Source organism: Pseudomonas sp. GD04058 (genome assembly GCF_029836855.1).
Classification (GTDB): Bacteria; Pseudomonadota; Gammaproteobacteria; order Pseudomonadales; family Pseudomonadaceae; genus Aquipseudomonas; species Aquipseudomonas bharatica.
Genome location: NZ_JAOECN010000029.1, coordinates 1 through 56,249 on the forward strand (window position 1 = coordinate 1; position 56,249 = coordinate 56,249).

Genomic DNA, 56,249 nt, shown 5'->3' on the forward strand with positions numbered 1-56,249 from the left:
AAGACCGAAGCACTTCCGATACTACCTTAAACTTCTAACTCGTTGAATCTCAAGGAGTTTTCCGTTTCGACTGCGCCGGAAGTGGGGCGAATTATAGAGAGATTGAATCGAGCGTCAAGCACTAATTTGAAATTGATTCAAATCAGGCCTGCCGCCCCGATTCCCTCTATATAGAGACAAGGGGCTCAGAGCACCCCGGCCTCCCGCAGTCGCTGGATAGCATCAGCATCAAGGTCCAGCACACCAGCCAGGATCTGCTCGGTATGCTCCCCCAGCAGCGGCGGGGCATTGCGGTACTCCACCGGCGTTTCCGAAAGCCGAATCGGACTGGCCACCTGCGGCACTATCCCGGCCAGCGGATGGGGGATATCGATCGCCAGCCCCCGAGCCTGCACCTGGGGATCGGCAAACATCTGCGCCAGATCATTGATCGGCCCGCAGGGCACACCCGCTTGCTCCAGCTGGCTGACCCACTCGGCCGTGGTCTTGAACACCGTGGCCTGGCGAATCAGCGGAATCAGTTCGGCCCGGTTCGCCACCCGCAGCTTGTTGGTCGCGAACCGCGGATCATCCGCCCACTGCGGCTGACCCGCCACCTCGGCGAATTTGCGGAATTGCCCATCGTTACCCACGGTCAGGATGAAGTCCCCATCCGCAGTAGGAAAGTCCTGATAAGGCACGATGTTCGGATGTGCATTGCCCAGCCGACGCGGAGGGGTACCGGTAGTGAGATAGTTCATCGCCTGGTTGGCCAGGCAGGCCACCTGCACATCCAGCAGGGCCATATCGATATGCTGCCCGCCGCCATGCTGATCCCGGTGGGCGAGGGCAGCAAGGATCGCCACCGTCGAATACAGCCCGGTAAGAATATCAGTCAGCGCCACCCCGACCTTCACCGGCCCGGCACCGTCTTCTCCTTCAGGACGCCCGGTCAGGCTCATCAACCCACCCAGCCCCTGGATCATGAAGTCATACCCGGCACGCTTGGCATACGGACCGGTCTGACCGAAACCGGTAATGGAGCAATAGATCAGATCGGGATTGATCTGACGGAGGCTTGCGTAGTCCAGCCCATAGGCAGCCAGGCCACCCACCTTGAAGTTCTCGATCACCACATCGGACTTCGCCGCCAGCTCCCGCACCAGCTTCTGCCCTTCGGGCCGGGTGAAGTCGATGGTCACCGAGCGCTTGTTACGGTTGGCCGACAGGTAATAAGCCGCCTCGCTGGTGTTCTCGCCGCTGCTGTCCTTGAGGAAGGGCGGTCCCCAGGCGCGGGTATCGTCCCCGCTGCCCGGCCTCTCGACCTTGATGACCTCAGCCCCCAGATCCGCGAGGATCTGACCGGACCATGGCCCGGCCAGTACCCGCGACAGATCCAGGACCCGCAAATGAGAAAGCGCGCCCATGGACTGTCTCCCTATTAATAGAAGGCCTGAATGCCGGTCTGCGCACGACCGAGGATCAGTGCATGCACGTCATGGGTACCCTCATAGGTATTCACGACCTCAAGGTTGACCAGGTGACGAGCCACGCCGAATTCGTCGGAGATGCCGTTGCCGCCCAGCATGTCCCGGGCCAGACGCGCGATCTCCAGGGCCTTGCCGCAGGAGTTGCGCTTCATGATCGACGTGATTTCCACCGCCGCGGTGCCTTCGTCCTTCATCCGCCCCAGGCGCAGGCAGCCCTGCAGGCCCAGGGTGATTTCGGTCTGCATGTCGGCCAGCTTCTTCTGGATCAACTGGTTCGCCGCCAGCGGGCGACCGAACTGCTGACGATCCAGGGTGTACTGGCGCGCGGTGTGCCAGCAGGCCTCTGCAGCGCCCAGAGCCCCCCAGGAGATACCGTAGCGCGCCGAGTTCAGGCAGGTGAACGGACCTTTAAGACCACGCACATCCGGGAAGATGTTTTCTTCGGGGACGAATACGTTATCCATGACGATCTCGCCAGTGATCGAGGCCCGCAGACCGACCTTGCCATGGATCGCAGGCGCGCTCAGGCCCTGCCAGCCTCTTTCCAGCACGAAACCACGGATATCGCCTGCATCGTCCTTGGCCCAGACCACGAACACATCGGCGATCGGGCTGTTGGTGATCCACATCTTGCTACCCGTCAGGCGGTAGCCGCCATCCACTTTCCTCGCACGAGTAATCATGGAGCCCGGGTCAGAACCGTGGTTTGGCTCGGTCAGACCAAAGCACCCGATCCACTCCCCGCTGGCAAGCTTCGGCAGGTACTTCTGCTTCTGCGCTTCGGTGCCGAACTCATTGATCGGCACCATCACCAGCGAGGACTGCACGCTCATCATCGAGCGGTAACCGGAGTCGATACGCTCCACTTCACGAGCAATCAGGCCATAGCACACGTAGTTCAGGCCGCTGCCGCCGTACTGCTCCGGGATGGTCGCGCCCAGCAGGCCGACTTCGCCCATTTCGCGGAAGATTGCAGGATCGGTCTGCTCATGTCGAAAGGCTTCCAGCACACGTGGCGCCAGCTTGTCCTGGGCGAAGCTGTAGGCGCTGTCACGCACCATACGCTCCTCTTCGCTGAGCTGCTGATCCAGGAGCAGCGGATCGATCCAGTTGAAGCTTGCTTTGCCGGCCATGTGGGAATCCTCGAGGTGGGAAAGGGAATGATGGTTCTCGTGCCTTGATCCTAGGCCCGAACGGGAAGGGCGACAAACGAGGATTCCGCAACCTCTTGTGCTAATTTCTCACTTCGTAATTGAGATGAAGGCTGTTCCGAAGCCAGATTAGTGAGGTTGACGTATATGCGGCGCAAGATTCCCAGCACCACGGCCCTGGTCTGCTTCGAGGCAGCAGCCCGCCACGAGAGCTTTACCAAGGCGGCGCAGGAGCTTTCCCTGACCCAGGGTGCCGTTTGCCGACAGATCGGCGGGCTGGAGGAGTTCCTCAACGTCGAACTGTTCCGCCGCTCGAGACGCGGCGTAAAACTCACCGAAGCCGGCCTGTCCTACAGTCGCCGGGTGGCAACCCAGCTAGACGCGGTGGAACGCGACACGCTGTCAGTAATGGGCCAGCAGGGCGCCAATGTGATCGAACTGGCGGTCGTGCCGACCTTCGGCACCCAATGGCTGCTGCCGCGGCTCAAGGATTTCCAGCAGCGCCACCCGGACGTCACGGTCAACCTCACCAACCGCACCCGGCCTTTCCTGTTCGCCGACACCAACTTCGATGCCGCCATCTACTTCGGCGACGCCGACTGGTCCGGTACGCAATCCCACAGGCTGATGGGAGAAAACCCGGTTCCGGTGTGCAGCCCGTCGCTATTGGGCAAGCACGAGAAGCTCGATCCGCAGACCATCGCCCAACTGCCCCTGCTGCAGCAGACCACCAGGCCCTACGCTTGGCGCCAATGGTTCAACAGCCTGGAAATGAACGTCGCACGCGACATGACAGGCCCGCGCTATGAACTATTCTCGATGCTGGCCCAGGCAGCGATGCACGAGATGGGCGTGGCGCTGATTCCACCGTTCCTGATCCAGCGTGAACTGGAGGAGCGCAGGCTAGTGATTGCCAACCCGCACGGACTGTCCAGCATCAAGGCTTATCACTTGATGATCCCGGAAAGAAAGGTCGAGTCGGCATCATTGCGTGCTTTCCGCGATTGGCTGGTAACCGAGGCGCAGCGCTATACCGCAGCAGACAAGGCTCAAGCAGACTAATTGACCCGGTAGTCAATTAAATTTAACACCTACAGATATAAGGAAATGTCGCAGAAGCGACAACTGTTGTGCCCTCCATCAAAAACCCTGACAACCCCAATGTTTACGGGGCTTTAAAGCGCAAAAAACGACCTTTTTCTTCCTCTCCGCGAAAATTGTCAGAAAATTTTTAAAAAATCTCCTAATGTCGCTAAACCCCGTGTTTGGCGGGCTAAAGCCGGTTCGTTGCGACAAGTGGTCACAGGGTGACTTGTAGTTTCGATTAAGTTTCCATTCAGAACCCATTGAAGCGATTCAGGATCGCTTGCAAAATGCCGCGCCCCGCCTCGTTCAGGCGGGATCGTGCTGATCGGCCGCCCCAGACGCACCATCCGTAGTGCGCTGGTTCAACAACAAAGATCACGCAGGAGAAATGACGTGCACATTGGTGTTCCTCTCGAAACGCAGACGGGCGAAACACGGGTCGCTGCCACTCCCGAAACCATCAAGAAACTGGTGAGTCAGGGTCATCAGGTCACTGTAGAGCGTGGAGCCGGCATCAATGCCAGCATTCCTGACAGTGCCTACGAGGCAGTCGGCGCGGTTCTTGGAAGCGCCGCCGATGCGTTTGGCGCGCAGCTTGTCCTTAAGGTTGTCGCGCCCAACGACAGCGAACTGGCCCTGATCAAGAGCGGCAGCGTGCTTGCGGGCATGCTCAACCCGTTCAACAACGATCTGATCGCAAAAATGGCCGAACGCGGGATCACCGCCTTCGCTCTCGAAGCTGCGCCACGCACTTCCCGGGCCCAGAGCCTGGACGTGCTGTCCTCGCAGGCGAACATCGCCGGTTACAAGGCCGTGTTGCTCGCCGCGCACCACTATCCACGCTTCATGCCGATGCTGATGACCGCCGCCGGTACGGTGAAAGCCGCCCGCGTGCTGATCCTTGGAGCGGGTGTGGCCGGCCTGCAGGCCATCGCCACGGCCAAGCGCCTGGGTGCGGTGATCGAGGCGTCGGACGTGCGTCCGGCGGTGAAGGAGCAGATCGAATCCCTCGGTGCCAAGTTCATCGATGTGCCGTACGAGACCGACGAGGAACGCGACTGCGCGGTTGGCGTCGGCGGCTATGCCCGCCCGATGCCGGCGAGCTGGATGCAGCGCCAGGCCCAGGCCGTGCACGAGCGCGCCAAACAGGCCGACATCGTCATTACTACGGCCCTTATCCCGGGCCGCAAGGCGCCAACCCTGCTTAGCGCGGAAACCGTGGCGCAGATGAAGCCCGGCTCGGTGGTCATCGACCTGGCAGCGGCCCAGGGCGGCAATTGCCCGCTGACCGTCGCCGATCAGATCGTCATCGAGAATGGCGTGACCATCGTTGGCCCGACCAACCTGCCGGCCCAGGTCGGCGCCGATGCCTCGGCGCTCTACGCGCGCAACCTGATGGACTTCATGAAGCTGCTGTTCGACAAGGACGGCGCGCTGACGATCAACCTCGAAGACGACATCGTCGCCGCGTGCCTGATGTGCCGCGACGGCCAGGTCATCCGCAAGAACGGTTAAGGAGCAGGGCAATGGAAGACATGCTGATTTCCCACGGTGTCTATAACCTGATCATCTTCGTGCTGGCGATCTATGTCGGCTACCACGTGGTCTGGAACGTCACGCCTGCGCTGCACACCCCGTTGATGGCGGTCACCAACGCCATTTCCGCCATCGTCATCGTCGGCGCCATGCTCGCCGCGGCGCTGACCGTCACCCCGCTCGGCAAGGTCATGGGCACCCTTGCGGTGGCCCTGGCGGCGGTGAACGTGTTCGGTGGATTCCTCGTCACCCGGCGCATGCTGGAGATGTTCAAGAAGAAAGCCGCGAAGGCAGAGGGGCAGAAGTAAAGATGAGCATGAACCTGGTAACACTTCTCTACCTGGTAGCGTCGGTCTGCTTCATCCAGGCCCTCAAGGGCCTGTCGCACCCGACCACCTCCCGGCGCGGCAACCTGTTCGGCATGCTTGGCATGGCCCTGGCGGTCATCACGACCGTTGGCCTGATCTACAAGCTTGGCGCGGAGCTGGCCACTGATGGCATCGCCTACGTGATCGTCGGCCTGCTGATCGGCGGTAGCGCCGGCGCGATCATGGCCAAGCGCGTGGAAATGACCAAGATGCCGGAGCTGGTAGCCTTCATGCACAGCATGATCGGCCTGGCTGCGGTGTTCATTGCCATTGCCGCTGTGGTCGAGCCGCAATCCCTGGGTATCGTCAGCGCCATCAGCGACCCGATCCCCACCGGCAACCGCCTGGAGCTGTTCCTCGGTGCGGCTATCGGTGCGATCACCTTCTCCGGCTCGGTCATCGCCTTCGGCAAGCTCTCCGGCAAGTACAAGTTCCGCCTGTTCCAGGGCGCACCGGTACAGTTTGCCGGGCAGCACAAGCTGAACCTGGTACTGGGCCTGACCACCATCGGCCTCGGCCTGGTGTTCACCTTCACCGGCAACTACACCGCCTTTGCCGTGATGCTGGCCCTGGCCTTCGTCATGGGCGTGCTCATCATCATCCCGATCGGCGGGGCAGACATGCCCGTCGTGGTGTCGATGCTGAACAGTTACTCGGGCTGGGCGGCGGCAGGCATCGGCTTCTCGCTGAACAACTCGATGCTGATCATCGCCGGTTCCCTGGTGGGTTCGTCCGGTGCCATCCTCTCGTACATCATGTGCAAGGCGATGAACCGCTCCTTCTTCAACGTCATCCTCGGCGGATTCGGTGGTGATACCGATGCCGGCGCGGCGACCGGATCGAAGGAACAGCGCCCGGTGAAGTCCGGCTCCGCCGACGACGCCACCTTCCTCCTGAGCAACGCCGACACCGTGATCATCGTGCCCGGCTACGGCCTGGCGGTGGCCCGTGCCCAGCACGCACTGAAGGAACTGACCGAGAAGCTGACCCACGCCGGGGTGACGGTGAAGTACGCCATCCACCCGGTGGCCGGTCGCATGCCCGGGCATATGAACGTGCTGCTGGCGGAAGCCGAAGTACCGTATGACCAGGTGTTCGAGATGGAGGACATCAACTCCGAGTTCGGCCAGGCCGACGTGGTCCTGGTGCTGGGCGCCAACGACGTGGTCAACCCGGCGGCGAAGAACGATCCGAAATCGCCGATCGCCGGCATGCCGATCCTGGAGGCCTTCAAGGCCAAGACCATCATCGTCAACAAGCGCTCGATGGCCAGCGGCTATGCCGGCCTGGACAACGAACTGTTCTACCTCGACAAAACCATGATGGTCTTCGGCGATGCCAAGAAGGTCATCGAGGACATGGTCAAGGCCGTCGAATAAGGGCCTTTTCCAGATGTGACAAAAAGCCCCGGTTCGGCAACGACCGGGGCTTTTTCGTCCCCGGCCTGCCGACGGAAGGCTCTATTGCAGGGCTTCACATACGACCTTGGTCGTGGGACGAGTCTTTGCGAAAGCAATAGACTGCGCTCCTGGTTTCAATACCCGAGATAACAATCCATGTACCGTGATCGTATTCGCTTGTCCTCGCTGCACAATAAAGTCATGAGCGCGGCCGATGCCGCCGGCCTGATCCAGGATGGCATGACCGTTGGCATGAGCGGTTTCACCCGCGCCGGTGAAGCCAAGGCCGTTCCCCACGCATTGGCCGAGCGGGCCAAGCAGTCGCCGCTGAAGATCAGCCTGATGACCGGCGCCAGCCTGGGCAACGACCTGGACAAGGAACTGACCGAAGCCGGTGTGCTGGCACGACGCATGCCGTTCCAGGTGGACAGCACCCTGCGCAAGGCGATCAACGACGGCAAGGTGATGTTCATCGACCAGCACCTGTCGGAAACCGTCGAGCAACTGCGTAACCAGCAGCTCAAGCTGCCGGACATCGCTGTCATCGAAGCGGTGGCGATCACCGAACAGGGCCATATCGTGCCGACCACCTCCGTGGGCAACTCGGCGAGCTTCGCGATCTTCGCCAAGCAGGTGATCATCGAGATCAACATGGCGCACAACGCCAATCTCGAAGGCCTGCACGACATCTATATTCCGACCTACCGTCCGACCCGCACACCGATCCCGCTGGTGAAGGTCGATGACCGCATCGGCAGCACGGCGATCCCGATCGACCCGGCCAAGATCGTTGGCATCGTCATTACCGAACAGGCGGATTCGCCGTCTACCGTGCTGCCACCGGACGAAGAGACCCAGGGCATCGCCAACCACCTGATCAACTTCTTCAAGGAAGAAGTAGCGGCAGGGCGCATGACCAACAGGCTCGGCCCGCTGCAGGCCGGCATCGGCAGCATCGCCAACGCGGTGATGTGCGGCCTGATCGAGTCGCCGTTCGAAGACCTGACCATGTACTCCGAGGTACTTCAGGACTCGACGTTCGACCTGATCGACGCCGGCAAGCTGGGCTTCGCCTCGGGCAGCTCGATCACCCTGTCGAGCCGCCGCAATGCCGATGTGTTCGGCAACCTGGAGCGCTACAAGGACAAGCTGGTGCTGCGCCCGCAGGAGATCTCCAACCACCCTGAAGTGGTGCGCCGCCTGGGCATCATCGGTATCAACACCGCGCTGGAGTTCGACCTGTACGGCAACGTCAACTCCACCCACGTCTGCGGTACACGGATGATGAACGGCATCGGCGGCTCGGGCGATTTCGCGCGCAATGCCCACCTGGCCATCTTCGTGACCAAGTCGATCGCCAAGGGCGGCGCGATTTCCAGCGTGGTGCCGATGGTCAGCCACGTCGATCACACCGAGCACGACGTAGACATCCTGGTAACCGAGCAGGGCCTGGCCGACCTGCGCGGACTGGCACCGCGCGAGCGTGCCCGGGCGATCATCGACAATTGCGTGCATCCGGACTACCGCGAAGCGCTCAACGACTACTTCACCCGCGCGTGCGAGCGGGGCGGTCATACCCCACACATCCTGCGCGAAGCGCTGGCCTGGCATGAAAACCTGGAAGAAACCGGGCGCATGCTGGCCGTTTAATCGGTGAACACTGCTCAGCCGACAAGGTGCAATGCCTGTCGGCTGAACAGTTCGACCAACTGACTTGAAAAAACTGTACTACTGTACCGCTCAAAACCCCTCGATTTTCCGCCTTCCACTCGCCAAAAATTGAAAAACGCACCATTTTTGCGCTCACCAGTACAGTTGCGTGCATTTCGAGTGCAACAGTGCCCTTAAACAGTTAACTGGACCATCACAATGCAGGTGAACTGTATCTACTGTTATGGACGCCCGAGGAGGATCATTGGCATCAGTTAAATCACTACTCAATGCCGCCACAAGCGGAAGGAAGCACATCATGGAACGTACCCTCAGTTCCGGTCTGGTTTTCGAAAGCAACGCTCAACAATCCAAAGCTGCCCTGCCACTGCGCCTGTTGGCCAACCTGGTTCTGTGGCAACGTCGTATCTCCAGCCGCCATCAACTGGCTCGTCTGGACGCTCGCCTGCTGGCTGACGCCGGTATCAGCGAAGCACAACGTTACGAAGAGCTGAGCAAGCCTTTCTGGCGTTAATGCAAGGCCCGCCGGCCAAGGCCGGCACCGAATTCCGAAAAACCCGTCGCAGGTGACTGCTGACGGGTTTTTTCGTTCTGGAAGGCGCGGACTAGAGGGATTTGAAGGCCGACAGATACAGTTTTCATATTTATAAAATCAACCATAACAGTTATATCGACCGGCGCTTCGCTTGTTACGTGTTACGCTTTTTCCAACAGGGTTTTATGCCACGCGTAGCGCAACCGGCTGAGCGTGCGTCTGACAGTTGCTGGACCCAAGTCCTACCTCAGGAGATAGACCATGATCCGTACCCGTCTGCTGGGCGCCGCACTCTTGCTGGCCCTGGCTTCCACCGCCCACGCCACGAGCTTCATCGTCACCACCGACTCCCTGGTCGGTGCACTGAAAGCCTCTTCCGACGCCACGTCCGACGTGACCTCGTCGTTCCGCGACAACAAGATCGTGCGTGCCGCCCGTGACGACGCCGCCAGCTTCGTCGCCAGCAACGGCGATATCCGCGGAGTGAAACTGGAAAGCGCCTTCGCCCATATCCGCCAGCAACTGCCGACCCTGCAAGCCAGCGACGCACAACTGGCCCAGGCGATCCTGGCGCTGTAGGCCTGACACACCAGGCAACACCCTGCAAAACAGCCGGGCCAACCGCTCTGGCCCGGGCTGATGCCATGGGATAGCCTTGGACACCTTGTGTTTCCAAGGGCCATCTCTTTCCATGCGTTATGTGTTTTTGCTGCTTGCACTGTTCGGGTCCACAACGGCGTTCTCGACAACGGCCGAGGCCTTCGACATGACCACCGCCGCCAGCGTTATAGGCGGCTACGCCACCAGCCAGGTGACCAGCGCGCCCTTCGACCGCAAATGGGTGCAGGCCGCCCGCGACGATGCTGCGGCCTACGTCGCCAGCGATGGCCAGCTCCGTGGCGCACGGCTGGAATCGGTCATTGGCCGGCTACGCCGGGAAAACCCCGATCTTCATGCTGGCGACCTTGAACTGGCGCAAGCAATTCTCGTCCAATGATCACCCCTGTTTCTCCGGAGAAGTTCCATGCGTAACCCGCTGATCGCCGCCACCCTCGGCTTCCTTCTGCTGGCCGATGTGGCCCAGGCACATACCCTGGTGGCCACCAGCAATATCATCGTCCGTGCCTTTGGCCGCTCGATCGATTTCACCTCGGACACCACCACCTCGATCCGTGATTCCAAGGTCGTTCGCGAAGCCCGTGACGACGCGGCCAGCTTCGTCGCCAGCAATGGCGATATCCGCGGCGCACAACTGGAAGCCGCCTTCAACACCCTGCGCCAGCGCGTCCCCGAAGCGCGCGACGCCAGCGACCAGGTACTCGCCGAAGCCATCCTCGCGCTGTGAAATCACTCCGTGCCTGGCTGCTGGGCGGCGTACTCGCGCTGCTCGGCAGCCCCGCCGTGGCCGATCTGCAATTGCATTTGCAAGGTGACGGGCTGAGCGCGGCCCAGCGCCAGGCGACCCAGGCATTACTGGATGAAGCGCTGGAAAAACTGCCATCCAGCTTCAAGACCCGACTCGACCGCAGCGTCACCATCAGTTGGGACTCGCGCATGCGGCAGGATGCGTACGGCCAGGCTTCGCTGGTTTCGACCCTGGCCCTGAACCGTCGTCTTCTTAACAGCCTCACCGACGGCAGCGCCGCCACGCAGAAGACCGGTCGCCCCCACGGCACGGTGCGCGAAGAGCTGCTGGCCACCGTGCTCCATGAGCTCACCCATATCTACGACCGCGCGCGGCTCTGGCCGGCGGACCAGCGTCGCCTGATCGTCCAGTGCCAACGCCAGCTCGACAGCCAGGGCAAGGTCGGCCTGCGTGACGAATGCCGCGGCCAGCCAGGGCGCCGCTTCACCCTTAGCGACGATCCGCGCCTGCTCGACCTGGCCGGCTGGCCGCAATATGTCGGTCGTCGCGGCGAGCGCGAGCAGGAAAACCACCAGGACGTACGCACCCCGGACAGCTACGAGCTGAGCAGCCCCAAGGAATTCATCGCGGTCAACATGGAGTATTTTCTCCTCGACCCGAGCTACGCCTGCCGTCGCCCGGCACTGCACGCCTACCTGAGCGGACATTTCGGCTGGGCGCCGGAACATCCGCCCTGTGCGGCAGAGCTGCCTTACCTCAACGCCGGCAATGACTTCGCCAAGCAGCCCCTCGGCTACATCGACCCGGAGCGGGTCTATTCGGTGGACTACCTGCTGGCCGAAGCCAACCAGAACTGGGTCAGCCGCTGGGGCCATAGCATGTTGCGCCTGGTGATCTGTGCGCCGGGTCGCCCGCGAGGCCCGGATTGCCGGCTGGACCTCGACCAGCATCTGGTCCTGTCGTACCGCGCCTTCGTCAACGACGTGCAATTGTCCAGCTGGGACGGCCTGGTGGGCTCCTATCCATCGCGCCTGTTCGTGCTGCCGCTGGGCCAGGTCATCGACGAATACACCAAGACCGAGCTGCGCAGCCTGTCCTCGGTGCCGCTCAAGCTGTCCCGTCCGGAGCTGGAAAACCTGGTGCGCCAGGCCCTGGAGATGCACTGGAGCTACGACGGCAACTACTTCTTCCTGTCCAACAACTGCGCGGTGGAAACCCTCAAGCTGTTGCGCAGCGGTACCGCCAACCGGCAACTGACCAGCCTCGACAGCATCATGCCCAACGGGTTGCTGGAAGTGCTCAAGGGCCGCGGCCTGGCGGATACCCGTGTGCTCGACGACCCGCGCGAGGCGCTGCGCCTGGGCTACCGCTTCGACTCCTACCGTGATCGCTTCGAGGCCATGTTCCAGGTGTTGAAGAAACAATTGCCGATTCCCCAGGCAACGGTCGAATCCTGGCTGGAACAAAGCGCGGAGCAGCGCCGTACCTGGTTCGAGCGCGCCGACCTGCGCACCAGTGCAGCGATGCTGCTGCTGGAACAGGCCGCCCTGCGCCGGCAACTGCTGCTGGCCCAGGACGAGGTCAAGCAGCGCTATCTGAGCGGCCGCTCGCAGCAGGACGGACGGGTCGACAAGGCCAACCGCACATTGCAAGAGATCCTGGCCAACAGTGGCTTTCTCAGCAAACCGGCCGAATTGCTGGGGCAGGGCGGCTACGGGCTGCCCCAGGCCCAGGAACGCGAGCAGTTGCTGGACAGCAGCCGCGAGCGACAGGCACGGTTGCAAAGCCTGAGCACCGACCTCGACAAGGAAGCCCGGGCGTTGCTCGACCCCAAGCGCGACAAGGAAATCCGCGCCGTGGAAACCAACGCCAAACTGATCGGCGACCACCTGCGGGCCCTGCACAAGGCGGCCGGCGGCCTGGAGCTGCCCTGATTACAGCGATTCGTGTTCCTCACCGGGCAGGTGCTCGTCCAGATGCAGCCAGGGCAGGCGGCTGACCGTCCAGATATGCCGGTCGGGGCGGACCGAGGCCGGGTCGTGGAGGGTAGCGATGGTGATATCGATGGTTTCCGGGCTCAGGTCGGTGGTCAGGGCCAGATGGGCGCCACAGCGGCTGCAGAAGTAACGCACGCAACTGGCGGACGAGTCGTAGCGCTGCGGAGTGCCGGTCAGCCATTGGAAGGCAGAGCAGGGCACCGTGGCCCAGGTGATCAGCAAGCCGCCGGAAACCTTGCGACAGATCGAGCAATGGCAATGGGCGACATCGGTCAGCGGGCTTTCGACCCGGTAGCGCAGGGCGCCGCAATGGCAGCCGCCTTCCTGGTGTTGGCTCATTTTCGTTGGGCACTCCTTCGCGGTATTCAGTGATTTTTCCAGTGGTCTCAAGGGCCTCATCGCTGGCAAGCCAGCTCCCACAGTGGCCGACCCTGTGGGAGCTGGGAGGCTCTCAAGGTTAAAAATGAAGCTTTCAGCATCGAAAGCTGGCTGAAAGCTTAGGCCCTTAGCATCGCCTCACCACCGGCAAAACGACCGGCGCGCCAGGGCACCCGAAATCAGGATGCCCGGCCTATTCAACAAGAACAATGGTGATTCCGATGTCCTTCCGTACCGTCCTGCGCCCGCAATTCCCGCCGTTACTCCAGCCCCAGCGCCCAACCCGCTGATCCGTCCGTTTCGTCCCGTCCCGACGCACCTACGCCTGGAGTACCCCCCATGCTGACCTTCCTCGGCTTCGCCATGGTCATCACCTTCATGTACCTGATCATGACCAAGCGCCTGTCGGCCTTGATCGCGCTGATCCTGGTACCGATCCTGTTCGCCCTGTTCGGCGGCTTTTCCAGCAAGATCGGCCCGATGATGCTGGAGGGCATCAGCAAGCTGGCGCCTACCGGCGTGATGCTGATGTTCGCCATCCTGTATTTCGCCCTGATGATCGACTCCGGCCTGTTCGACCCGGCCGTGCGCAAGATCCTCAAGCTGGTCAAGGGCGATCCGCTGAAAGTCTCGGTCGGCACTGCCGTGCTGGCCCTGGTCGTGTCCCTCGATGGTGACGGCGCGACCACCTACATGATCTGCTGCGCCGCCATGCTGCCGCTGTACAGCCGCCTGGGCATGAGCCCGCGGATCATGGCCGGCCTGATCATCCTGGCCGGCGGGGTGATGAACATGACCCCGTGGGGCGGCCCGACCGCCCGTGCCGCCAGCGCCCTGCATGTAGACCCTTCGGACATCTTCGTACCGATGATCCCGGCCATGCTCGCCGGTGTCGCCGCCATCCTGGTGATCGCCTACTGGTACGGCAAGCGCGAGCGCGCCCGCCTCGGTGAGCTGCACTTGCCCGGCGACGAGATCGACCACAGCGAAATCTCCGTGTCCCAGTACCCGGATGCCCGCCGTCCGAAGCTGCTGTGGTTCAACGGCGCCCTGACCGCAGCGCTGATGGCCGCCCTGATCGCCGGCCTGCTGCCGCTGCCGGTGCTGTTCATGATCGCCTTCAGTATCGCCATGATCGTCAACTATCCCTGCCTGCAGCAGCAGAAGGACCGTATCGCCGCCCACGCCGGCAGCGTCCTGGCGGTGACCGGCCTGATCTTTGCCGCAGGTATCTTCACCGGCATCCTGTCGGGCACCGGCATGGTCGACGCCATGTCCAAGAGCCTGCTGGCAGTGATCCCGGATGCACTGGGCCCGTACCTGGCGGTGATCACGGCGATCGTGAGCATGCCGTTCACCTTCTTCATGTCCAACGATGCCTTCTACTACGGGGTACTGCCGGTGCTTTCGGAAGCCGCCAGCCACTACGGCATCTCGCCAGTGGAAATGGCCCGCGCTTCGATCGTCGGACAGCCGGTACACCTGCTCAGCCCGCTGGTTCCATCGACCTACCTGCTGGTGGCCCTGGCCGGTATCGAGTTCGGCGATCACCAGCGCTTCACGCTCAAGTGGGCGGTGCTGGTCTGCCTGTGCATAATGTTCGCCGCGCTGCTCATGGGAATTTTTCCGCTGTTCAGCAGCCTCTAAGTAAACGGGATTCAACCAACCTGTCGCGCGCCGCTGCGGTGCGCGACGCTTTACGCTCGAAGGAACACACATGGAATGGCTGACCAACCCGGAAATCTGGGTTGCCCTCTTTACCCTGACCGCACTCGAGATCGTGCTGGGCATCGATAACATCATCATGATCTCGATCCTGGTCAGCCGCATGCCCAAGCACATGCAGCAACGCACGCGGATCTTCGGCCTGGCCCTGGCCATGGTCACGCGGATCCTGCTGCTGCTGTCGATCACCTGGGTCATGCGCCTGACCGACGATCTGTTCGTGGTCTTCGACCAGGGCATCTCGGGGCGAGACCTGATCCTGTTCTGTGGCGGCCTGTTCCTGTTGTGGAAAAGCTCGCAGGAAATCTTCCACGGCCTGGAAGGCGAGGAAGAGAGCAACGAGGAGCCGGCCGGCGGAGCAGGGGGCAAGTTCCTGTTCACCATCGTGCAGATCGCGATCATCGATATCGTGTTCTCCCTGGACTCGGTGATCACCGCCGTGGGCATGGTGTCCCATGTTCCGGTAATGATCGCCGCGATCGTCATCGCTGTACTGGTGATGATGCTCTGCGCCAAGGCCATCAGCGAATTCATCGACAAGCATCCGTCGCTGAAGATGCTCGCCCTGTCGTTCCTGATGGTCGTGGGTACCGTGCTGATCGCCGAAGCTTTCGACGTGCATGTGCCGAAGGGTTACGTCTACTTCGCCATGGCCTTCTCCCTGGCGGTGGAAACAATCAACATCCGCATGCGCACGGCCATTGCGAAAAAGCGTGGCGAGCAATAAGCCGACGCGGTGAAACTTCGCGCAGGCATCCCGGGTCAGTAATACTGGCCCGTCATTGAATCAAGGCCCCCGTCGGGGCCTTTTTTCATTCCAGGTCGTGGCAAAACCGCTGGCGCCATGGCTTTCAGCGGGCTAAAGCTTAAAGGGAGCACTGGAAACAACCGCCGTATTCACGGCCAGGCTCCGAGCGTCGTTCATTTTGTCCCCATGGGGCACCGCAAACAGGGGGCCCAGCATGCTGACCCTGCTCAATCTATTGTCAGCCGTCGCCCTGCTGATCTGGGGCACGCACATCGTCCGGACCGGGATCCTGAGGGTCTACGGCTCCAACCTGCGCCGGGTCATTGGCCAGAACATGGCACGCAGGCCGCTGGCCTTCATTGCCGGCATCCTGGTCACGGCCATGGTGCAAAGCAGCAACGCCACGGCCATGCTGGTGACCTCGTTCGTCGGCCAGGGCCTGATGGCGCTGACCCCGGCCCTGGCGATCATGCTTGGCGCCGACGTCGGTACCGCGCTGATGGCCCGGGTGCTGACCCTCGACCTGTCGTGGCTGTCGCCGCTGCTGATTTTCCTCGGGGTGATCTTCTTCCTCTCGCGCAAGCAGACCCGCGCCGGCCAGCTCGGTCGCGTCGGGATCGGCCTGGGCCTGATCATCCTTGCCCTGCAGTTGATCGTCGAAGCCGCCACCCCGATCACCACGGCCCAGGGCGTGAAGGTGCTGTTCGCCTCGTTGACCGGGGACATCCTGCTCGATGCCCTGATCGGCGCGCTGTTCGCCATGGTGTCCTACTCCAGCCTGGCTGCCGTGCTGCTCACCGCTACCCTGGCCGGTGCCGGGGTGATCGGGCTGCCGGTGGCGATCGGCCTGGTGATCGGCGCCAATATCGGCAGCGGCCTGCTGGCTTTCATCAGCACCAGCATGCAGAACACTGCCGGGCGCCAGGTGGCCCTGGGCAGCCTGCTGTACAAGCTGTTGGGGCTGCTTATCACCATTCCGCTGCTGCACCCCCTGGTCGACTGGATGGACAGCCTGAGTTTTCGTCCGCAGGAACTGGTGATCGGTTTCCACCTGCTCTACAACACCCTGCGTTGCCTGACCCTGCTGCCCACCGTCAACCTCATGGCCAGGGTCTGCACCTGGCTGATGCCGGACCGCCCGGACACCAATGGCCGCACCGCCCCGCGCCACCTCGACCCGGCCGCCCTGGCGACACCGAGCCTGGCCCTGGCCAACGCCGTGCGCGAAACCCTGCGTCTCGGCGATCTCGTCGACAGCATGCTGGAAGCCATGAACGGCGTACTGCGGGGCACCAAGACCACGGTATCGCAGGAGATGCGCAGCCTTAGCGAAGATATCGAGGCGCTGTACAACGCGATCAAGCTGTACCTGGCGCAGATGCCCCGGGAAGACCTCAGCGAACAGGACAGCCAGCGCTGGGCCGAGATCATCGAGCTGGCCCTTAACCTGAAGATGGCCAGCAACCTGATCGAACGCATGCTGCGCAAGATCCAGCAACAGAAGACCTCGCAGCGCCGCGAGTTCTCCGAGGTCGGCCTGGAGGAACTGACCGGCCTGCATGCCCAGTTGCTGGCCAACCTGCGCCTCGGCCTTTCGGTATTCCTCAGCGCCGACCCGGAGAGCGCGCGCCAGCTGCTACGGGAAAAACGCCGCTTCCGCGCCCAGGAGCGACGCCTGGCCCACGCCCATGTCAGCCGCCTGCAGCGCAAGGTGGTGCAAAGCATCGAGACCAGCGCCCTGCACCTGGAATTGATCGCGGACATGAAAAGATTGAATTCATTGTTCTGTAGCAGTGCCTATGTGGTACTCGGAGGTAACGACACTGGCGGTCTGCTGATCGACAGCGTACCGGATGAAATCCACTCACCGTGACCCCGTACCGCATCGACCTGGTTCAAGGAAGTTCTGCATGCGTTGCCTGATATTCGTCTGCCTGTTGCTGGGTTGTGCCCCCGGCTTTGCCCTCGATCGCAACCAGGTCGAGGGGTATCTGCTGCCCAACGGGCTGCAGGTGCTGCTCAAGCCCGGTTATGAACGGGATCACGTATCGATCCGCCTGGTGGTCGGGGTCGGCCTCGACGATTTCCCGTGCGAGCAGAAAGAGCTGCCCCACCTGCTCGAACACCTGCTGTTCAGCGGGATCGACGACAGCGGCGAAGGCGGCCTGGAAAAGCGCATGCAGGCCCTTGGCGGGGAGTGGAACGCCTACACCAGCAACACCGATACCACCTTCGTCATCGAGGCCCCGGCGCGCAACCAGCGCAAGGTTCTCGACCTGCTGCTGGCGATCCTCCAGCGCACCCGGATCGACGAGCAGGCCGTGGCGCAGTCCAAGCGCATCATCGAGCGGGAGGACGGCGGGCATTACTCTCATCTGCAACGCTGGCTCGATCGCCAGGACATCGGCCAGCGCGCCAGCAGCCAGCTGGCGATAGAACTGGGGCTCAAGTGCGCCGAACGCTCCGATATCCACGCCATGACCCTGGACCAGGTCGAGGAAATCCGCAAAGGCTGGTACGTGCCGAACAACATGACCCTGATCGTCGTGGGTGGTCTCGACCGGGTCCTGCCGGCCTATCTGGAGCGTGCCTGGGGTGAGCTGGAGCCCGGCGAGCCTGCCGAGCGCCGGGCGCTCGATGGCGTCACGCGCCAGGCCGAGAGCAATCGCACCCTGGTTCGCGGCGTGCTGGGCAACAGCGCACGGCTGAGCTGGCTGTTCCTCGAACCTGTCCTGGACAACGAACACGACGAAACCCTGGAACTGCTGCAGCGCTATCTGGACTGGGCGTTGTACAGCGAGCTTCGGCTTGAGCACGGGCTGTCGTACGGGCCATGGAGCCAGCGCGAGAGCTTCGGCGACAGCGGCATGCTCAGCCTGAATGCCGATCTGGAACGGGACCAGGTGGAAGACGCGGAAAAGGTCATGAAGGCAATGATCGAGCGCCTGCGCAAGGAAGGGCTGGATCCGGCGACCTTCGAGCGGGTCAAGGCGGCGGCGATTGCCCGGGAAGCCTGGACGACCCAGGGCAACAGCGCACTGGCGGATTACTACTGGGGCGCCTTGAACAGTTATGCCGATGGCAGGTTCGTCGATCCGGCGCAGCGGCTGCGCGGGGTGAGCCTGGACGAGGCCAACCAGGCGATGCGCGAAGTGTTCAAGGAAGCCGGATGGGTGAGGGTGGAAAAGCCGTTGCTCGGGTATGACGAACTGTTCTGGATCGGCGTGCTGGGGGTTGTGCTGGTCGTGGTCGGGGCTGGGGTCTGGTATCGGCGGCGGTCTTGAGGGCCCTATCGCTGGCTTGCCAGCGATGAGGCCCGAACAGGCAAAAACCAAGGTATCCTTGTAACCGTATTTTTCAGCCTCAGCGAACACCCCAACATGCCAATCTACATCCAGCGCATCATCGAGCTGATCAAGCGCTACCCCGGGGTCATCGCACTTGGCGGTTTCGTTTCCGGTATCGGCAGTTTCATCCTGGTCGATCGCCAGGAGAGCCTGGCCAGCTGGGTCGCGATCCTGATGCTGGTGAGCTGGGTCTGGCTGATGCTGGAAAACACCTTCACCGAATTCTTCGCCCGCATCTTCAAGCGCGAGATTCCGCAGCCGCTGTTGCGCTACGCGACGCAGATGATCCACCAGGAAAGCCTGTTCTTTGTCCTGCCGTTCTTCTTCGTCACCACCACCTGGAACAGCGGCCAGGCGATCTTCACCGGGTTGCTCGGCGCTGCCGGGCTGGTCTCGATCATCGACCCGCTCTACTACAAATGGGTCGCACCACGGCGCTGGCTGTTCCTCGCCCTGCATACCCTGACCCTGTTCGCCGCAATGCTCACGGCGCTGCCGATCATCCTCCACCTGACCACCGCCGAGAGCTTCAAGCTCGCCCTCGGCGTCGCCATGCTGCTGTCCTTCCCCAGCCTGATCAGCAGCTTCCCGGTCAATACCGCGCGACGCGCCATCGCCCTGGTGCTGGTGACCCTGGCCATCGGCGGCGCCGGCTGGCTGCTGCGCTCCTGGGTGCCGCCGGCTACCCTGTGGATGACCGAAGTCGCGATCACCACCGATGTCCGCGACCGCACGCCGAGCGAGAGCCTCAGGGAGGTCAACGCCAGCCAGATCCGCAGCGCCGGGCTGTACGCCTACACCGCGATCAAGGCGCCGCGCGGGCTGAACGAGCGGATCTACCACGTCTGGCAACTCAACGGCAAAGAAGTGGACCGCATCGCCCTGAACATCAACGGTGGGCGCAAGGAAGGTTATCGCGCCTGGACCCACAAGCAGGTGTTCCCGGCCAACCCGGTCGGGCGCTGGCAAGTGCGGGTGCTGACCGAGGACGGCCAGGTAATCGGTGTGCTGCGCTTCCGGGTTGTGGACGACGGTCAAGCACCGGCGGCACAGTGACGCTATGCTGTGCGGCGCATCCAGGGATAGACGCAGCCCATGACCAGCACTTCCAGCCCCGCCAACGTCACGCTCGATACCAGCCAGAACCCGGCCTGCCTGCGCCTGGACGGTGACTGGACGCTACCCCACTATGCCGGCCTCAAGCACGCCATCGCCGCCTTGAGTGGCCAATACGACCAGACCACCCGCATCGACCTGGACCGGCTCGGCAAGCTCGACACAGCCGGCGCCTCGCTGCTCGTCGAGCTGCTGGGCCCGGCCCGGGTGGCGCAACTGGACCAGTGCAATGCACTGCCCGAGGCCAGCCGCCATCTGGTGCGCAGCGTGCAGGCCTCGCTGACAGAGTTCTGCATCCCGCCCCGCGTCCCGCAAGTGCCGGTGCTGACCCAGTTGATGGCGCGCATCGGCTGCGCCGTGGATACCCTCTGGCAGGACTCGCGCCAGCTTCTCGGCTTCATCGGCCTGATCGTCACCACCCTGGCGCGCCGCGCCCTGCAGCCCAGGCGCTGGCGCATGACCTCGGTGGTCGCCCATATCGAGCAGACCGGCCTCGACGCCGCGCCCATCGTCGCCCTGCTGACCTTCCTGGTCGGCGCGGTAGTGGCCTTTCTCGGCGCCACGGTACTGGCCAGCTTCGGCGCGAGCATCTTTACCGTGGACCTGGTGGCGTTCTCCTTCCTTCGCGAATTCGGCGTGCTGCTGACCGCCATCCTCATGGCCGGGCGCACCGCCAGCGCCTTTACCGCACAGATCGGTTCGATGAAGGCCAACGAGGAAGTGGATGCGATCCGCACCCTCGGCCTCGACCCGGTGGAGCTGCTGGTGATCCCGCGGGTGCTGGCCCTGCTGATTTCCCTGCCGTTGCTGACCTTCCTCGCCATGATCTGCGGCATCGTTGGCGGTGGTGTGGTCTGCGCGCTGTCGCTGGATATCTCGCCGGCCATGTTCCTGTCGCTGCTGGAAGACGATATCGGCGTGCAGCATTTCCTGGTCGGCCTGGCAAAGGCGCCGTTCTTCGCCTTCCTGATCGCTTCCATAGGCTGCCTGGAAGGCTTCAAGGTCAGTGGCAGCGCCGAGTCGGTCGGTGCCCACACTACCTCGGCGGTGGTGCAGTCGATCTTCGTGGTGATCATGCTCGACGCCGTGGCTGCGCTGTTCTTCATGGAGATGGGCTGGTGAGCCGGGCAGGCGGCCGCGAGGCGGTCATCCAGGTGCGCGGCCTGTGCAACCGCTTCGGCGCACAAAGCGTGCACGAGCAGCTCGACCTCGACCTGTACCGCGGGGAGATCCTTTCCGTGGTCGGCGGATCGGGCAGCGGCAAGTCGGTGTTGCTGCGCAGCATCATCGGCCTGCGCCGGCCCAACGAGGGCACGGTGAAGGTGTTCGGCCAGGACCTGCTGGCGGCCAATCCGACCGAGCGCTCGCTGATCGAACGACGCTTCGGCGTGCTGTTCCAGAAGGGCGCGCTGTTTTCCTCGCTGACCGTGACCGAGAACGTCGCCCTGCCGCTGATCGAGCATGCCGGCCTGAGCCGCGACGATGCCGAGCACCTTGCCGGGGTCAAGCTGGCCCTGGCCGGCCTGCCGCAGTCGGCGGCGGACAAATACCCGGCTTCGCTATCCGGCGGCATGATCAAGCGCGCCGCCCTGGCCCGCGCCCTGGCCCTGGACCCGGACATCCTGTTCCTCGACGAGCCCACCGCCGGCCTCGACCCCATCGGCGCAGCGGCCTTCGACCAGTTGATCCTGACCCTGCGCGATGCCCTGGGCCTGAGCGTGTTCCTCATTACCCACGACCTCGACACCCTCTACACCATCAGCGACCGGGTCGCGGTACTGGCGCAGAAGAAAGTCCTGGTGGCCGCCCCCATCGATGAAGTGGCCGGCTACGACGAGCCGTGGATCCACGAATATTTCCATGGCCCGCGTGGCCGTGCGGCGCTCGATGCCGCCTCAGCGCTGAAGGAGAAGTGAGATGGAGCCCCGTGCGCATCATGTAATGATCGGAATGGTCACCGTGCTGGTAGTTGCCGCCGCCATGCTGTTCGGCCTGTGGCTGGCAAAGGCCAGCGTCGATGCCACCTTCAAGGACTACGAGGTGGTCTTCAACGAGGCGGTGACCGGCCTGTCCAAGGGCAGCGCCGTGCAATACAGCGGGATCAAGGTCGGCGATGTGATCAGCCTGCGCCTCGACCCCGAGGACCCGCGCCGGGTCCTGGCGCATATCCGCCTCAACGCCGAGACTCCGATCAAGCAGGACACCCAGGCCAAGCTGACCCTGACCGGCGTCACCGGCACCTCGCTGATCCAGCTCAGCGGCGGCACCCCGGAAAGCCCGCCGCTGGTGGGCAAGGGCGGCAAGCTGCCGGTGATCGTCGCCTCGCCATCGCCCATCGCCCGCCTGCTGACCAACAGCAGCGACCTGGTGACCAACATCAACCTGCTGCTGCACAACGCCAACCGGCTGTTCTCCGAGGACAACGTCAACCGCCTGAGCGCCACCCTGGAGAACCTGGAGCAGACCACCGGCGCGGTTTCCGCCCAGCGCGAGGACATCAGACTGGCGATCAAGCAGATGGCGACCCTCGGCCAGCAGGCAGGCGCCGCCCTGCAACAGACCGGCGACCTGATGCGTAACGCCAATCAACTCCTGGCCAAGCGCGGGCCGGACATCTTCGACAGCGCCGACCAGACCATGCAATCCCTGGCCCGGAGCACCGCGACCCTCAACGCCATGCTGGAAAGCAACCGCGACGCCATCGACAGCGGCGCCCAGGGATTCCGCGACCTGTCCCCGGCGATCCGTGAACTGCGCGACACCCTCAATTCCCTCAAGGCCATTTCCCGCCGCCTTGAAGCCAACCCCAGCGGCTACCTGCTCGGCCGTGACCAAAGCAAGGAGTTCGAGCCATGAGACTCGCCAGCCGTCTGTCCCTGGCCCTGCTGATCAGCCTGAGCGGTGCCTGCTCGATCCTGCCCAAGGCGGAGAACGCCGAGGTCTATCGCCTGCCGGCGCATACCGCGCAATCCAGTGCGGCGCCAGTCAGCTGGTCGCTGCGGGTGAACAAGCCGATCACCAGCGACGCGCTGGACATGCCGCGCATCGCCGTGGTGCCACAGGGCAACGTGATCAGCACCTACAAGGGCGCACGCTGGACCGACCCGGCTCCGGCCCTGTTGCGTAATCGCATCCTCGACGCCTTCCAGCGCGACGGCCGGGTACCGCGCCTGAGCGCCGACGACAGCAACCTGCAATCGGATCTCGAGCTGGCAGGCGAGCTGCAGGCGTTCCAGAGCGAATACACGGCGCAGGGCGTCGAGGCGGTGATTCGCCTGGATGCGCGGCTGGTGGACGGACGGACCCAACGCATCCTGGTCAGCCGGCGCTTCGAGGTGCGCCAGCTGCTGAGCGACAAGAACGTGCCGACGGTGGTCGACGGCCTTGGCCAGGCGACCGACAAGGCCATGGCGCAACTGCTGGACTGGACCGTGGCCCAGGCCAGCCGGTATCAGCCGAAGAACCAGTAGCACACGCCGATGGCGCCCAGCACGCCGGCCAGCTCGGCAAGCAGGGCGCAGCCCACGGCGTGCCGGGTGCGCTGGATACCGACGGCGCCGAAATACACCGCCAGCACGTAGAAGGTGGTTTCCGTGCTGCCCTGCACGGTGGCCGCGACCAGCGCCGGGAAGCTGTCGACGCCATGGGTCTGCATGGTTTCGATCAACATCGCCCGCGCAGCGCTGCCGGAGAACGGCTTGACCATCGCGGTAGGCAGGGCATCGACGAACCGGGTGTCCCAGCCGAGCCATTCCACCGTGTGGCGAATGCCCTCCAGGCCGAACTCCAGGGCCCCGGACGCGCGCAGCACGCCAACGGCGCACAGCATGGCGACCAGGTACGGCAGCAGGTTCTTCGCCACATCGAAGCCTTCCTTCGCCCCTTCGACGAAGGTTTCGTACACCTTCACCTTCTTCAGCGCACCGATCAGCAGGAACAGGATGATCAGGCCGAACAGGGTCAGGTTGCCGAGGATCGACGACAGGCCGGCCAGGGCACTGGCCGACAGCCCGGCGAGGGTGGCCATGAAGCCACCGAGCAGCAGCGCACCGGGAATCAGGTAGGCGAGCACAACCGGGTCCCACAGGCGCAGGCGCTGGACGATGGCCACCGAGAGCAGGCCGACCAGGGTCGAGCAACTGGTGGCGAGCAGGATCGGCAGGAACACCAGGGTCGGGTCCATCGCGCCTTGCTGGGCGCGGTACATGAAGATGGTCACCGGCAACAGGGTCAGGGACGAGGCATTGAGCACCAGGAACAGGATCTGCGCGTTGCTCGCCGTGGTCGGGCTCGGGTTCAGTTCCTGCAGGGCGCGCATGGCCTTGAGGCCGATCGGGGTGGCAGCGTTGTCCAGGCCCAGGCCGTTGGCGGCGAAGTTCAGGGTGATCAGGCCGAGGGCGGGATGGCCGGGCGGGACTTCCGGCATCAGGCGGCGGAACAGCGGGCCGAGGACCTTGGCCAGCCATTCGACGATACCGGCCTGCTCGGCGATCTTGAGAAAGCCCAGCCACAGCGTCAGGGTGCCGAACAGCAGGACCATCACTTCCACCGAGAGCTTGGCCATGGCGAAGATGCTTTCCACCATCGCCGCGAAGATCCCGGCATTACCGCCTACCAGCCATTGCCCCAGCGCCGAAATGGCCGCCACCACGAAGAAACCAAGCCAAAGGCCGTTGAGCATCCGAACGAACTCCCCTCAAAGATGGGCTGAATGATAGCGGGCTGGTCGAGTGTTGTGTTGGGGCTAATGGCCCTATCGCTGGCAAGCCAGCTCCCACAGGTAGGGTGTTGTGGGAGCTGGCTTGCCAGCGATAGGGCCCTGGTAGACAACGAAAAAGCCCCGACAATGCGGGGCTTCTTCATTCAGCGCGGTACAGGACTCAGGAGTTGACGGTCTTGCCCGCCACCACGGCTTCCTTGCTGCGCCAGTGTGGCAGGGAGTTCCAGTACTTCTGGCCTTTTTCGGCGTCGTACATGCCTTCCCAACGAGCGATCACCAGCACCGCCAGGGCATTGCCGATCACGTTCAGGGCGGTACGCGCCATGTCCATGATGCGGTCGACACCGGCGATGAAGGCCAGGCCTTCCAGCGGAATGCCGACACTGCCCAGGGTCGCCAGCAGTACCACGAAGGACACGCCCGGCACTCCGGCGATACCTTTCGACGTGACCATCAGGGTCAGCACCAGCAGCAGTTGCTGGCTGATCGACAGGTCGATGCCATACAGCTGGGCAATGAAGATCGCCGCGATGCTCTGGTACAGGGTGGAACCGTCGAGGTTGAACGAGTAACCGGTCGGCACCACGAAGCTGCAGATGGCCTTTGGCGCACCGTAGGCTTCCATCTTTTCGATGACCCGCGGCAGCACGGTTTCAGAGCTGGCGGTGGAGTAGGCCAGGACCAGTTCGTCCTTGAAGATGCGCATCAGCTTGATGATCGAGAAGCCGAACAGACGCGCCACCAGGCCCAGCACCATGAAGGCGAAGAAGGCGATGGCGAAGTACACCAGCAACACCAGCTTGGCCAGCGGCAGCAGCGAGGCGAAGCCGAAGTTGGCGACCGTTACGGCGATCAGCGCGAACACGCCGATGGAGGCGAAGTTCATGATCATGTGGGTGACCTTGAACATGGCTTCGGAAACGCCCTGGAAGGTCTTGACCAGCGGGTCACGGATGTCCGCGTTGAGGCTCGACAGGCCCAGGCCGAACAGTACCGAGAAGAAGATGATCGGCAGCATTTCACCGCGCATCAGCGCCGCGAAGATGTTCGACGGGATCAGGTTGAGGATGGTTTCGATGAACGCATGCTCGTGCTGCACCTCGGCGGCTGTGGCCTGGTACTTGGAGATATCCACGGTGCCCAGGGTGCTCATGTCGATGCCGGCGCCTGGGTGGAACAGGTTGGCCAGGACCAGGCCGACGACGATGGCGATGGTGGTCACCACCTCGAAGTAGATGATGGTCTTGAGGCCGATACTGCCAAGTTTTTTCGCATCGCCAACCCCGGCGATACCCACGATCAGCGACGAAATCACGATCGGGATGACGATCATCTTGATCAGGCGAATGAAGATGTCACCGGCGGGCTGCAGCACATTGCTGATCCACCATGCCTTTTCTGCACTGAAATGATTCAGCAAGGCGCCGATGGCGATACCTAGCACCAGACCGATGAGGATCTGCCAGGCGAGGCTCAGTTTTGCCTTCTTCATGTCTTTACCTTTTTGTTCAAGTGGACACGGGCATTGCGCTGTAACCGGCGTTCCAGAGCGGCTTTTAGCCAATCTGGAGACTTCTTCGGCAACAGTCAAAGGCACCGCAGAAGGTTGCTGCCAACGAACCGGGACGGTCGCTGGCTGGCGAAAAAAGGCGCAACTATTCAGGCGGGAGGGGGTGCAGTCTAATGCCGGAAACGAGTAGCCCATGCCGAATCGGCATGAGATTTTGAGCGGAAATCAAGCGTCGGAAGAGGTTTTTCGCGAGCTGTTCGGAATCCCGAATAGGACCGATCCGCCATATTTCGGCAGATTCACAGGATGTTTAATCGATAGACGCTATCAGCGTTCGACAATCCGAATGGGCGAAAAAGCCCTTCGATGATGTAGGAAAACTGACAAAAAAATTTTCGTCGACAGACGAACGGATGGCAGATTTGCCATCTGTCGGGACAAGGTGCTGCCGGGACAGCCCCGCCAGGATGTTCCATTCACGGACATCCCCGACTGACTGATCCCGGCATTTGCTTTCCTGACCCGGCCCTCAACGGAGGCACTCCTTGTACCCCTAGGCTGCTCCGAACTGCATCGATCAGAGCTGCCCGGCCCCCTGGTCATGCACCCACCGTCCTCGGGAGGGCGCAACATAGAAGCGTGAACACAGGAAAGGTTCAGCTTCTGTCACGGCACCGACGCGCGCGGTCGCGCCTCAGTACCAGTTCGGATCACGTTTGAGCTGTTCCCTGAGCATGGCCTGCATGCCTTCGTCGGGATCACCGAGCCAACGGTAATCGGCATGGCGGGTCGGCGACTTGTCGCCCGGTAGCCCTTCCGGCACCTCCACCAGCATTCCGTAGGCTTTCTCCTTATCCCAACGGAAAGCGACGATCAGACGCTTGTTCAAGCACTTACCGGCGCTTTCGCACAGAGGGCCGACCAGGTACTTGTCGCCATCTTCCTCGACGGCGGACATCTGCAGTTCGGACACTCCGCTCAGGTTGAGCACCCAATCGGGCAGTCGCTCCTCTTTCTTGACCACGTCCTGCCAGGTTTCCCGATACTCGGGGTCCGTGCCGAGCAATTCACTGGCCCGGACCTGGCCGTCATTGGCCGCCATTGCCGCCGAACCGCCGGCCATCAACAGGCCGGCGACCAGGGCGCTGCGTATCACGCCTTTCATTGGCTTCAGCCTCGACCGCGACGACCAAAGAAGAACGAAGCCACGAACAGCACCAGGAAGACAATGAACAGGATCTTCGCGATACCGGTAGCGGCGCCGGCGATACCACCGAAGCCCAGCACAGCGGCGACAATGGCGATGATCAGGAAGGTAATGGCCCAACTCAACATGGTGATACTCCTTATGTTTTGGAAACGTTCCCGGTCCGCATGCGGTCAAAAGACCCAGCGCTGTACCGGAGCCGGCGTCGAGTCATCGACACTGGCGGCCGGCAGCACTTGCGAGCGCATGATCGGAGTGGTTTGCAACGGGGCGGCGCGGCTTTCATGGATGCGCACCACCTGCACGGCGAGCTGGCTTTCGACCTTGCTGGCCTGCCAGGCGTGATAAAGCTGCCCGGCGACCAGGGTCAGCAACAGCGCCAGCACAAGAAACAGCGCCTGACGCAAATGATGTGGCGATATAAGCACCAGGGCGGCGGAAGTGCGTTTCATGTGCCGGGCTCCTCTTGCTGCATGTTCGTTATGACCTGGAAGGGTCATTGCAGCCTGCATGCCAGCCTTCGGCAGCTTAAATTATTCTTATAAATCAATAAGTTATGATTTGACCGAAATGGCCTGGGAACGCATCCTGCACGATGCCCCCTGCGGCGGTCGTGCTTTTTGCATGGTGAAACGCCGGTTTTTCAACGTCAGAAATCCCGACGGTGGACGAAAAACGGCGAGCTAGCATGGAAGGGAACGAATGAATCAGAATCTGCCATGCAACTTGCACGATTTTTCCGACACTAACCAAGATAATTCCCAAGGAGCGTAGGAAATGGAGTCAGCCCCGGAGCCTCAAGGCCGCATTCTGCTGGTGGACGATGAGTCCGCCATCTTGCGTACCTTCCGCTATTGCCTGGAGGACGAGGGCTATACCGTGGCCACCGCCAACAGTGCGGCCCAGGCCGAGACCCTTTTGCAGCGTCAGGTCTTCGACCTGTGCTTCCTCGACCTGCGCCTTGGCGAAGACAACGGCCTCGATGTGTTGGCGCAGATGCGCATCCTCGCACCCTGGATGCGCGTGGTCATCGTCACTGCCCACTCGGCCGTGGACACTGCGGTGGATGCCATCCAGGCCGGCGCCGCCGATTACCTGGTCAAGCCATGCAGCCCTGATCAACTGCGCCTGGCTACCGCCAAGCAACTGGAGGTGCGGCAACTCTCGGCGCGCCTGGAAGCCCTCGAAGGCGAGGTGCGCAAACCCAAGGATGGCCTCGATTCGCACAGCCCGGCCATGATGGTGGTGCTGGAAACCGCACGGCAGGTAGCAACCACCGATGCCAACATTCTTATCCTCGGCGAGTCCGGCACCGGCAAGGGCGAACTGGCCCGGGCCATCCATGGCTGGAGCAAGCGCGCACGCAAGGCTTGCGTGACCATCAACTGCCCATCGCTGACCGCCGAACTCATGGAAAGCGAGCTGTTCGGCCACAGCCGCGGCGCCTTCACCGGCGCCAGCGAAAGCACCCTGGGCCGGGTCAACCAAGCTGACGGTGGCACCTTGTTCCTCGACGAGATCGGCGATTTCCCGCTGACACTCCAGCCCAAACTGCTGCGCTTTATCCAGGACAAGGAATACGAGCGGGTCGGCGACCCGGTGACACGCCGCGCCGACGTGCGCATTCTCGCTGCGACCAACCTCAACCTCGAGGACATGGTCCGCGAAGGCCGCTTCCGCGAAGACCTGCTCTATCGCCTCAACGTCATTACCCTGCACCTGCCGCCGTTGCGCGAGCGCAGCGAAGACATCCTGACCCTGGCCGAGCGCTTCCTTGCCCGTTTCGTCAAGGAGTACTCGCGCCCGGCCCGGGCCTTCAGCGATGAAGCCCGCACCGCGCTGCTCAATTACCGCTGGCCGGGGAACATCCGCGAGCTGCGCAACGTCATCGAACGGGCCAGCATCATCTGCGCCCAGGAGAAGGTCGAAGTCAGCCACCTCGGCATGGCCGAACAGCCGGCCAGCAACGCCCCGCGCATCGGCGCGGCATTGAGCCTGGATGAACTGGAGCGGGCACACATCGGCGCGGTGCTGGCCACCAGCGATACCCTCGACCAGGCGGCCAAGACCCTCGGCATCGACGCCTCGACCCTTTACCGCAAGCGCAAGCAGTACAACCTATGAGATGGGCGATGAAGCTGCGGACACGGCTGTTTCTCAGCATTTCCGCGCTGATCACCGTCGCACTGCTCGGCCTGTTGCTGAGCCTGGTGAGCGTCCAGCAGATGGCCAGCTCGCAGCAGACGATGATCCGCAACAATACCTTCGTCCTCGACATGGGCCTGAAGCTGCGGCAGAACCTCAGCGAACAGTTGACCCAGCTCCTCGACGATGGCAGCGACCCACGCGTCCTGGCGGACCTGCAGGCGCAGTTCCAGCAGTTGCTCGATGAAGGCATGCAGCATGAAAGCCAGTTCAGTGACAACGAACAGGAGTTTTCCAAGGCCAATGCCAAGTACCAGGACTTTCTCCAGCAACTGAAGGCCGCCGCCTCGCCGGCACGCAGCCTGAGCGTCGACGAACCGTTGGGCCAGGCTTTCAGCGAGCTGCGCGCCACGCTGATTGCGTACCACAAGCAGGCGGTGGAACAGATCCGCGATGCCGAGAAGATCTCCCGGGATCGCGCGGTGTTGATGTCGGGCGTGCTCGGGCTGGTCGCACTGGCCGTGCTGGCGCTGGGCTTTTTCACCGCCCACGGTATCGCCCGGCGCTTCGGCCAGCCCATCGAAGCGCTGGCCAGCGCCGCCGACCAGGTAGGCCTGGGCAATTTCGACGTGACCCTGCCGGTGACTTCTGCCCTGGAGATCAACCAGCTGACCAAGCGCTTCGGCCTGATGGCCGAGGCCCTGCGCGAGCATCAGGCGACTAATGTCGATGAGTTGCTGGCCGGCCAGCAACGCTTGCAGGCGGTGCTGGACAGCATCGACGACGGTCTGCTGATCATCGACCGCCAAGGCCGTCTTGAACACCTTAACCCGGTGGCCCAGCGCCAACTGGGCTGGGACGACTCCCGCACCGGCAGCCCCCTGGGCGAGGCACTGCAGCGCCCCGAACTGGACCAGCAACTGCACCTGATCCTGCGCGGCGGCAGCCTGGAGCGGGTCCCGGAAGACCTGCACCTGGAGATCGACAAGGAAAACCGCGTCCTGACCTACAGCCTGACCCCGGTGTGCCGCCCGGACGGGCAGATCCTCGGTGCCGTGATGGTGCTGCACGATGTCACCGAACAGCGCGCTTTCGAGCGGGTGCGCAGCGAGTTCGTCCTGCGTGCCTCCCACGAATTGCGCACACCGGTCACCGGCATGCACATGGCCTTCGGTCTGTTGAAGGAGCGAATCAAATTCCCCGAAGAAAGCCGCGAAAATGACCTGCTGGATACCATCGGCGAGGAAATGCAGCGCCTGACCCAACTGATCAACGACCTGCTGAACTTTTCGCGCTACCAGAGTGGCCAGCAGAAGCTCGAGCGCAGCGTCTGTGCCCTCGACGATCTGCTCGAGCGCGCCCGCGTGCGCCACGCCCAGGCCGCAGCGGCCAAGCAGATCGAGCTGCAACTGGAATTGGGCTCGCCCTTGCCACGGATCCAGGCGGACATCGCGCAACTGGATCGGGTCATGGACAACCTGCTGGACAACGCCATCCGGCATACGCCGAAGAACGGCAATATCCGCCTGCAGGCCCGTCGGCACGGCGAGCGGGTGATCGTCAGTGTCGAGGACAGCGGCGAAGGCATCGCCTACAGCCAGCAAGGAAGGATCTTCGAGCCTTTCGTCCAGGTCGGACGCAAGAAGGGCGGCGCCGGCCTCGGCCTGGCCTTGTGCAAGGAAATCGTGCAGTTGCACGGCGGGCGTATGGGCGTGTATTCGCGGCCGGAACACGGGACCCAGTTCTACATGGCCCTGCCGGTCTGATCAGGCTTCGTCGTCGATCCGCCGAGGCCCGAGGCGGCGACCGCGAGTAATGAGTTCGGCGAATTGCCGCGCGTTCAGCGGATGGGCGAACAGCCAGCCCTGGCCATAGTTGACCCCCTCGCTGTTAAGCAGCACGGCCTGTTCCTCGTACTCGATCCCCTCGGCGATCACCCGCAACTGCAGGGCGTGGGCCATGCGAATGATATGCGGGGCGACACCGCTGCTGGCCGCGTCATGGCCGAGGGCGTCGATAAAGGCCTTGTCGATCTTCAGGCAGTCCACCGGCAAGGTTTGCAAATAGGCAAGGCTGCAATAGCCAGTACCGAAATCGTCGATCAACACCTGATGGCCCAGCGCCCGGAGCGCCTGAAGGTTGTCCCGCGCTATCGCCACATCGATCAGGCCACGCTCGGTCACCTCGAAGGCGATCTGGCTGGCCGCCACATGATGGCTCGCCAGCAGGCGCGCGGCGACCCGATCGATACGCGGCACCATTACGTCGCATGCCGCGAGGTTGACCGAGACGTACAGTTGCGGATTGGCGCGTAGCAGTTGACCCAACTGATCGAACACCCGCTGCAGGACAAAATCAGTGATCTGGCGGATCTGCCCGGTATTTTCCGCCAGCGGGATGAACAGCTCCGGACTGGTCAGGGTACCGTCCGGGCGGCGCCAGCGCACCAGGGCCTCAGCGCCGACACAGCGACGACTGGCCAGTTCGAATATTGGCTGGTAGAGCACCTGCAATTCGCCCCGGCGCAACGCGCCCTGCAACTGCGAACTCATGGAGCGGCTTTGCTGCATAAGTTGCAACACCGCCCAGCCGATGCACCAAGCCAGCAGCAGGCTGCCGGGAAACAGCAGCCAAAGGGCACCGCTCATCTTCAGCGGCTGGCTGACACGCGGGGCAATCAACACCAGTTGGTAATCCGGTGATCGGGTCGGCATTCGATAAAGCAAGCGGTCGGGCAGCTCGATCAGGGCGGTTTTCGAGCTTGGCGGCCAATCGCCGCTGGGCGGTGGCCAAGGTTGTACGGGCCCAAGAACCGGCACGGCACGGGTACCCTGGTCGAGAACGACCAGCAGGCTGCCGCCGGCGGGCAGATCGACTACATCGGTGAGATGTCCGCGAGAGGTGGAAACGCGAAACGGCCCGCGACCGAGGATCAATGCCGCACGGTTATCGTCCGGTTCGGTGCTGGTGTTCAGCCAGTAGCTGTAGGTGGGGCCGCGAATATCCGGGGGCGGCAAGTACTGGAAGGTGCGATCGCCGAGGCGGCTGGAGCAGATCTGTCGATCATCGATATAGGCCGCCTCGAACACGAAGCGATTGTTGAAGGCGACCTGTTGCAAAGCGGAATACATTTCGAAGCTGCAGCCGCGCACGGGCTGTTTGTACAACTGGTCGACGCCCTGTCGGAGCTGACCGAAGATCTGCTCGAGGCGCTCCAGGAACCGCTCACCGCGGGCATTCATGCGCTCGCTTTCATTGACCTGCACCTGGTGCATGGCCAGCCCCAGGCTGCCCAGCAGAAGCAAAAAGGCGCTTGCCGAGGCGGCCAGCGATGCCAGAAGCCAGGGTCGATATAACAGGCCGCGTAACAGCTGGAGGGCAGGCGACATCGGCAATATCCCGTTTCATACCAAAGGTATAGCAACTTGGTTGGATATCGTCCTGGCCGTTTGGCGGGGTTTTGACGGTGAAGCTTCTTGCAGGCGACCTCTGCCCCCTGTGGGAGCTGGCTTGCCAGCGATGGGGCCGGCAATGTCGCGATGTTGTCCGGACTGACGCAATCGCTGGCAAGCCAGCTCCCACAGGTTTTGTAGTGATCCTGCTAGCGCTGGCTGTTGAGGACCTGCAGCATCGCGGCCGTCTGCGCATCCGGTTGGCCGTCGAAATTTTGCGGGCGGAAACGCATCTGGAACGCGGCGATCACGTGACGGGTGGCAACATCGAATACCCCGGTCTGCTCGATCGCATAACCAAACCGCGCCAGTTGCTGCTGGTACCAGACAGCATTCGGTGGATTCACCGCGAACAGTGCTTGCTGCTGCGACACCGCCTGGGCATCCGGCCAGATAGCCAGCCCTTCGTCGGCCAGGCGCTTCCACGGGAACAGCGGACCGGGGTCGAGCTTGCGCTGCGGGGCGATATCGCTGTGCCCGATGATGTACTTCGGCTGGATGTCGTTGCGCTTGGCGATATCCTTCAGCAGCAGGATCAGCGACTGTACCTGCGCTTCGGTATAGGGATGCCAGACCCTTCCACTGGGTGTGTCGGTGAAGCCGGGATTGACGATTTCGATGCCGATCGATGAAGAGTTGAGCCAGGTACGGCCATCCCATTGGCTGACACCGGCATGCCAGGAGCGGCGGTTTTCGTCGACCAGTTGATAAATGGTGCCTTTGTCGTCATCGCTGATCAGATAGTGACTGCTGACCTCGCCGTGGGTCAGCAAGGCCAACGAGCGTTCCAGCGAGGCATTGGTGTAATGCAGGACGACGAATTGGACGCGGCTGTTTTGGTTGGCCGAGACATGACTATGGTCGATTCGCAGCGCCGGGCCGTGGGTACAACCGGCTAGAAGCGCCAGCAGCAGGATGGAGAAAAACACTTTCATGAGAACGGGGACTACCTTTTAGAAGTATGTAATGCAATAGCATAACGTGTCGCCGGCAGTCCGCTCTTACCCCAATTGCAAGCGATTGCGTCCAAGATGCTTGGCCCGGTAAAGCGCTTCGTCGGCGCGCTTGAGTACCGTGTCGCTGCGTTCGCCATCGCGAAACTCGGTAATACCCACCGACAGGGTAATGGTGACCCGCTCACCCTTGAAGTGGAACGGGCAGGCCTCCACCGCTGCACGCAGGCTCTCCGCCAACTGTAGACCACCCGTCACGGTTGTCTGTGGCACCAGCAGAACGAATTCCTCGCCACCGAAGCGGGCGATGAAATCCCGCGGACGCAGACGCTTGCGCAGTTCGTTGGCGACGATCTTCAGGACCTTGTCGCCAGCCAGGTGGCCATAACTGTCGTTGATGCGCTTGAAGTGATCCAGGTCCAGGATCGCCATCAGCAACTGGCCGCCTTTTTCCTCCCATTCAGCAACTTCCAGCTCGAGACGCTCGGACCAGGCGGCGCGGTTGGGCAGGCCGGTGAGCGGATCGACCAAGGCTTTTTGACGCTGCTCCTCCAGGTGCTCGCGGTAGCCCTGGGCCTCCTGCTCCATGTGGGCGACCCGCTCGGACAGCCCCTTGAGGCGGTTGGCCATTTCCTCTTCGCGCTTGTCGCGCTGCTGCTGGTGCTCGTCCATGACGCCGAGCAGCCCTTCGAGGCGCCCTTCCAGCACGTGCTTGAGGCTGTCCAGATCGGCAGCGCCCTGCACGCTGCTGTGCAGGCCGTCGACCTGTTCGCGCAACTGGCTGTTCAGGTCACGTTCGGCGGACTGATTGTCGGCGTGGCCTTCGCTGGCCTCCTGCAGATGGCTCTGGAACGACTCCAGACGCTCATTGAGCTGTTTCAGATAGGCTTCGAACTCATGCTGCCCGCTGTCGGTGATGGCCAGCATCAGTACCGCCAGATCATCCAGCACCGGAAGCAACTCATACCAGTTCAGGCCATGCTCCAGGCGCTGGCGCATGGACTCCGCCTGGGGACGGTGGCGCTCCGGCAGGGCCAGGTCGTTGAGCAGCCCGAGCAGGGTGTGCTCGATATGAGTCGCCACCGAGCTGTAGGTTGGCTCGGTACCGTCGGGCAGGGCGTAGAGCATCTGTTCCGCGGTCAGCTCCACGGCGGGCTCCGGCTGCACAGGCTCCTCTTCGTGAGGGACGGCTTCGACAGGCTCTGGATTGGCGGACTCCGCCACCACCTCCAGTTCCATTGGAGCCGGATCGGCAACCTCAGGCTCGGCGACCGCGGTCGTGGTCACAGGGACAGGCACTTCAGGCGCAGTATCGATAGCCGGCGCAGGCGCACTGGTTGCGCATGCATCGGGTGCCCGGGAAGAAGGTTGCAGCTCGTCGATATCGGCAACCGGGGCAACTTCCGCCTTCGGCGGGGCCAGCACGACAGGCGCCTCGCCCACCTGCGCCGCCGCCGGCACTTCTTCCGGAGCATCGCGGCCGCCGAACAACCGTTGCAGAAAGCCCGGTCTGTTCTGTTCCTCGGGATGGGTCAGCACGCCGATCGCTTCGCCCTGCAGCTTGCTCAGCTCACTCAACAGCAAGGGGATTTCCCGCGACTGGCCAGCACGGGCCTCGACCTGCTTGCCGAGCTTCTTTAAGGGACGCCGCACCTCGCTGGGCAAGGACAGCGTCTGCAGCTGGTTGACCAGCGACGTCAACGCGGTGATTACCTGGGTTACCCGCGTGGCACGGCGCTGCTCGGAGTCGAGCACGGCTTTTTCGAGACGGGGAATGAGTCCGGCAAGACCAGCGTCCATGTTGTCGGAGCGGATGACATCGCGCATTTCCTTCATGCACTCGTCTACCACACGGTCGCTGCCCTCAGCGGCCAGGGTACTGCGCACGAGGCCGCGACGCAGCAGGTCGAGACGGGCCTCCCAACGGCGCTCCAGCTTTTCCTGCTGTTCAATGCTCTTGAGGTACTTCTCTTTCCAGCGCTCTGCTTCGTCGCTCATGCCCGGGCCCGCAATCAGGGGGGATTAACGCAAAACCGGAAGCGTATCCACAGTCAGGGCGTCAGGCAAACGAATCTCAACGGCGACCGGTAAATGATCGGAAATCGGCTGCGAAAGCACTTCGACCTTTTCCAGGGTCAGGCTCGGGCTGAGCAGAATATGGTCCAGGCAGCGTTGCGGGCGCCAGCTGGGGAACGTGGCTTCGACCTGTGGCGCGATCAAGCCGAGGTCTCGCAGCGGGGAATGTTGCAGAAGGTCGGTGGCGTGGGTGTTCATGTCGCCCATCAGCACCTGGTGACGATAACCACCGATCAGCTCACGGATATAGGCAAGCTGGCGGGCGCGGGTCTTGGAGCCAAGGGCCAGGTGCATCATCACCACGACCAGGGCGTCCTCGCCATCGCCAAAACGCACCAGGATCGCCCCGCGACCGGCAGGGCCGGGCAGCGGGTGGTCCTCCAGCAACTGCGGCTTGAGCCGGCTCAGCACGCCATTGCTGTGCTGGGCGAAGCGCCCGAGATTACGGTTGAGCTGCTGGTACCAGTAGGGGAAAGCACCGAGATGGGCGAGATGCTCGACCTGGTTGACATAACCCGAACGCAGGCTGCCGCCGTCGGCTTCCTGCAGGGCCACCAGGTCGAAGTCGTTGAGCAACGCGCCGATCTTCTGCAGGTTGCCGGCGCGTCCCACATGCGGCAGCAGATGCTGCCAGCTGCGCGTCACGTAGTGTCGATAGCGCTCGGTGCTGATCCCGACCTGGATATTGAAGCTGAGCAGGCGCAGGCGACCGTCCCTTGGCAGGTTGTCCTCGCCGACATGCAGCTCGTTGATCCGTGGATCACACAGGCCGACTACCCGCTCGCTTCTCCAGCGCGCCATGATCATCGCCGCTTACTTCGCGGCGCGCTCCTTGGCGATCAGCTGGTCGGCAACGTTCAGCACGCCTTCCGGGCCACCGGCGCTGCCCAGGTCGAAGCGATACTTGCCGTTGACCACCATGCTCGGCACGCCAGTGATCTCGTATTTCTTCGCCAGTTCCTTGGCCTGGTTGACCTGGCCCTTGATCGCGAACGAATTGAAGGTGGCGAGGAACTTGTCCTTGTCGACGCCCTGGGTGGCGAGGAAGTCAGCCATGTCCTGCGGGTCGGTCAGGCGCTTGCGCTGGTTCTGGATGGCGTCGAAGACGGCGGCATGCACCTTGTGCTCGACGCCCATGGCTTCGAGGGTCAGGAACATCTGGCCGTGGGCATCCCATGGGCCGCCGAACATGGCCGGCACGCGCTTGAAGTTGACGTCGGCGGGCAGCTTGTCGATCCAGGGATTGATGGTCGGTTCGAAGTGGTAGCAGTGCGGGCAGCCGTACCAGAACAGTTCGACGACCTCGATCTTGCCCGGTTGGGATACCGGCACCGGGTTGCTCAGCTCGATGTATTCCTTGCCGGCGACCGGTTCCGCGGCCTGGGCAGTCATACCGAAAACGCTGGCAGCTACCAGCGCGGCGCTGAGAATCAGATTACGCATGCTTTGCTCCTGTGCAGTCTTTGAGTCGCCCTGAAACGACTTGTCTTTCTGACAGGCCAAGGCGGGTCCGAGTTCGTAAGTGTAACGGCTGAAGAATGAAAAAAGGGTGGCCGAGGCCACCCTTTTCATGTTCGGCACGCGCCATTAACGCAGCGTTAACGTTGCCGCCGGACGGATCAGTGCAGGCCCTGGATGTAGCTGGCCAGCGCCTGGATGTCCTTGTTGCTGAGCTTGGAAGCGATGGTGCGCATGGTGGTGGCGTCGCCGTCGTTGGTTCGCTCACCCTCACGGAAGTCGGTCAGCTGCTTGGTGACGTACTGGGCGTGCTGGCCACCCAGGTGCGGGAAGCCGGCGGATGCGATACCCGCGCCATTGGGCGAGTGGCAACCGGTACAGGCCGGCAGGCCCTTGGACAGGTCACCGCCGTTGAACAGGGCGCGCCCGCGTTCGACGAGGGCCGGGTCGGCGGCACCGACGCTGCCTTTCTGGCTGGCGAAATACGCGGCGATGTCAGCCAGGTCCTGGTCGCCGAGGTTGGTCAGAAGGCCGGTCATTTCCAGGACCGTGCGCTTGCCGTCCTTGATGTCGTGGAGCTGCTTGGTCAGGTAACGCTCACCCTGGCCTGCAAGTTTCGGGAAGTTCGGCGCGACGCTATTGCCGTCCGGGCTGTGACACGCCCCACAAACGGCCGCTTTTGCCTGACCGGCAGCGGCATCGCCAACGATAGTGCCAGCGGCATTGGCGCCGCCTGTAACGCCCAGGGTCAACAGCAGACTCACGATCAGTTTGTTCATCAGCTAATCCAACTACGGCTAAGGGTGAAAGAGTTATGTATCGGGCCTACCGCTCATCCACTGGATGATTGCCTGGTAGTCCTCGGCACTGCAGTCCATGCACAATCCACGCGGTGGCATAGCCTTGAAACCCTGGGTTACATGCCCGACCAATATCTCCATACCCTGCGCCAGCCTTGGCTCCCAGGCTGCACGATCACCGGCTTTCGGGGCCTGTGGCAGCTGCCCGGCGTGACAGGCCGCACAGGTGCGGTTGTACAACGCCTCGGGATCCTGTGTAGCCTGAGCGCTGGAAAACGGTATCAAGACACCGATTGCAAGCAGCCATTTCGTCATCGAACGACCCTTCAGGGTTGGAAGCTCATTGCGTTCTAGTGCGCAACCTTTAAAGTCTGAGCCCCCGTGCACATCCTCCTACGCTGGGATAATGCGCACACAAAATCTAGGGCATTATATACTCCCGTTGCCGAAACGGAAACGACACACCCTGCCGCACCCACCCCGGGCAACGCTCACTTCGGACATCCCATGCAAGTCAAAAACCCCATCCTCGGACTTTGCCAGACGGCAAGATTCGCCCTCAGTGCCGCCAAGGTCGACCAGTGTCCACCTGACGAAGGCTATGAAGTCGCCTTCGCCGGCCGCTCCAACGCCGGCAAGTCCAGCGCGCTCAACACCCTGACCCACGCCAGCCTGGCGCGTACCTCGAAAACCCCGGGCCGGACCCAGCTGTTGAACTTCTTCAGTCTGGATGACGATCGGCGTTTGGTCGACCTGCCGGGCTACGGTTATGCAAAGGTGCCGATTCCGCTCAAGCAGCACTGGCAGCGCCACCTCGAGGCCTACCTGGGCAGCCGCGAGGCGTTGAAGGGCCTGATCCTGATGATGGACGTGCGCCATCCGATGACCGACTTCGACAAGATGATGCTCGACTGGTCCAAGGCCAGCGGCATGCCGATGCATATCCTGCTGACCAAGGCCGACAAGCTGACCTTCGGCGCGGCCAAGAACACCCTGCTCAAGGTGCAGTCGGAAATCCGCAAGGGCTGGGGTGACAGCATCACCATCCAGCTGTTCTCGGCACCGAAACGCCAGGGGCTGGAAGAAGCCTACGCCGTCCTCGCGCGCTGGCTGGAACTGGCTGACAAGCCCGAGGCATAAGGGCTGCCCGGCGAAATCCGGGCAAAAAAAAACCCCGGACTTCGTATGGGGAGGGGGAAGTTCGGGGTTCAAGTTCCGAACCGCTAGGGCGGGGTCCGGATATCTGCCAACACTTAACACAACATAGGAGCATTGAAGGGCTTCACCAGCCATTCAGTACCTCTGAGTGTCGGTTCACCGGATTAGTTCCGGGCGTGTAGAAACTATTTGCGATAAGTAGGAATTCTCTTAATGCCCGACTGCCGGAGTCGGGCATTTCGCGCGACCTTATGTCGCAGACATTCCCCGATGTTCAGTGCGCTTCGTCCCAGTTCGCCCCCACTCCAACGTCCACCACCAGCGGAACATCCAGTTGCGCAGCGTTGCTCATGTACGGACGAATCTCCTCACGCACCTGTTCCACCAGGTCTTCGCGCACTTCGAGCACCAGTTCGTCGTGCACCTGGAGAATTACCCGGGCATCGAGCCCGGAGCTTTCCAGCCAGTTGTCCACCGCGACCATGGCGCGCTTGATGATGTCCGCCGCGGTACCCTGCATCGGCGCGTTGATCGCCGTACGTTCGGCTCCGGCACGCTCCATCGGGCGGCTGGAGTTGATCGCCGGCAGGTACAGGCGACGGCCGAACAGGGTTTCCACGAAGCCTTGCTCGGCGGCCAGCTTGCGGGTGCTTTCCATGTACTGGCGCACACCCGGGTAGCGGGCGAAGTAGGCATCGATATAGGCCTTGGCCTGCTTGGTCTCGACGCCGATGTCCTTGCCGAGCTTTTTCGCGCCCATGCCATAGATCAGGCCGAAGTTGATCGCCTTGGCGCTGCGGCGCTGGTCGGAAGTCACCTGGTCCAGGGCCACGTTGAACACTTCGGCGGCAGTCGCGGTGTGCACGTCGAGGCCGTTGCGGAAGGCGTTCATCAGGCCTTCGTCGCCGGACAGGTGGGCCATGATGCGCAACTCGATCTGCGAGTAGTCGGCCGCCAGCAGCTTGTAGCCCGGTGGCGCGATGAACGCCTGGCGGATGCGCCGCCCCTCGGCAGTGCGGGCCGGGATGTTCTGCAGGTTCGGATCGCTGGACGACAGGCGTCCGGTGGCCGCGACGGCCTGGCCATAGGACGTATGGATGCGCTGGGTGCGCGGGTTGATCTGCTCGGGCAGACGGTCGGTGTAGGTGCTCTTGAGCTTGCTCAGCGAGCGGTACTGCATCAGCACCCGTGGCAGCGGATAGCCTTCCTCGGCCAGTTCGTCCAGCACCTCTTCGGCAGTGGAGGGCTGGCCCTTGGCGGTCTTCTTCAAGACCGGCAGGCCGAACTTGTCGTAAAGGATCGCGCCCAGCTGGCGTGGCGAACCGAGGTTGAACGGCTCACCGGCGAGTTCGATGGCCTCGCGCTCCAGCTCGACCATCTTGTCGCCCAGTTCCTGGCTCTGCAGCCTCAGCAATTCGGGATCGACCAGCGCGCCCTGGCGCTCGATCCGCGCCAGCACCGGCACCAGCGGCATCTCGATGTCGGTCAGCACGCTGGCCAGGGACGGGATCGCCTGGAGCTGCGCGAACAGCGTCTGGTGCAGGCGCAGGGTCACGTCGGCGTCTTCGGCGGCGTAAGGGCCGGCCTTGTCCAGGTGGATCTTGTCGAAGGTCACCTGCTTGGCGCCCTTGCCGGCAATGTCTTCGAACTTGACGGTGCTGTAGTCGAGGTACTTCTTCGCCAGGCTGTCCATATCGTGGCGGATCGCCGTGGAGTTGAGCACGTAGGATTCGAGCATGGTGTCGAAGGCGATGCCGCGCACGCTGATGCCGTTGGCCGGGTCGCCGCCGATCGCGCAGTTGGCGAGGATGTTCATATCGAACTTGGCATGCTGGCCGACCTTGAGCTTTTGCGGGTCTTCCAGCAGCGGCTTCAGGGCCAGCAACACGCTGTCGCGGTCCAGTTGCGCGGGGGCATCAGGGTAACTGTGGGTCAGCGGGACATACGCCGCCTCATGGGCTTTCACCGCAAAGGACACACCCACCAGTTGCGCCTGCTGCGCGTCGATGCCGGTGGTTTCGGTGTCGAAGGCGAACAGCGGGGCGTCCTTGAGTTTCTGCAACCAGGCATCGAAACGCGCCTGGTCGAGGATGGTCTCGTAATCCGGCTCGACCGGCACCTCGACCTCGGCCACCACCAACGCCTCGTCGCTGACCGCCGCCACGGTGACATCCAGCACCGCCACCGGGGCCGGCTGCGCGGCACGGCGGGCCTCGCGCTCCAGTTCGTCGATCCAGCCCTTGAACTCCAGCTCGGTGTAGAGCTCCATGAGCTTGTCGCGATCCGGCTCGCCCAGGTGCAGGTCATCCAGGCCGACGTCCAGTTCGACGTCGCACTTGATGGTCGCCAGGCGATAGGAGAGGAAGGCCATTTCCTTGCTTTCCAGCAGCTTGGCCGGCAGGGTCTTGGCACCACGGATGGGCAGGGACGGCACCAGGTCGAGGTTGTCGTAGAGCTCCTTGAGGCCGCCATTGACCCCGACCAGCAAGCCGACGGCTGTCTTCTCGCCAACACCCTTGACCCCCGGGATGTTGTCGGCGGTATCGCCCATAAGGGCCAGCAGGTCGATGATCTGTTCCGGAGCGACACCGAATTTCCCTTTTACGCCCTCGATATCCAGCACGGTTCCGGTCATGGTGTTGACCAGCGTAACGTGCTCGTCCACCAGTTGCGCCATGTCCTTGTCGCCCGTGGACACCACCACCGGGCGCGCTGCCGCGGCGCTGCTGCGGGCCAGGGTACCGATCACGTCATCGGCTTCGACACCCTCGACGCACAAGAGCGGGAAGCCCAGGGCGCGTACGGCGGCGTGCAGCGGTTCGATCTGCACGCGCATGTCGTCGGGCATGCTCGGGCGGTTGGCCTTGTAGTCGGCGAACATCTCGTCGCGGAATGTTCCGCCCTTGGCATCGAAGACCACCGCGAACGGGCTGTCCGGATATTGCTTGCGCAGGCTCCTGAGCATGTTCAGCACACCCTTTACCGCCCCGGACGGCATGCCCTTGGACGTGGTCAGCGGCGGCAGCGCGTGGAAGGCACGGTAGAGGTACGAAGAACCGTCCACCAGGACGAGGGGGGTTTGGCTCATGAGCGGAATCAACCTTTTCGACGGGCCCGGCGCTAGAATGTCCGGAACATTGACGACAAAGGGACAAGGTTATCATGGGTACATTCAATCGCCTGTTGTTGCTCGGCCTTCTCGTCGGCACGCCGGTCGCAGCCCTGGCAGCGGACGAAGCGCCCTCGGCCGAGCCGGAAGTAACCATTCGCACGGAAGGTGACAAAACTATTCAGGAATACCGTCAGAACGGCTTCCTGTACGCGATCAAGGTCACACCGAAGAACGGCAAGCCGTACTTCCTGGTGCGTGCCGACGGTAGCGACGCCAACTTCATCCGGTCCGACCAACCCGACATGCTGATTCCCTCCTGGAAAATCTTCGAGTGGTAACGCGGACCCTTAACATCCACCCGGCACGTCGCGACGACGTGCCTGACTGAGCAGTTTTTGACCATGTCTGTCTTCACCCCCCTGACCCGGCCACAGCTGGAAACCTTCCTGGCCCCCTATGGACTGGGCCGCCTGCTGGATTTCCAGGGCATCGCCGCCGGTACCGAGAACAGCAATTTCTTCATCAGCCTCGAACAGGGGGAGTTCGTGCTGACGCTTGTGGAGCGCGGACCGATCCAGGACCTGCCGTTCTTCGTCGAACTGCTCGAGGTGCTGCACCAGGCCGACCTGCCGGTGCCTTATGCCTTGCCCGCCACCGACGGCGTGGCCCTGCGCGAGCTGGCCGGCAAGCCGGCGCTGCTGCAACCGCGCCTGGCCGGCAAGCACATCAAGGCGCCCAACGCCCAGCACTGCGTGCAGGTCGCCGATTTCATGGGCCACCTGCACCTGGCGACCCGCGAACACACGCTGGAACGCAAGACCGACCGGGGGCTGGACTGGATGCTGCAGGCCGGCAACGAACTGATGCCGCGGCTGAATGCCGGGCAACAGACCCTGCTGAAAGCCAGCCTGGACGAGATCAGCGCCAATCACGCACGGATCATGGCGCTCCCACGGGCCAACGTGCATGCCGACCTGTTCCGTGACAACGCAATGTTCGAAGGCACGCACCTGACCGGTGTGATCGACTTCTACAACGCTTGCTCGGGGCCGATGCTGTATGACCTGGCGATCAGCCTGAACGACTGGTGCTGTGACGAGGCGGGAGCGATCGATCTGCCGCGAGCGCGGGCGTTCCTCGGTGCCTATGCGGCGCTGCGGCCGTTCACGGCGGCGGAAGCCGAGCTCTGGCCGGTGATGCTGCGGGTCGCGTGCGTGCGCTTCTGGCTGTCGCGCCTGATTGCGGCGGAATCGTTCGCGGGGATGGATGTGATGATTCACGATCCGGTGGAGTTCGAGGTGCGCTTGAAGGCGCGGCAGGATGTGAGCCTGGCACTGCCTTTCGCCCTTTAAAGAGCATCGCTGGCAAGCCAGCTCCCACAGGTTTCGCGGTGCACGCGGTCCCTGTGGGAGCTGGCTTGCCAGCGATGAAGGCACTACAGACTTTCCAGACACCCCGCCAACCCGTTCCCCAGGTTCGCCAGCAAGGTCTCGTAGCCCTTGGCATCCACTGGCAGCGTCCCGCCCAGCGCATCCAGTTCCGCCAGTTTCACCGGCAAACCGGCGGTCAGGGTTTCAGCCAGGCGCGGCCGCAGTGGCGGTTCACTGAACACACAGGTCTTGCCTGCCTCCTGCAAGCGCTTGCGCATGGCCGCCACATGCTGGGCGCCCGGCTGCACTTCCTGAACCACGCTGAACACGCCTGCATGCTTCAGCCCATAAGCCGATTCAAAGTAGTCGAACGCCTCGTGGAAGACGAAGAAAGGCTTGTCCGCCACGCCGGCCAGTCGCTGTTTCAAACGCTGGTCCAGCACGTCCAGGCGCTGCTCGAAGCCTTTCAGGTTGCTCTGGTAGCGCGCGGCATTGGCCGGATCCGCCGCACTCAGGTCCGCCGCCATGCGCGCCGCAATCACCCGGGCGTTGACCGTGGACAACCACAGGTGGGCATCGAGGCTGCCAGGGCGGTGGTCATGATCGTGTTCATCCGGGTCATCCCCGTGCGCGTCATGCTCTTCATGGGATTGGCTGTCCTCGCCGAAGTGGCGCAGGCTCATGCCGGGCAGACCCTGCACCGCCACGGTAGGCTTGCTGCGCCCAGTGATGACACGCGGCAGGAAGCTTTCCATGTCCGGCCCGATCCAATACAGCAGGTCCACCTCCGCTACCCGCCGTACATCCGACGGACGCAGCGCGTAGTGGTGCGGCGAAGCACCCGGCGGCAGCAGCACTTCCGGCTTGCCGACGCCGTCCTGGACCGCTGCGGCAATCAGTTGCAGCGGCTGGATGCTGGTCAGAACGCGAACGTCGGCGCGGGCCGGGGCCAGCACGACCAGGGTTGAGGCAAAAGCGACAAAAAGGGCAAAAAATCGGGACACGATAAGCGCTCATTGATGCAAAGAGAGGTAACATAATAACGTCTCTCACCAGAACCGTCGCCGCCCATGCCCATTACCCCACTGGCCAACCGCCCACACGACCATTCCCATTGCGTCCACACCGCCCTGGCCGAAGCCGATGCCCTGTGTGCCCGCCAGGGGCTGCGCCTGACCGCGTTGCGCCGGCGTGTGCTGGAACTGGTCTGGCAGAGCCATAAACCGCTGGGTGCCTATGACATCCTCGGCGTACTGAGCGAACAGGATGGCCGTCGCGCTGCGCCGCCAACCGTTTATCGGGCCCTCGACTTCCTTCTGGAAAACAGCCTGGTGCACCGCATCGCCTCGCTCAACGCCTTTATCGGCTGCAATCACCCGGAACATGCGCACCAGGGTCAATTCCTGATCTGCCGCGAGTGCCATGTCGCGATCGAGCTCGAGCAGGCGGCGATCAGCGACGCCATCGTCGCCAGTGCCAAGGAGGTCGGTTTCAGCGTCGAGGCGCAGACCGTGGAAGTCGTCGGCATCTGCGCCAGTTGCCGGAGCGCCTGATGAGCAATGCCTTGATCCGCCTGCAACAGGTGGGAGTGACCATCGCCGGGCAGAGCATCCTCGACAGCATCGACCTGACCGTCGACCCCGGGCAGATCGTCACCCTGATCGGCCCCAACGGCGCCGGCAAGACCACCCTCGTGCGCGCCGTCCTCGGCCTGCTCAAGCCGGATCGCGGCAGCGTCTGGCGCAAGCCGAAGCTGCGTATCGGCTACATGCCGCAGAAGCTTCAGGTGGACGCGACCCTGCCGCTCTCGGTTCTGCGCTTCCTGCGCCTGGTTCCGGGCGTGGACCGCGCCGCTGCCTTGGCGGCCCTGGAGGAAGTCGGTGCCGAACAGGTGATCGACAGCCCGATCCAGAACATTTCCGGCGGCGAGATGCAGCGCGTGCTGCTGGCCCGCGCCTTGCTGCGCGAGCCCGAGCTGCTGGTGCTGGACGAACCGGTCCAGGGCGTCGACGTTGCCGGCCAGGCCGAGCTGTACAGCCTCATCACCCGCCTGCGCGACCGCCACCGTTGCGGCGTGCTAATGGTCTCCCACGACCTGCACCTGGTCATGAGCACCACCGACCAGGTGGTCTGCCTCAATCGTCACGTCTGTTGTTCCGGGCATCCGGAGCAGGTCAGCGGCGACCCGGCCTTCGTCGAGCTGTTCGGCAACAACGCGCCAAGCCTGGCGATCTATCACCATCATCACGACCACAGCCACGACCTGCATGGTTCGGTGGTCACCCCGCATGTGCATGGAGAAAACTGCAAGCATGGCTGATTTCCTGCTCTACGCCCTGCTCGCAGGCCTGGCCCTGGCCGTGGTGGCCGGCCCCCTGGGTTCCTTCGTGGTCTGGCGGCGCATGGCCTATTTCGGTGACACCCTGTCCCATGCCGCACTGCTCGGCGTGGCCATGGGCTTCATGCTCGACATCAGCCCGGCGCTGGCGGTAACGGTCGGCTGCCTGCTGCTGGCGTTGCTCCTGGTTACCTTGCAGCAGCGCCAGCCGCTGGCCTCGGACACCCTGCTCGGTATCCTTGCCCCCAGCACCCTGTCCCTCGGCCTGGTGGCGTTGAGTTTCATGCGCGATGTGCGCATCGACCTGATGGGCTACCTGTTCGGCGACCTGCTGGCGATCAGCCCGGCCGATCTGGCCTGGATCCTCGGCGGCAGCGCAGCGGTGCTGTTGCTGATGGTGGCGCTGTGGCGGCCGCTGCTGGCGGTGACCGTGCATGAAGAGCTGGCCCGGGTCGAAGGCCTGCCGGTGGCCGGCCTGCGCCTGGCACTGATGCTGCTGATCGCGATCGTCATCGCCGTAGCCATGAAGATCGTCGGCGTGCTGCTGATCACGTCGTTGCTGATCATCCCCGCCGCCGCCGCGCAAAGACATGCACGCTCTCCGGAACAAATGGCCCTTGGCGCCAGTCTTATCGGGGTCGTCGCGGTCTGTGGCGGCCTGGCCATGTCCTGGTTCAAGGACACCCCCGCAGGGCCCTCGATCGTGGTCTGTGCCGCGGTGCTATTCTTGCTGAGCCTGGCCCTGCCCAAGCGCTGAATGCAACAGCGAACGCCGCCTGCGCGGTGGCGTCCGCCCCCATGCACCCCGCGAGCGCCAGCGAAGGAATGATGTTCCCGCCCACGGACTGGGTGTAGACTTGCTCGTTTTTCGCGCAAATAGAGAGTCGTAGGAATGAAGCCGTTCGCCTCCCGTTATCTGCTCCTTGCCGCGTTTTCCCTGATTCTGACCGCTTGCGCAGGCAAGCCGGTCGAAAGCGCCGCCGTGCCTGCCACGCCGGATGCCTGGCAGCAATTGCAGCAGAGTATCGCCAGCAGTGAACTGGCCACCGCCGAGGACCAGTTGGCCGCGTTGCAGGCCCAAGCGCCGGACGACAGCCGCCTCGAACAGTACCAGCGGCAATTGGCCGAGGCGTATCTGCAACGCAGCCAGATCGTCCTGCAGAAGGGCGATGTAAATGCTGCCGCCACCGCCCTGGCCCGCGCCCGTGCCCTGATGCCCAAGGCTCCGGCCTTGACCGGCGGCGTCAACGGCGCCATCGCCCAGGCGCGCAAGGCCGAGCTGGACCGTGCCGAAGCAGCGCTGAAAGCGGCCGAAGCCAAGCCGAAGGCCAAGGTGATCGACCCGACGGCGCCAAGCACGGTGATCGCCCTGGATATCCGCGACATCGGCAAGCTGCGTCGGCAGCTCGACGATATCGCCGATGATGTCGTCAATTACCAGTGTGATGTGGTGTTCCAGGTGCCACGCAAGGCCGATTATCCCTGGCTGTCGACCCTGCTGGGCAAGCGGGTCAACAAGCGTGATCCGTCCTTCGAGCTGCAACAGCGCAGCGAGATTCACCGCAGCCAGCCGGCCCAGGTGGTACTGACGCCGAAGCGCACCGATAGCTGATGGCTCTATCGCTGGCAAGCCAGCTCCCACAGTGTGGGAGCTGGCTTGCCAGCGATGAGGCCATATCAGGCCGGAATGGCTTTAGCCGCAGCCTCCCGCTCCCACACCCGATGCTTGCCGATGGCCTGGGTGAACGCCTTGATCGCGTTGGCATCATTCCCCGCCAGCAAACCGCTGTCTTCCTTGAGATTCAGGCTGTCGAACCAGGCTTTCGCCTCGGCATGCCCGGCCACTGGCTTGAGATGCTTGTAGGCCTCGAGGATGTAATGGACCGCCACACCATCCCCTTGCAGCGCGTCGATCACCGCCTTGCCACCCGCGACCCAGACCGCGTCGAATGCGATCGATGGCATGCCTTCCATCGACGCATCCACGGGCAAGGTCTTGCCATCGGCGGTTTTCACCGGCGCTGAAGTCGGCCCCAGCACCTTGATCTGCACGCTCTCGGCTTCCAGGGCCTTGGTCAGCTTGTCGGCCAGCCCGGCATCGACGCCATCGGCCACCAGCAGCGCCACCTTGCGCCCCTTGATGCTTTCGCCAAGGTGATTCATCTGGCTCAGCGCCGGCGAAGCCTTCAACGACGGTTCCGGCACATCCACCGTCCCGGCCTTCGGTGCCGGGAGGCCAAGCTTGGCCGCCACCTTCGCAGCCAGGTCCAGGTCGATATTGGCCAGGATCTCGTTCACCTCGCGCGCCCGGATGTGCTCACGCTCGACCTTGCCCAGCTCGAAGCTGTAGGCATTGACGATGTGCTCCTGCTCGTTCGGGCTCATGCTGCGATAGAACAACCGCGCCTGGGAGAAGTGGTCGCCGAAGGATTCGCTGCGCTGGCGGATCTTGTGCGCGTCGATGCGCTCCTGGTAAGACTCGAACCCGCCGTCCTGCGCCGCTGGCGGTGTTTCCTTGGGCCAGCCACCGTCGATGGAGTTGGGCTCGTAGGCCGCGCGCCCTTTGTCGATGCGCACACGGTGCATGGCGTCGCGCTGGCCATTGTGGTTCGGCGCGATAGGTCGGTTGATCGGGATTTCATGGAAGTTCGGCCCGCCCAGGCGGCTGATCTGGGTGTCGGTGTAGGAGAACAGACGGCCTTGTAGCAGCGGGTCGTTGGTGAAATCGATACCCGGCACGATATGCCCGGGGCAGAAGGCGATCTGCTCGACTTCGGCGAAGAAGTTGTCCGGGTTGCGGTTGAGCACCATCTTGCCCAGCGGCGTCACCGGAACCAATTCTTCGGGAATGATCTTGGTCGGGTCGAGCAGGTCGAAGTCGAACTTGTGCTCGTCGGCCTCGGGGACGATCTGCACGCCCAGTTCCCATTCCGGATAGTTGCCGGTCTCGATCGCTTCCCACAGATCGCGGCGGTGATAGTCGGTGTCCTTGCCGGCGAGCTTCTGCGCCTCGTCCCAGAGCAGCGAGAGCACGCCCTGCTTGGGTTTCCAGTGGAACTTGACGAAGCTGGCCACGCCTTCGGCGTTGATCAGGCGGAAGGTGTGCACGCCGAAACCTTCCATGGTCCGCAGGCTTTTCGGGATCGCGCGGTCGGACATGGCCCAGATCACCATGTGCGCCGATTCGGGCACCAGCGAGACGAAGTCCCAGAAGGTGTCGTGTGCGCTGCCGCCGGTGGGGATCTCGTTATGGGGCTCGGGTTTTACCGCATGCACGAAATCGGGAAACTTGATCGCATCCTGGATGAAGAACACCGGCATGTTGTTGCCGACCAGGTCGAAGTTGCCTTCGTCGGTGAAGAACTTCACGGCGAAGCCGCGCACGTCCCGCACCGTATCGCCCGAGCCACGCGGCCCCTGCACGGTGGAGAAACGCACGAAGACCGGGGTGATTTTCTCCGGATCCTGGAGGAAGCCGGCCTTGGTCAGTTCCGCGTGGTTGCCGTAGGACTGGAAGTAGCCGTGCGCCCCGGTACCGCGGGCATGAACGATGCGCTCCGGAATCCGCTCATGGTCAAAATGCGTGATTTTCTCGCGCATGATGAAGTCTTCCAGCAACGACGGGCCGCGCGGGCCGGCCTTGAGCGTGTTCTGGTTGTCGGCGATCTTCACGCCCTGGTTGGTACGCAAGGCCTGGCCGGTGGCGTCGCTGCGCACGGTTTCCAGGCTTTGCAACTTGGCATTGGTATTGGCGCGGTCCGGGGTGTCGGTTCCGGCAAGCTGGCTTTCCCGTGGCGCATCGTTCTTGCTAGGCATGGCTGGCGGTCCTCATCAGTTCCATCGCGGGGATGCCCGTTGGCGGGCTGTTTTGCTAGTGACCGGGGCCGCTTGGCTGGCGTTCCATCGGATTGACCACTGATCGCGTTATGCCTGCAGCAATGGACGATGACGAAATAAATGCTAAGAACCTCTAAACGAACAGGCTAAAATGCGCGACCGGCTAACCGCTGACCCCATTCCCATGCGCCCCACAAGGTTCGCTACGTGATCGAGTTCCAACAAGTCCACAAGACCTACCGCGTCGCCGGTAGGGACATTCCCGCGCTGCACCCCACGAGCCTGAGCATCGACAACGGCCAGGTGTTCGGGCTGATCGGCCACTCCGGGGCCGGCAAAAGCACCCTGCTGCGCCTGATCAACCGCCTGGAAGCGCCAAGCGGTGGCAAGATCATCGTCGATGGCGAGGACGTCACCGCCTTCGATGCCAACCAGCTGCGCGGCTTCCGCCAGCAGGTCGGGATGATCTTCCAGCACTTCAACCTGCTGGCCTCCAAGACCGTCGCCGATAACGTCGGCCTGCCGCTGACCCTGGCCGGCGAACTGTCGCGCAAGGAGATCGACGCCCGCGTCGCCGAACTGCTGCAACGCGTCGGTCTGTCCGAGCATGCGAAGAAGTACCCGGCGCAACTGTCCGGCGGGCAGAAGCAGCGCGTCGGCATCGCCCGTGCCCTTTCGACCCGGCCGAAGATCCTGCTGTGCGACGAGGCCACCAGCGCCCTCGACCCGCAGACCACCGCCTCCGTCCTGCAACTGCTGGCCGAGATCAACCGCGAGCTGAAGCTGACCATCGTCCTGATCACCCATGAAATGGACGTGATCCGCCGGGTCTGCGACCAGGTCGCGGTAATGGATGCCGGGCAGATCGTCGAGCAGGGCCCGGTTGCCGATGTGTTCCTGCATCCCAAGCACCCGACCACCCGGCGCTTCGTTCAGGAAGACGAGCAGGTGGATGAAGCCGAACAGCGCGACGACTTCGCCCACGTCCCGGGACGCATCGTGCGCCTGACCTTCCAGGGCGACGCCACCTATGCGCCGCTGCTGGGCACCGTGGCCCGCGAGACGGGCGTCGACTACAGCATCCTGGCCGGCCGCATCGACCGCATCAAGGACACTCCATACGGGCAACTGACCCTGGCCGTCACCGGCGGCGACATGGAAGCGGCCTTCGCCCGCTTCACCGCGGCTGACGTTCATATGGAGGTATTGCGCTGATGGACGCCCTGAATTTCTTCGCCAACGTGGACTGGTCCGAGATCTGGCTGGCCACCGGCGACACCTTCATCATGCTGTTCGGTTCGCTGTTCTTCACCGTGTTGCTGGGCCTGCCCCTGGGCGTTTTGCTGTTCATGTTCGGCCCGCGGCAGATGTTCGAGCAGAAGGGGATCTACGCCGTGCTGTCGCTGGTGGTGAACATCCTTCGCTCGCTGCCGTTCATCATCCTGCTGATCGTGATGATCCCGGTCACCGTGCTGATCACCGGCACCTCGCTGGGCGTCGCCGGGGCCATTCCGCCGCTGGTAGTGGGGGCCACGCCATTCTTCGCGCGCCTGGTGGAAACCGCGCTGCGCGAGGTGGATCGCGGCATCATCGAGGCCACCCAGTCCATGGGCGCGACCACCCGGCAGATCATCATGAATGCGCTGCTGCCGGAGGCGCGGCCGGGCATCTTCGCCGCGATCACCGTCACCGCCATCACCCTGGTGTCCTACACCGCCATGGCCGGCGTGGTGGGCGCAGGCGGTTTGGGTGACCTGGCGATCCGCTTCGGCTACCAGCGCTTCCAGACCGACGTAATGATCGTCACCGTGGTCCTGCTGCTGATCCTGGTTCAAGTTCTGCAGAGCATTGGCGACAAACTGGTCGTCCATTTTTCCCGTAAGTAAAGGGTCGGCGTGACCGACACATCGGGGGCCGAGCGGCTCCCTCAAGGAGTGATGCAATGAAAAAGCTGTTCGCTGCCGTCGCCGCGTTCGCGGCCCTTTCCACCACTGCCGCCAACGCCGCGGAAACCCTGAGCGTCGCCGCCACCGCGGTGCCGCACGCGGAGATCCTCGAATTCGTCAAGCCGACCCTGGCCAAGGAAGGCGTGGACCTGAAAGTGAAGGTCTTCACCGACTACATCCAGCCCAACGTACAGGTCGCCGAAGGCCGCCTGGACGCCAACTTCTTCCAGCACCAGCCGTACCTGGATGAGTTCAACAAGGGCAAGGGCACCAACCTGGTGAGCGTTGCCGGCGTGCACATCGAGCCGCTGGGCGCCTACTCCACCAAGTTCAAGAAGCTGGACGAGCTGCCGTCGGGCGCCAACGTGGTGATCCCGAACGACGCCACCAACGGCGGCCGTGCCCTGTTGCTGCTGCAGAAGGCTGGCCTGATCAAGCTCAAGGACGCCTCGAACATCCTGTCGACGCCGAAGGACATCGCCGAAAACCCGAAAAACCTGAAGATCCGCGAACTGGAAGCCGCCACCCTGCCGCGCGTGCTGACCCAGGTCGACCTGGCGCTGATCAACACCAACTACGCGCTGGAAGCCAAGCTGAACCCGGAGAAAGACGCCCTGGTCATCGAAGGTGCCGACTCGCCTTACGTGAACATCCTGGTGGCTCGTCCGAACGACAAGGACTCCGATGCCATCAAGAAGCTGGTCGGTGCCCTGCACTCGCCTGAGGTGAAGCAGTTCATCCAGGAGAAATACAAGGGCGCGGTGATTCCGGCGTTCTGATAGTTCTCTATCGCTCTTGAGGGCTCATCGCTGGCAAGCCAGCTCCCACAACCTGTGGGAACTGGCTTGCCAGCGATGAGGCCCTCAAATCCCCCACCTCAATCCCGCTTCACCAACCCCGGCAATTGCGCCACCAGCTTCTGGTTGTTGAACGGCGCCCGAATGAACCCCCGCTGCGCCCCATCCGGTCCGATCAGGGCCAGGTTGCCGCTGTGATCCACGGTATACCCCGGCTTGCTGGTATCGGCCGGAATGAACGGGATACTCAGGGCATTGGCCAGCTTCTGCGTCGCCTCCAGCGAGCCGGTCAGGCCGCGGAAATCCTTGTCGAAATAGCCCAGGTATTGCTTGAGCTGGGCCGGTGTATCACGGTTCGGATCGACGCTGACCAGCACCACCTGCAACCGCTCCAGCGCCTCCTTCGGCAGCTCGCTCTTCACCTGGCGCAACTGCGCCAGCGTAGTCGGGCAGATATCCGGGCAGAAGGTATAGCCGAAGAACACCAGCGACCACTTGCCCTTCAACTGATCGACCCGCACCGGCTGGCCGTTCTCGTCGCTCATTTCCAGCTCCGGCACTGCACGGCTTTGCGGCAGCAGGATGATGCCGGCATCGATCAGTTCGGTCGGGTTGCCCTGGCCACGGCCGTTGAGCACCTTGTTGATGGTCAGCCCGAGAATCAACGCGACGAGGGCGACGAGGATAAAGACGGTTTTCTGGGTTCGAGTCATAGATTCAACAACAGGTAATGGTCTACGAGCAGCGCGATGAAGAGCAGGAACAGGTACCAGACAGAGTACTTGAAGGTCTTGATCGCAGCGTGCGGCCGAACGCCACGGTACAACACCCAGGCCCACTGCAGGAAGCGCAGCCCCAGCAGCACGGCGCAGGCAAGATAGAGCGGGCCACTCATATGGATGGCGAACGGCAGCAGGCTCACCGCAAGCAATATGCAGGTGTAGAGCAGGATATGCACCTTGGTGTAGTGCTCGCCGTGGGTGACCGGCAGCATCGGGATATCCGCCTTGGCGTACTCGGCCTTGCGGTGGATGGCCAGGGCCCAGAAATGCGGCGGGGTCCAGGCAAAGATGATCAGCACCAGCAGCAGCGGTTCGGCGCTCAGATGACCGCTGACCGCCACCCAGCCGAGCAGCGGGGGCGCCGCACCGGCCAGGCCACCGATCACGATGTTCTGCGGCGTAGCGCGCTTGAGGAAGCCGGTGTAGACCACCGCATAGCCGAGCAGCGAGGCCAGGGTCAGCCACGCGGTGAGCGGGTTGGTGAAGGTCAGCAGCAGCACCATGCCAAGCACCGCCAACAACAGCGCGAACAGCAGCGCCGGCACCGGAGCGACCCGGCCCTCGGCCAGCGGCCGCTTGTGGGTACGGGCCATCAGCGCATCGATGCGCCGATCCACCACATGGTTGACCGCCGCCGCCGCCCCGGCACACAGGCCGATGCCGAGGTTGCCGAACAGCAGCACCGTCCACGGTACGCCCGCCCGGGTAGCGAGGAACATGCCGACCAGCGAGGTGATCAGCATCAGCACCACCACCTTGGGCTTGGTCAACTCAAGGTAGTCGCGCCAGCCGGTGTCGAGCTGACGTTCACTCAGGTGCGTTGCCATGGATTGCCTCCCAGGTAGTGAAAGTCACCGGCCAGGCGCAACGGCGTGAGCCGCCAGCCGGGACTGACCCTGCGTGCCCGTGGCTGCAGGGCCGGACGGGTGCGGTAGTTGACCAGCACCATGGTCAACAGGAGACCGGCGCCACCGGCGTTGTGTGCTACGGCCACGACCAGTGGCAGGTGGAACAGCACGTTGCTGATACCCAGGCCGACCTGCAGGAACAACGCCGCCACCACCAGTTTCGCCAGCCGCCGCAATCCGACCCGGTGCAGTTGCCAGGCCAGGGCCAGCAGCACGCAGGTCACCAGCAGCGCGCCGAGGCGGTGGGTGATATGGATGGCGGTGCGCGCCTCGCTGTCGAGCTGGCCGCCGAGGTAGTTGGGGCCGATATGCTGGGTCAGGTGGAAGCCGTTGGCGAAGTCCGCCTGCGGCCACCATTCACCGTGGCAGGTAGGCAGGTCGATGCAGGCCACCGCCGCGTAGTTGGCGCTGACCCAGCCGCCCAGGGCGATCTGCCCGATCACCAGCATCAGCGCCACGGCCGCCAGCCGGCGCACCCTGCGCGGCAGCCCGGGCAGCGGCATATAGGCCCGGGACAGGCGCAGGCTGAGCAGGAACAGCAGGCTCAAGGTCGCGAACCCGCCCAACAGGTGCGCCGTGACCACCTGCGGCCACAGTTGCAAGGTCACCGTCCACATGCCGAAGGCGGCTTGCAGGAACACCACACCAAGCACCAGCAACGGCAGGCGGTAGGGTTGCCCGTCGCGCCCGTGCCGGCGCAGCGCCTGCACCGCCAGCATGGCGATCACCAGGGCCAGGGTGCCGGCGAAGTAGCGGTGGACCATCTCGTTGCGGCCCTTGTGGGCTTCGACCGGCGAATCGGGGAAATGCAGCTCGGCATGGGCCAGTTGCGCCTCGGTCTTGGGCACGCTGATAAAGCCGTAGCAGCCGGGCCAGTCGGGGCAACCAAGGCCGGCGTGGGTCAGGCGGGTATAGGCACCGAGCAGCACCACCAGCAGCGCCAGTCCGGTGGCGAATACGGCAAGGCGATATCCGGGACGGGTCATGGCGGGCTCCTAGCCGATATTGGACAGTTTGAGCAGGTGGCGCAGGTCGTTGAGCACATCCTTGCCCTTGACCTTCGCGTCGTAACGCAGCACCAGGTTGCCGTGGGGATCGACGATCCACAGTTGCGCCTCGCTACGGTTCGGCGCGATCGCGCCATAGCGGGTGGCATCCAGCGGATAGCGCTGGAGCTGCGGGTATTCGCTCTCCAGCCGGGACAGGTAGGCGCCGCTCACCGGCTCGCCGCTGGCCAGGGCATGACCGGCGCGGCTGGCATCGCGGCCCAGGCCGATGTTGATCTGCCGGGCCAGGTAGACCAGTTGCTGGCAATCGGCATTGCAGTCCTTCGGCGCACTGACCAGCAGTTGCCAGCGCTCGGCAGGAGCCTGTACGCCAAGGTCGGACAGCTCCAGGCCGTTGCCGATCATCTCGCCGTGATAACTGCGCCCCTCCGGCACCCAGAACTGCAGCTTGTACATGCCGGTGGCCAGCATCATCGGCCCGATCACCACCAACAGGATCAGGATCAGTTGCAGGCGGCCCTTGGCACGATTCCTTGGTGGCCTGCCCTCAGACATGTCGAGTGGACCCGTGGCGACGCCCATGAGGTTTCTCCTTTTTATTGTGTCGATGCCAACCGAAGTAGAGGTAAAGCGCGATCAGGGCCGTGGCCAGGGCAAACCATTGCACGGCGTAGCCCAGGTGTTTTTCCGGGCCCAGGGGCACCAGGGGCCAGTCCACCCGGTAACTGGCCGGCCCCGGCTCCAGGCGCAGTTCGTGGGGGAAGCCGGCACGGGCCAGTT

54 protein-coding genes (1 of these 54 running past the window's edge) are annotated in these 56,249 nt (G+C 63.2%); 31 read left to right on the forward strand and 23 right to left on the reverse strand.

Features of this window, described 5'->3' with window-relative positions; all coding sequences use genetic code 11:
• Window positions 1-185: 185 nt before the first annotated feature.
• Complete coding sequence (locus N7650_RS20545) at window positions 186-1,406, reverse strand: CaiB/BaiF CoA-transferase family protein (protein WP_279899762.1); 1,221 nt, start codon at window positions 1,404-1,406, stop codon at window positions 186-188.
• A gap of 14 nt (window positions 1,407-1,420) precedes the next feature.
• A complete protein-coding gene (locus N7650_RS20550) occupies window positions 1,421-2,602 on the reverse strand; it encodes an acyl-CoA dehydrogenase (protein ID WP_279899763.1) in 1,182 nt (393 codons plus the stop codon).
• Window positions 2,603-2,767: 165 nt separating this feature from the next.
• On the opposite strand from N7650_RS20550, the gene N7650_RS20555 reads away from it, so the two are divergent.
• The 10 genes from N7650_RS20555 (at window position 2,768) to N7650_RS20600 (ending at window position 12,516) form a co-directional block, all read left to right on the forward strand.
• Window positions 2,768-3,682, forward strand: coding sequence for a LysR family transcriptional regulator (locus tag N7650_RS20555; protein WP_009403442.1), 915 nt, complete (start codon window positions 2,768-2,770; stop codon window positions 3,680-3,682).
• 417 nt (window positions 3,683-4,099) lie between these two features.
• Complete coding sequence (locus N7650_RS20560) at window positions 4,100-5,221, forward strand: Re/Si-specific NAD(P)(+) transhydrogenase subunit alpha (protein WP_279899765.1); 1,122 nt, start codon at window positions 4,100-4,102, stop codon at window positions 5,219-5,221.
• An 11-nt stretch (window positions 5,222-5,232) separates the two neighbouring features.
• A complete protein-coding gene (locus tag N7650_RS20565; protein WP_009403440.1) occupies window positions 5,233-5,550 on the forward strand; it encodes an NAD(P) transhydrogenase subunit alpha in 318 nt (105 codons plus the stop codon).
• A 2-nt stretch (window positions 5,551-5,552) separates the two neighbouring features.
• Entirely contained in the window at window positions 5,553-6,989 is a 1,437-nt protein-coding gene (locus N7650_RS20570; protein ID WP_009403439.1) for an NAD(P)(+) transhydrogenase (Re/Si-specific) subunit beta, read from the forward strand.
• A 177-nt stretch (window positions 6,990-7,166) separates the two neighbouring features.
• Window positions 7,167-8,660: an acetyl-CoA hydrolase/transferase family protein gene (locus tag N7650_RS20575; protein ID WP_009403438.1), complete on the forward strand. Its 1,494-nt coding sequence runs from the start codon at window positions 7,167-7,169 to the stop codon at window positions 8,658-8,660.
• Between the two features lie 319 nt (window positions 8,661-8,979).
• Window positions 8,980-9,195 (forward strand): DUF1127 domain-containing protein, encoded by a 216-nt coding sequence (locus tag N7650_RS20580; RefSeq protein WP_009403437.1) that lies wholly within the window; start codon window positions 8,980-8,982, stop codon window positions 9,193-9,195.
• Window positions 9,196-9,477: 282 nt separating this feature from the next.
• Complete coding sequence (locus N7650_RS20585; protein WP_009403436.1) at window positions 9,478-9,795, forward strand: DUF2388 domain-containing protein; 318 nt, start codon at window positions 9,478-9,480, stop codon at window positions 9,793-9,795.
• Between the two features lie 112 nt (window positions 9,796-9,907).
• Window positions 9,908-10,213 carry a DUF2388 domain-containing protein gene (locus N7650_RS20590; RefSeq protein WP_009403435.1) on the forward strand — a complete coding sequence of 102 codons (306 nt, stop codon included), beginning with the start codon at window positions 9,908-9,910 and terminating at the stop codon, window positions 10,211-10,213.
• A gap of 27 nt (window positions 10,214-10,240) precedes the next feature.
• Window positions 10,241-10,561, forward strand: a complete 321-nt coding sequence (locus N7650_RS20595; protein ID WP_009403433.1) for a DUF2388 domain-containing protein — start codon at window positions 10,241-10,243, stop codon at window positions 10,559-10,561.
• A complete protein-coding gene (locus tag N7650_RS20600; protein ID WP_279899768.1) occupies window positions 10,558-12,516 on the forward strand; it encodes a DUF4105 domain-containing protein in 1,959 nt (652 codons plus the stop codon). The genes N7650_RS20595 and N7650_RS20600 overlap by 4 nt, the downstream gene beginning before the upstream one ends.
• Here N7650_RS20600 and N7650_RS20605 read toward each other — a convergent pair whose 3' ends face one another.
• Window positions 12,517-12,918, reverse strand: coding sequence for a GFA family protein (locus N7650_RS20605; protein WP_279899770.1), 402 nt, complete (start codon window positions 12,916-12,918; stop codon window positions 12,517-12,519).
• 378 nt (window positions 12,919-13,296) lie between these two features.
• Between N7650_RS20605 and N7650_RS20610 the strand changes: the two genes are divergently transcribed.
• The 9 genes from N7650_RS20610 (at window position 13,297) to N7650_RS20650 (ending at window position 23,363) form a co-directional block, all read left to right on the forward strand.
• Window positions 13,297-14,604: a CitMHS family transporter gene (locus tag N7650_RS20610; protein WP_009403428.1), complete on the forward strand. Its 1,308-nt coding sequence runs from the start codon at window positions 13,297-13,299 to the stop codon at window positions 14,602-14,604.
• Between the two features lie 70 nt (window positions 14,605-14,674).
• Window positions 14,675-15,409 carry a TerC family protein gene (locus N7650_RS20615; protein ID WP_009403423.1) on the forward strand — a complete coding sequence of 245 codons (735 nt, stop codon included), beginning with the start codon at window positions 14,675-14,677 and terminating at the stop codon, window positions 15,407-15,409.
• Window positions 15,410-15,644: 235 nt separating this feature from the next.
• Window positions 15,645-17,303, forward strand: coding sequence for a Na/Pi cotransporter family protein (locus N7650_RS20620; protein WP_279899771.1), 1,659 nt, complete (start codon window positions 15,645-15,647; stop codon window positions 17,301-17,303).
• 37 nt (window positions 17,304-17,340) lie between these two features.
• The gene (locus N7650_RS20625; protein WP_279899772.1) at window positions 17,341-18,714 is read left to right on the forward strand and encodes a pitrilysin family protein; all 1,374 of its coding nucleotides are present in this window, start codon (window positions 17,341-17,343) and stop codon (window positions 18,712-18,714) included.
• A gap of 96 nt (window positions 18,715-18,810) precedes the next feature.
• Window positions 18,811-19,833, forward strand: coding sequence for a DUF5924 family protein (locus N7650_RS20630; protein WP_009403418.1), 1,023 nt, complete (start codon window positions 18,811-18,813; stop codon window positions 19,831-19,833).
• A gap of 39 nt (window positions 19,834-19,872) precedes the next feature.
• Complete coding sequence (locus N7650_RS20635) at window positions 19,873-21,015, forward strand: MlaE family lipid ABC transporter permease subunit (protein WP_009403414.1); 1,143 nt, start codon at window positions 19,873-19,875, stop codon at window positions 21,013-21,015.
• On the forward strand, window positions 21,012-21,809 hold the full coding sequence (locus N7650_RS20640; protein WP_279899774.1) for an ATP-binding cassette domain-containing protein: 798 nt from the start codon (window positions 21,012-21,014) through the stop codon (window positions 21,807-21,809). The genes N7650_RS20635 and N7650_RS20640 overlap by 4 nt, the downstream gene beginning before the upstream one ends.
• 1 nt (window position 21,810) lies before the next feature.
• Window positions 21,811-22,749, forward strand: a complete 939-nt coding sequence (locus N7650_RS20645) for an MlaD family protein (protein ID WP_279899776.1) — start codon at window positions 21,811-21,813, stop codon at window positions 22,747-22,749.
• A complete protein-coding gene (locus tag N7650_RS20650; protein ID WP_279899777.1) occupies window positions 22,746-23,363 on the forward strand; it encodes an ABC-type transport auxiliary lipoprotein family protein in 618 nt (205 codons plus the stop codon). Before N7650_RS20645 ends, N7650_RS20650 begins: the two co-directional genes overlap by 4 nt.
• Here the strand turns inward: N7650_RS20650 and N7650_RS20655 are convergent.
• The 5 genes from N7650_RS20655 to N7650_RS20675 all read right to left on the reverse strand — a co-directional run bounded on the left by N7650_RS20655 (window position 23,345) and on the right by N7650_RS20675 (window position 27,782).
• Window positions 23,345-24,574, reverse strand: coding sequence for a nucleoside recognition domain-containing protein (locus tag N7650_RS20655; RefSeq protein WP_279899779.1), 1,230 nt, complete (start codon window positions 24,572-24,574; stop codon window positions 23,345-23,347). The genes N7650_RS20650 and N7650_RS20655 overlap by 19 nt on opposite strands.
• A 199-nt stretch (window positions 24,575-24,773) precedes the next feature.
• Entirely contained in the window at window positions 24,774-26,105 is a 1,332-nt protein-coding gene (gltP, locus tag N7650_RS20660; protein ID WP_279899780.1) for a glutamate/aspartate:proton symporter GltP, read from the reverse strand.
• Window positions 26,106-26,817: 712 nt separating this feature from the next.
• A complete protein-coding gene (locus tag N7650_RS20665; RefSeq protein WP_009401689.1) occupies window positions 26,818-27,288 on the reverse strand; it encodes an inhibitor of vertebrate lysozyme family protein in 471 nt (156 codons plus the stop codon).
• 5 nt (window positions 27,289-27,293) lie between these two features.
• Window positions 27,294-27,458: a DUF1328 domain-containing protein gene (locus N7650_RS20670; protein WP_009401691.1), complete on the reverse strand. Its 165-nt coding sequence runs from the start codon at window positions 27,456-27,458 to the stop codon at window positions 27,294-27,296.
• Window positions 27,459-27,503: 45 nt separating this feature from the next.
• Window positions 27,504-27,782: a hypothetical protein gene (locus tag N7650_RS20675; protein ID WP_009401692.1), complete on the reverse strand. Its 279-nt coding sequence runs from the start codon at window positions 27,780-27,782 to the stop codon at window positions 27,504-27,506.
• Between the two features lie 325 nt (window positions 27,783-28,107).
• Between N7650_RS20675 and algB the strand changes: the two genes are divergently transcribed.
• Window positions 28,108-29,454 carry a sigma-54-dependent response regulator transcription factor AlgB gene (gene algB / locus N7650_RS20680; RefSeq protein ID WP_009401694.1) on the forward strand — a complete coding sequence of 449 codons (1,347 nt, stop codon included), beginning with the start codon at window positions 28,108-28,110 and terminating at the stop codon, window positions 29,452-29,454.
• Window positions 29,451-31,241 (forward strand): KinB sensor domain-containing domain, encoded by a 1,791-nt coding sequence (locus tag N7650_RS20685; protein WP_279899781.1) that lies wholly within the window; start codon window positions 29,451-29,453, stop codon window positions 31,239-31,241. Before algB ends, N7650_RS20685 begins: the two co-directional genes overlap by 4 nt.
• Here the strand turns inward: N7650_RS20685 and N7650_RS20690 are convergent, their stop codons facing one another.
• The 7 genes from N7650_RS20690 to N7650_RS20720 all read right to left on the reverse strand — a co-directional run bounded on the left by N7650_RS20690 (window position 31,242) and on the right by N7650_RS20720 (window position 38,529).
• Complete coding sequence (locus N7650_RS20690; protein ID WP_279899783.1) at window positions 31,242-32,864, reverse strand: EAL domain-containing protein; 1,623 nt, start codon at window positions 32,862-32,864, stop codon at window positions 31,242-31,244.
• 212 nt (window positions 32,865-33,076) lie between these two features.
• The gene (locus N7650_RS20695; RefSeq protein ID WP_279899784.1) at window positions 33,077-33,862 is read right to left on the reverse strand and encodes an N-acetylmuramoyl-L-alanine amidase; all 786 of its coding nucleotides are present in this window, start codon (window positions 33,860-33,862) and stop codon (window positions 33,077-33,079) included.
• A gap of 66 nt (window positions 33,863-33,928) precedes the next feature.
• A complete protein-coding gene (locus N7650_RS20700) occupies window positions 33,929-35,878 on the reverse strand; it encodes a diguanylate cyclase (RefSeq protein ID WP_279899785.1) in 1,950 nt (649 codons plus the stop codon).
• A gap of 24 nt (window positions 35,879-35,902) precedes the next feature.
• Window positions 35,903-36,760 carry an endonuclease/exonuclease/phosphatase family protein gene (locus tag N7650_RS20705; protein WP_170395149.1) on the reverse strand — a complete coding sequence of 286 codons (858 nt, stop codon included), beginning with the start codon at window positions 36,758-36,760 and terminating at the stop codon, window positions 35,903-35,905.
• A gap of 9 nt (window positions 36,761-36,769) precedes the next feature.
• A complete protein-coding gene (gene dsbA, locus N7650_RS20710) occupies window positions 36,770-37,399 on the reverse strand; it encodes a thiol:disulfide interchange protein DsbA (RefSeq protein ID WP_009401704.1) in 630 nt (209 codons plus the stop codon).
• 176 nt (window positions 37,400-37,575) lie between these two features.
• Window positions 37,576-38,193: a c-type cytochrome gene (locus N7650_RS20715; protein WP_279899787.1), complete on the reverse strand. Its 618-nt coding sequence runs from the start codon at window positions 38,191-38,193 to the stop codon at window positions 37,576-37,578.
• A gap of 33 nt (window positions 38,194-38,226) precedes the next feature.
• The gene (locus tag N7650_RS20720) at window positions 38,227-38,529 is read right to left on the reverse strand and encodes a c-type cytochrome (protein WP_009401707.1); all 303 of its coding nucleotides are present in this window, start codon (window positions 38,527-38,529) and stop codon (window positions 38,227-38,229) included.
• A gap of 192 nt (window positions 38,530-38,721) precedes the next feature.
• On the opposite strand from N7650_RS20720, the gene yihA reads away from it, so the two are divergent.
• Window positions 38,722-39,354, forward strand: a complete 633-nt coding sequence (gene yihA, locus N7650_RS20725) for a ribosome biogenesis GTP-binding protein YihA/YsxC (protein WP_064303913.1) — start codon at window positions 38,722-38,724, stop codon at window positions 39,352-39,354.
• 292 nt (window positions 39,355-39,646) lie between these two features.
• Here the strand turns inward: yihA and polA are convergent, their stop codons facing one another.
• Window positions 39,647-42,460 carry a DNA polymerase I gene (gene polA / locus N7650_RS20730; protein WP_279899789.1) on the reverse strand — a complete coding sequence of 938 codons (2,814 nt, stop codon included), beginning with the start codon at window positions 42,458-42,460 and terminating at the stop codon, window positions 39,647-39,649.
• 74 nt (window positions 42,461-42,534) lie between these two features.
• On the opposite strand from polA, the gene N7650_RS20735 reads away from it, so the two are divergent.
• Window positions 42,535-42,822: a DUF2782 domain-containing protein gene (locus N7650_RS20735; RefSeq protein ID WP_009401712.1), complete on the forward strand. Its 288-nt coding sequence runs from the start codon at window positions 42,535-42,537 to the stop codon at window positions 42,820-42,822.
• 63 nt (window positions 42,823-42,885) lie between these two features.
• On the forward strand, window positions 42,886-43,836 hold the full coding sequence (locus N7650_RS20740; RefSeq protein WP_279899790.1) for a homoserine kinase: 951 nt from the start codon (window positions 42,886-42,888) through the stop codon (window positions 43,834-43,836).
• Between the two features lie 83 nt (window positions 43,837-43,919).
• Here the strand turns inward: N7650_RS20740 and znuA are convergent, their stop codons facing one another.
• Window positions 43,920-44,858 carry a zinc ABC transporter substrate-binding protein ZnuA gene (znuA, locus tag N7650_RS20745; protein WP_279899792.1) on the reverse strand — a complete coding sequence of 313 codons (939 nt, stop codon included), beginning with the start codon at window positions 44,856-44,858 and terminating at the stop codon, window positions 43,920-43,922.
• 66 nt (window positions 44,859-44,924) lie between these two features.
• Here znuA and zur point away from each other — a divergent pair, with 66 nt between their 5' ends.
• The 4 genes from zur (at window position 44,925) to N7650_RS20765 (ending at window position 47,804) form a co-directional block, all read left to right on the forward strand.
• Window positions 44,925-45,407, forward strand: a complete 483-nt coding sequence (gene zur, locus N7650_RS20750) for a zinc uptake transcriptional repressor Zur (RefSeq protein WP_009401723.1) — start codon at window positions 44,925-44,927, stop codon at window positions 45,405-45,407.
• The gene (znuC, locus tag N7650_RS20755; RefSeq protein WP_009401724.1) at window positions 45,407-46,174 is read left to right on the forward strand and encodes a zinc ABC transporter ATP-binding protein ZnuC; all 768 of its coding nucleotides are present in this window, start codon (window positions 45,407-45,409) and stop codon (window positions 46,172-46,174) included. The genes zur and znuC overlap by 1 nt, the downstream gene beginning before the upstream one ends.
• Window positions 46,167-46,949: a zinc ABC transporter permease subunit ZnuB gene (gene znuB, locus N7650_RS20760; RefSeq protein WP_009401726.1), complete on the forward strand. Its 783-nt coding sequence runs from the start codon at window positions 46,167-46,169 to the stop codon at window positions 46,947-46,949. The genes znuC and znuB overlap by 8 nt, the downstream gene beginning before the upstream one ends.
• 135 nt (window positions 46,950-47,084) lie before the next feature.
• A complete protein-coding gene (locus N7650_RS20765) occupies window positions 47,085-47,804 on the forward strand; it encodes a PA5502 family lipoprotein (RefSeq protein ID WP_279899794.1) in 720 nt (239 codons plus the stop codon).
• 65 nt (window positions 47,805-47,869) lie between these two features.
• Here N7650_RS20765 and katE read toward each other — a convergent pair whose 3' ends face one another.
• Window positions 47,870-50,008: a catalase HPII gene (gene katE, locus N7650_RS20770; protein ID WP_279899795.1), complete on the reverse strand. Its 2,139-nt coding sequence runs from the start codon at window positions 50,006-50,008 to the stop codon at window positions 47,870-47,872.
• Between the two features lie 228 nt (window positions 50,009-50,236).
• Here katE and N7650_RS20775 point away from each other — a divergent pair, with 228 nt between their 5' ends.
• The 3 genes from N7650_RS20775 to N7650_RS20785 are packed head-to-tail and all read left to right on the forward strand — an operon-like array spanning window position 50,237 to window position 52,754.
• Window positions 50,237-51,244, forward strand: coding sequence for a methionine ABC transporter ATP-binding protein (locus tag N7650_RS20775; protein WP_064303921.1), 1,008 nt, complete (start codon window positions 50,237-50,239; stop codon window positions 51,242-51,244).
• Window positions 51,244-51,915, forward strand: a complete 672-nt coding sequence (locus N7650_RS20780; RefSeq protein ID WP_009401743.1) for a methionine ABC transporter permease — start codon at window positions 51,244-51,246, stop codon at window positions 51,913-51,915. The genes N7650_RS20775 and N7650_RS20780 overlap by 1 nt, the downstream gene beginning before the upstream one ends.
• 56 nt (window positions 51,916-51,971) lie before the next feature.
• On the forward strand, window positions 51,972-52,754 hold the full coding sequence (locus N7650_RS20785) for a MetQ/NlpA family ABC transporter substrate-binding protein (protein ID WP_064303922.1): 783 nt from the start codon (window positions 51,972-51,974) through the stop codon (window positions 52,752-52,754).
• Window positions 52,755-52,852: 98 nt separating this feature from the next.
• Here the strand turns inward: N7650_RS20785 and N7650_RS20790 are convergent, their stop codons facing one another.
• The 5 genes in view from N7650_RS20790 to N7650_RS20810 are tightly spaced (at most 9 nt apart) and all read right to left on the reverse strand, a layout consistent with a single transcriptional unit that may run on beyond the window.
• Window positions 52,853-53,485, reverse strand: coding sequence for an SCO family protein (locus N7650_RS20790; RefSeq protein ID WP_064302115.1), 633 nt, complete (start codon window positions 53,483-53,485; stop codon window positions 52,853-52,855).
• Window positions 53,482-54,381 carry a heme o synthase gene (gene cyoE, locus N7650_RS20795; RefSeq protein ID WP_279899797.1) on the reverse strand — a complete coding sequence of 300 codons (900 nt, stop codon included), beginning with the start codon at window positions 54,379-54,381 and terminating at the stop codon, window positions 53,482-53,484. The genes N7650_RS20790 and cyoE overlap by 4 nt, the downstream gene beginning before the upstream one ends.
• Window positions 54,366-55,448, reverse strand: a complete 1,083-nt coding sequence (locus N7650_RS20800) for a COX15/CtaA family protein (RefSeq protein ID WP_279899798.1) — start codon at window positions 55,446-55,448, stop codon at window positions 54,366-54,368. Before N7650_RS20800 ends, cyoE begins: the two co-directional genes overlap by 16 nt.
• A 9-nt stretch (window positions 55,449-55,457) precedes the next feature.
• On the reverse strand, window positions 55,458-56,051 hold the full coding sequence (locus N7650_RS20805) for a hypothetical protein (protein ID WP_279899800.1): 594 nt from the start codon (window positions 56,049-56,051) through the stop codon (window positions 55,458-55,460).
• A protein-coding gene (locus N7650_RS20810; RefSeq protein ID WP_279899801.1) for an SURF1 family protein crosses the window boundary here: on the reverse strand, window positions 56,017-56,249 show its 3' portion. Its footprint extends 517 nt past the window's final position; 233 of the gene's 750 nt are visible here — the last part of the coding sequence; the start codon falls outside the window, past its right edge — the gene reads right to left on this strand; its stop codon occupies window positions 56,017-56,019. The genes N7650_RS20805 and N7650_RS20810 overlap by 35 nt, the downstream gene beginning before the upstream one ends.

Coding starts and splice junctions, on each gene's coding strand:
- N7650_RS20735 (WP_009401712.1), top strand. CDS start 42,535: ATGGGTACATTCAATCGCCTGTTGTTGCTCGGCCTTCTCGTCGGCACG.
- N7650_RS20585 (WP_009403436.1), top strand. CDS start 9,478: ATGATCCGTACCCGTCTGCTGGGCGCCGCACTCTTGCTGGCCCTGGCT.
- N7650_RS20780 (WP_009401743.1), top strand. CDS start 51,244: ATGGACGCCCTGAATTTCTTCGCCAACGTGGACTGGTCCGAGATCTGG.
- N7650_RS20715 (WP_279899787.1), bottom strand. CDS start 38,193: ATGAACAAACTGATCGTGAGTCTGCTGTTGACCCTGGGCGTTACAGGC.
- N7650_RS20665 (WP_009401689.1), bottom strand. CDS start 27,288: ATGAAAGGCGTGATACGCAGCGCCCTGGTCGCCGGCCTGTTGATGGCC.
- N7650_RS20570 (WP_009403439.1), top strand. CDS start 5,553: ATGAGCATGAACCTGGTAACACTTCTCTACCTGGTAGCGTCGGTCTGC.
- N7650_RS20580 (WP_009403437.1), top strand. CDS start 8,980: ATGGAACGTACCCTCAGTTCCGGTCTGGTTTTCGAAAGCAACGCTCAA.
- N7650_RS20685 (WP_279899781.1), top strand. CDS start 29,451: ATGAGATGGGCGATGAAGCTGCGGACACGGCTGTTTCTCAGCATTTCC.
- N7650_RS20800 (WP_279899798.1), bottom strand. CDS start 55,448: ATGACCCGTCCCGGATATCGCCTTGCCGTATTCGCCACCGGACTGGCG.
- N7650_RS20635 (WP_009403414.1), top strand. CDS start 19,873: ATGACCAGCACTTCCAGCCCCGCCAACGTCACGCTCGATACCAGCCAG.
- cyoE (WP_279899797.1), bottom strand. CDS start 54,381: ATGGCAACGCACCTGAGTGAACGTCAGCTCGACACCGGCTGGCGCGAC.
- N7650_RS20805 (WP_279899800.1), bottom strand. CDS start 56,051: ATGGGCGTCGCCACGGGTCCACTCGACATGTCTGAGGGCAGGCCACCA.
- N7650_RS20690 (WP_279899783.1), bottom strand. CDS start 32,864: ATGTCGCCTGCCCTCCAGCTGTTACGCGGCCTGTTATATCGACCCTGG.
- yihA (WP_064303913.1), top strand. CDS start 38,722: ATGCAAGTCAAAAACCCCATCCTCGGACTTTGCCAGACGGCAAGATTC.
- N7650_RS20655 (WP_279899779.1), bottom strand. CDS start 24,574: ATGCTCAACGGCCTTTGGCTTGGTTTCTTCGTGGTGGCGGCCATTTCG.
- N7650_RS20615 (WP_009403423.1), top strand. CDS start 14,675: ATGGAATGGCTGACCAACCCGGAAATCTGGGTTGCCCTCTTTACCCTG.
- N7650_RS20765 (WP_279899794.1), top strand. CDS start 47,085: ATGAAGCCGTTCGCCTCCCGTTATCTGCTCCTTGCCGCGTTTTCCCTG.
- N7650_RS20700 (WP_279899785.1), bottom strand. CDS start 35,878: ATGAGCGACGAAGCAGAGCGCTGGAAAGAGAAGTACCTCAAGAGCATT.
- N7650_RS20595 (WP_009403433.1), top strand. CDS start 10,241: ATGCGTAACCCGCTGATCGCCGCCACCCTCGGCTTCCTTCTGCTGGCC.
- zur (WP_009401723.1), top strand. CDS start 44,925: ATGCCCATTACCCCACTGGCCAACCGCCCACACGACCATTCCCATTGC.
- N7650_RS20545 (WP_279899762.1), bottom strand. CDS start 1,406: ATGGGCGCGCTTTCTCATTTGCGGGTCCTGGATCTGTCGCGGGTACTG.
- N7650_RS20550 (WP_279899763.1), bottom strand. CDS start 2,602: ATGGCCGGCAAAGCAAGCTTCAACTGGATCGATCCGCTGCTCCTGGAT.
- N7650_RS20590 (WP_009403435.1), top strand. CDS start 9,908: ATGCGTTATGTGTTTTTGCTGCTTGCACTGTTCGGGTCCACAACGGCG.
- dsbA (WP_009401704.1), bottom strand. CDS start 37,399: ATGCGTAATCTGATTCTCAGCGCCGCGCTGGTAGCTGCCAGCGTTTTC.
- N7650_RS20630 (WP_009403418.1), top strand. CDS start 18,811: ATGCCAATCTACATCCAGCGCATCATCGAGCTGATCAAGCGCTACCCC.
- N7650_RS20605 (WP_279899770.1), bottom strand. CDS start 12,918: ATGAGCCAACACCAGGAAGGCGGCTGCCATTGCGGCGCCCTGCGCTAC.
- znuC (WP_009401724.1), top strand. CDS start 45,407: ATGAGCAATGCCTTGATCCGCCTGCAACAGGTGGGAGTGACCATCGCC.
- N7650_RS20675 (WP_009401692.1), bottom strand. CDS start 27,782: ATGAAACGCACTTCCGCCGCCCTGGTGCTTATATCGCCACATCATTTG.
- katE (WP_279899795.1), bottom strand. CDS start 50,008: ATGCCTAGCAAGAACGATGCGCCACGGGAAAGCCAGCTTGCCGGAACC.
- N7650_RS20555 (WP_009403442.1), top strand. CDS start 2,768: ATGCGGCGCAAGATTCCCAGCACCACGGCCCTGGTCTGCTTCGAGGCA.
- algB (WP_009401694.1), top strand. CDS start 28,108: ATGGAGTCAGCCCCGGAGCCTCAAGGCCGCATTCTGCTGGTGGACGAT.
- N7650_RS20740 (WP_279899790.1), top strand. CDS start 42,886: ATGTCTGTCTTCACCCCCCTGACCCGGCCACAGCTGGAAACCTTCCTG.
- polA (WP_279899789.1), bottom strand. CDS start 42,460: ATGAGCCAAACCCCCCTCGTCCTGGTGGACGGTTCTTCGTACCTCTAC.
- gltP (WP_279899780.1), bottom strand. CDS start 26,105: ATGAAGAAGGCAAAACTGAGCCTCGCCTGGCAGATCCTCATCGGTCTG.
- N7650_RS20650 (WP_279899777.1), top strand. CDS start 22,746: ATGAGACTCGCCAGCCGTCTGTCCCTGGCCCTGCTGATCAGCCTGAGC.
- znuB (WP_009401726.1), top strand. CDS start 46,167: ATGGCTGATTTCCTGCTCTACGCCCTGCTCGCAGGCCTGGCCCTGGCC.
- N7650_RS20785 (WP_064303922.1), top strand. CDS start 51,972: ATGAAAAAGCTGTTCGCTGCCGTCGCCGCGTTCGCGGCCCTTTCCACC.
- N7650_RS20620 (WP_279899771.1), top strand. CDS start 15,645: ATGCTGACCCTGCTCAATCTATTGTCAGCCGTCGCCCTGCTGATCTGG.
- N7650_RS20720 (WP_009401707.1), bottom strand. CDS start 38,529: ATGACGAAATGGCTGCTTGCAATCGGTGTCTTGATACCGTTTTCCAGC.
- N7650_RS20575 (WP_009403438.1), top strand. CDS start 7,167: ATGTACCGTGATCGTATTCGCTTGTCCTCGCTGCACAATAAAGTCATG.
- N7650_RS20610 (WP_009403428.1), top strand. CDS start 13,297: ATGCTGACCTTCCTCGGCTTCGCCATGGTCATCACCTTCATGTACCTG.
- N7650_RS20565 (WP_009403440.1), top strand. CDS start 5,233: ATGGAAGACATGCTGATTTCCCACGGTGTCTATAACCTGATCATCTTC.
- N7650_RS20670 (WP_009401691.1), bottom strand. CDS start 27,458: ATGTTGAGTTGGGCCATTACCTTCCTGATCATCGCCATTGTCGCCGCT.
- N7650_RS20790 (WP_064302115.1), bottom strand. CDS start 53,485: ATGACTCGAACCCAGAAAACCGTCTTTATCCTCGTCGCCCTCGTCGCG.
- N7650_RS20625 (WP_279899772.1), top strand. CDS start 17,341: ATGCGTTGCCTGATATTCGTCTGCCTGTTGCTGGGTTGTGCCCCCGGC.
- N7650_RS20695 (WP_279899784.1), bottom strand. CDS start 33,862: ATGAAAGTGTTTTTCTCCATCCTGCTGCTGGCGCTTCTAGCCGGTTGT.
- N7650_RS20645 (WP_279899776.1), top strand. CDS start 21,811: ATGGAGCCCCGTGCGCATCATGTAATGATCGGAATGGTCACCGTGCTG.